A 57,671-nucleotide genomic window follows, 5' to 3' on the forward strand; every position below is an offset into this window, starting at 1 on the left:
ACTGCTAAGAATCCCAGCGATGCGATCAGACGGTGTTTTAAGACCGGCGTCTCCCGATCTTTTAAGGCGTCCTCTGCCTCCGACGCGCTCTGCGCCTGCGCTGCAGTGCCCTGTCCTTTCAGGGATGCGCCATATCCGGCATCTTCCACCGCATGAATCACGGTCTCCGGGGGCACATCGCCCTCGACGCCCATCGAATTTGTCAGCAGGCTGACCGAGCATGCCGTGACACCCGGCACTTTCGATACTGCCTTTTCAACCCGGCTGCTGCATGCCGCGCAGCTCATGCCGGTTACTGTATATTGCTTCATGGTCTCCTCCTATCTCTTAACTGTCCTTATAATATACCCCCATAGGGTATATGTCAACCCCAATTTCATTTATGATCTCTTTTTCTCAACAAAATAATAATGGACGCAAAAAGACCCTGTCCGGAGAATTTCCCCTTACAGAGTCTTTTATACATTCGCATCTATGCCGCCCTTTGGCAGGCATAGACATTATTATTTTTATCTGTGCATCATCCAAACAGCATGCCCAGCACGCCGTAGGACAGAATCGACATAATCACCGTCGCCAGCGCGATACCGACTAAAATCGCGCCAAATGCCTTGCCAAATTTCATGTGGAGCAGGGATGCCACCAGCGCGCCTGTCCATGCGCCGGTTCCCGGAAGCGGGATGCCGACAAAGAGCATCAGCCCCCAGAACTCATATTTCTCGATCTGCCCTTTTTTGCTCATCGCTTTGCGTTCCAGCCACAGCGCAATACCACGGAAACACGGAACCTTCTTCATCCACTCCAGCACATGGCGGATCAGAAGCAGGATAAACGGGATCGGCAGGATATTTCCCACGATACAGATCGGGATCGCCCGCAGGATCGGCACGTTTAAGAGTGCCGGTGACGCAGCCAGAAGCCCGCCTCGAAGTTCCAGAATCGGAATCATTGAGATAATGAAGATAATTGCCTCCTTCGATATGACTCCGGATAAATTAGCTGTAAACCATTGTACCAGTGAATCCATAAATTATGCCTGCTCCCCGCTGTTATTTTCATTCTGTGCCGCAGTATCGGTGGTGTTCTCCGAAACAGCGTCCGAAGCATCCGCGGAATCCGCGTCTGGGCCAGCCGCGCCTTCTGTTTCTGCGTTGTCAACCGCCTTATCTGCTGCAGCTTCATCCTTCTCTTCAAAGATAGTCTCCTGCATCTCCTCTGGTTCTTCCGGCTCATGCACATCTGCAGATGTCGTCGAATCCATCGGCGCACCGCACCGGCTGCAGAATGCCGCATTTTTCTCCACCTTTGCGCCGCACTCCGCGCAGACTCTTGTGCCCTCTAACTCGGCAATCTCATCCTCCAGGGACGCAATCTTCACAAGCCCAGCCTGGATAGTGTGGAACTCATCTGCAAATTTCCCTTCCAGCTCGCCCTCATGTCTGTCATAGTATGCTTTTCCCAGTGTGATATATGCCTTATTAATCTTATCTTTCTCGGCGGACAACTTCGATTTCAGCTGTAATACGCCTGTAATGTCCTTTACCCGGTTCGCAGCTTCCTTGCTCTTATCGCTGATCACCTTTCCAAGTTCATCGAAAAATGCCATATTTCTTCCTCCTCTGCGGGATATGTACGCCTCAAATTTCGTTCTGCCTGATGTGACAGCGCATCGCTGTTCTAAATCTAACGGCAGGTTCATGCAAAACCAAGGCATCTGATATTTTCTCATAACGATTCAGCCGGTTTTTGCATCAAATACATAAACCGGCTGAACCGCTACGTTTCCCCCTATTTTAGCCCCTACAGGGGAGAAAGTCAATCTTTTGCATCCCTAAATCAACTCTAGGCAACTTTTTTAATACGCAAACACCCGGTTCAGCCGCATCAATTCCGGTGTCAGGCCGAAGGTCGATTTCACAAACTCCGGAACCTTGCCATAGCGGAACGAGCGCTGGTAGATGCCATACTGACCCGATTCATCCATTTCATAGTCCGCCGCATATTCCCCATCATACAGGACATTCTGACCGGCATCCACCGTATATGTCTGACCTATCTCATTTTCCTCCATTGAATTTACCGAATCCCTCAAATCATCCTCTGAAACTGCCCCTGTGTCCTCTGTACCGGACACATATACTGCAATATTGATCCCCTGATATGCCTCCGCCATTTGATTGATCTGCACCATATCATCCGAAGCGGAGTTTGCAAGAATTTCTGCAATCTGTTCCGGATCTGTAATCGTTACCTCGCGTCTGCTGTTATTCTGAAGATACTCCCGCTGGCGTTTTCCAAGCTCTGTATCTGCCGGTGCCAGCTGATCCTCCGGAATCTTGCCGCCCTGATACTGAAGCACGATTTTTTCTGTATTTTCCGGCGTCACCTTGCTGCCGACCTCGGTACCACACTGTTTCAGAATCGCGATCGTCTCCTGGAAGGACGGATAAATCGGGTAATAATCAAACTGGTTAAATGTGTCATAATAGCCGCCATTTTTACGAATCACATCAATCATCGCCTGCATCTCATTTGTCTTAAACTGAATCTCCGCGATCGGCATCTCCTCCCGGCGCATATCCGGCGTCAGAGCCATCAGCTCTTTCTGGTATGCAGCAAGAAGCGCCGCCTTCGTCTGCTCATCCGGAAGCTTCACATGGCTGCAGTCCTCTTCCTCTTTGTAATTGATGCCTGCGGCATCGTCTGCCTGTAGGGACAGCACCGGGTACATTCCCAGTTTATAGCTCTGATTTTCATAAATGGAATCTAGCTGTTCCCGCAGCTCCGATACATTGATCGTGCGGTAATTACGGTAAACGGTTTTTCCATTGTTCAGATGCCAGGACAGCACGATCGAATCATAGCGTGAATCCAGATCCGCCTCACTCATCCAATCCTGTCCGCCGTTCAAATGCTTCCGCTGTCTGGAAGCTGTCTCGATGCCCTGCGCGCCAATTTCCCGCAGGACACGGATTCCATCCTCATCCGAGATCTGCATTTTATCTGCCACATCTCCCTGGGACGCCCATTCCATTCCAACACTGTAGCCATCCCTATACATTCTCGGAGTCACATGGTAAGCCCCTGCCGCATTGTTGTCCAGCGCATCACAGTAAATACCCGCGTATGCAACCTTGTCAGCATCCGGCAGATAGCTGTCATATCCTGCCACATCCAGGCGGAACCCTAAGAAAATGGCTGCCACTGCCACCGCACTAATGGCAAGCTGTCTCTTATGCGCAAACAAGCTCTTAAAATCGAAATGATAGATAATTTCGATCAGGCAGCTGGTGATGAGCAGTCCGCAGAGCAAGCCAAACACAGTCCAGATATCATCATTCAGGATTGACCGGAAAATCATTCCGGAAAACAGCGTGATCGGCACAACCAGAAGGAAACGGATCACCGGCTCACTTACCTTAAATGCCATCGCTCTTCCAGCCGCCTCAGACGGGCGTTTCCGGTACAGGAACATTCCCAGACCAAAGAGCAGGGCTGCCACTGCCCATGCAATGACTGCCATCCGGGTGGGATGCTCCGAACCAGTTGCCGTGCCGTACCAGAAAACCGGTGAGGTCCGCTCGCACCAGCGCAGCAGAAAATTGCCATTGTCATAAAACGTCATGAAGTATTCGGAAAAATACGTCGATACCACTGCAGCCACACCCGGTCCCCAGCTAAAAAGCACGCCGGTTCCCAGTAAACCCACGATCAGATTGCCTGTCAGAATCACTGCCAGCACAACCGTCATGTACACCAGTGTAAAAAAGCACATATGCTGTATATACCCAATCAGCAGGGTTCCCCATGAAAATGGTGCGCCCTTTACCTGCAGCATCACTCCTGCCGCCAGCAGAAATACCAGATACGGGACTGCCAGATACAGGATACCGTCCAGGCAGGTCACAGTATAAAGCATTTCACGGCTGATCGGAAGGCTGTGAAAAAAATCCGTTTTCTTTTTCGAATGGAGATACGAAAAACCGGACGCTGCCAGCACCACCGCCGTCACAATCAGGATAAATACCAGCATTGCATTCTGGATCGAATACATATGCAGCATCTCATTGGTCAGCTTTAATTTTGCTTCTGCTAACGCCGCTTCGACGCTCAGTTCTTTAGACAAGTTATCCGGACGCAGCATTATGCTGGTTTCCAGCGCTGTCAGGACCGGAAACAGAAAGAAGCACAAAAGTGCGGTAAGCGCCACGCTCCAGAGACGCTGCTTCGTATTTTCTCTCATATATTTAAAAAACAAGCCTTTTGATGTCATAACCAGCCACCTCCGTTTCACTGATAAAGATCTCTTCCAGGGAAAGCGGTATCATTTCAAAAAACACCGGATGATACGCCTGTAAAATTGTCTGAATCTCTTCCCGTTTTCCGCGCGCGGTAAGCGTCAGGAGACTTCCCCTCTGTTCCGTCTTTATAATATCGATTCCCTGCAAATCGCTGCTCCCCACTCCCGCCGGAAGCACACACTGAATCTTGTGAATATTTAACTTCATATCGTCCAGATCCTTTGAGAGAAGCATTCCTCCCTTGTGAAGCAGACCTACATGGTCGCAGATATCTTCCAGCTCCCGCAGATTATGGGAGGCGATGACCGGCGTGAGGTTCCGCTCCTCGATATCATTGGCAAAAAGACTCTTGACCGTCTGCCGCATGACCGGATCCAGCCCGTCAAACGTCTCGTCGCAGAACAGATAATCGGTTCCCGCACAAATGCCCAGCAGCACAGCGAGCTGTTTTTTCATACCCTTCGAAAAGGTCTGCACCTTCCGCCGGCTTTCCAGTTCAAAATTCTTTAGCAGTTTATCAAACCGGGCTGCATCAAACTTCGGATAAATTCCCTGATAAAACACCTTCATATCTTCCGCCGTTCCATTGCTTAAGAAATACGGCTCATCCGGGATATAAAAGCACCGTGCCTTTACCTTTGTATTCTCAAATACCGTCTCATCATCAACCGTAACGCTTCCTTCGTCCGGCTTTAAAATACCGGCTGCCATCCGCAAAAAAGTACTTTTTCCGGCGCCGTTGGTTCCAATCAGACCAAAGACACTTCCATTGTGAATCTCCGCATGGATATGATCGACTGCCACTGTATCATAAAAACGCTTCGTCAGATTCTCAGCCTTTATCATTTCTGTTTCCTCCTTCCTCACTTCCATAGCTCTGGATGACCTGCTCCTGGAACTCCAGCATCGTGATGCCGGTTCCTTTTGCATCCCGGATCAGAAGTTCCAGCTGATCCCAGATCTCCTGCCGCTTCCTCTCCCGAATCTGCCGGTTGTCCGCCACAAAACTGCCCCTGCCCTTAACCGAATAAATATATCCCTGGCGTTCCAGCTCTGCATACGCCCGCTGGATCGTATTCGGATTCATCGACAGCTCCGTTGCCAGACTCCGCACGGATGGAAGCTGACTGTCCTGCTCCAAAATCCCCCGGACCATCAGATCCGACAGCTTCTCAACAATCTGCTCATAGAGAGGTCGTCGATCTTTATAATCAATCAGAATCATGCTCACATTCTCCTTTCCTCCATTCTGCCCTGTATCAAAAATCATAAGTGTATTAGTTCATTCAATACAGTTATAGTATACAAAAAGGGCAGCCGATTGTCAACCGACTGCCCTCTTACGATTTTCTTAACAACCTTTTTGGTTATATCCGAATAGAAACAAACTTCTGCAATCAAAGATTGATTACTGAGCCTGTGTCTCCTCAGCTGCCTCAGTCTCTTCTGTTTCAGCCTCAGTCTCCTCAGCTGCCTCAGTCTCTTCCTCAGATGCCTCTTCGGTCTCTTCCTCGGAAACTTCCTCAGTCTCTTCTGTTTCAGCCTCAGTCTCCTCAACTGCCTCAGTCTCTTCTGCCTCTACAGTCTCCTCTGCTGCTGCAGTTGTCTCCTCTGCTTTGCTGCCGCAAGCGGTCAGAGCAGATGCTGCTACCATTGCACTCATAACTAAGATTGCTGCTGTTTTTGTAAGATTCTTTCTCATAATTATTCTCTCCTCTTTAAAACATACGATTTATGTTTTCTTGTACCTCATCGGTACGTGACTTATAATAAAAACAAATTATGTCCAAAATATGAACAGATAATTAACATTCACTAAATAAATCCAGTATTTCTTACAAAAATCGAAAGTTTTCGTAAGAAAAATCCTTGTTTCTGTTGATTTTACATTGTTTTTTAAGGTCTTTAAATCTTAATATATATGCAGCAGTTTTCTCGTTTCAATGCTGTTTTTTCCCGATTTCCGGCTTATTTTTATTCTTTTTTCGTTTCTTTATGAACAAGGTTCTCGATTTTGTGTTTACGATTTGTTCACAATTTAGCCAAATTTGAACAGTTGGAACCGAACTGAAATTCCGTCATATATTTCCGGTAGCGAAGCGGCAGGTGCATCCGCTGACAGGCTGGATTTTCCCGCTCCTTAATTCCTATCTGATGAAAAAATGCACTCCAGAGCGCCGCATATTCGCTCTGATCGGTTCTCCCGGAAAGCGCCCGCAGGGGTTCTGTCTCAGCCCCACGCATCATATACCACCGCCCCTTTCCTGTCCAGACTCCCGCTTCCTGGTGATTTTTATCATAGATAATAAATGGTTCCGAGGGCAGGCGATCTGTAAAATACGGCATCAGCAATGCCGTCACCCGGTTTTTCGGACCAATCTCAGAAAATAGTACCTGATCGGAATATTCTGCAAACCGCAAAAATTCTGTCTGCAAATGCGCTTCATTGGCAACCGCGCGGTTGATCTGAAAGACTGTCTGCACCGCCGGTATCTGTAAATTTTCCGTGATACGCCTCCCTGCTGCCCCTGCGCTAAACCCACAGACCAGAAAGCGGTAGACCGCCTCTGCCCGATCCTCCCGCTCACTCAGCGCCGTGCGGTAAATCCAGCTGTACGCCAGTTCTGACAGGGATCGGCGCACCGAGCGCACGACTTTCTGTGCCTTGAGCCGATCCACCGCTACCTCTCGATACTCCGAAAACAGGCTGTAATTATATTCGCCCTGTACTTCCAGCCGCACGTTCTCATGCCCTAAGCGGCTGTTCCAGGCATCATATACTCCTGTGAATATACCTTCCGGACTGTCTTCGCATACAAATACAACCATTGTTCTCTCCTCCGTCTGCTTCATGCCTGCGCCATATGAAAATCATCAAACAGCGACATCTGGCGGTACAGCCCGCTCTGTGACAGCTGCCACTGCTTCCGCTTCTCTTCACTGATTAGCTGTGCCGCGATCGCATCCTCATGGATCTGCACCGGGTACATCATCCGCCCTGAACAGGTAATGAAGTATACTGCCCGCTTCAGCACAACTCCCATCTTCTTCAAATCTTCAAACCGAAGCGCCACCTGTTTTCTCGCTGCGACAATCCGCATCGCAGACTTTACCCCGATGCCCGGAACCCGCAGAAGTGTCTCATACGGTGCCCGGTTTATTTCCACCGGAAACTCACCCAGATTCTGCAGCGCCCAGTCGCACTTCGGATCCAGAAACACATTAAAATTAGGGTGCTTTTCACTCAGAAGTTCCGATGCCCGGAAGCCATAGTAGCGCATCAGCCAGTCCGCCTGGTACAGACGGTGTTCCCGCAGAAGCGGCGGTCCGTCCGGAAGATCCGGAAGCAGGCTGTCCTCATTCACCTTGATAAACGCCGAATAAAAGACCCTCTTTAATCCAAAATTCCGATACAGCGCTTCCGCGACCGCAACCATCTGATAATCACTCTCCGGAGTCGCCCCGACAATGAGCTGTGTGCTCTGACCGCCGGGGACGAAATAATTCTTGCGGTTTGAGATATTTCCCAGTCCGAAACTGCCATAGATCGATCGTCCTGGGATGACACGGGGGATCTCCGGTGTATGTGTCCTTCCAACCCTTTCATCCATTTTCCCCGGCTCTTTCGACCTCATAAATCCTTTTACCTTGTCTCCATTCCGCCCCCAATCCATCTTTGTCTCTGTCTGATTCGGACTCAGAATTCCCTTGTCAGCCTGCAGACATTCCCTTTCCCCTTTTCCTATCGCTTTACCACCAATTCCATTTCTCCCGTCTCCCGGAATCTGAATTTCTCCGCGCTCTTTCTGCGGAAGCCATGCCCCTCTGCTCTCCAGACGCCCTTCCTGCTCCAGCTGTCTCGCGATCCCAGTCTGGATCTGGCGCATCGGGCGCAGTATCTTGTCCCGCGTCTTTCCCGGTGCCAGGCGCGCCAGACCATCAGCCGTCGGAAGCTCCAGATTCACACTCATCCGGTCCGCCAGAAAGCCCACTCTCTCAATCAGCTCCGGATCTGCCCCCGGAATTGCTTTCACATGGATGTAACCGTTAAATCGATGGACGCGCCGAAGGCGGTACAAGGTCTGATACAGCAGTTCCATCGTGTGATCCGGTGTCTCCAGCACACCGGAACTTAAAAACAATCCTTCTATATAGTTGCGCCGGTAAAATTCCATCGTCAGACGGCAGACCTCCTCCGGCGTAAAGGAGGTACGGACCGTGTCATTGCTCCGACGGTTGACACAGTAATGACAGTCATAGATGCACTGGTTCGTAAATAAAATTTTCAGCAGGGAGATACAGCGCCCATCCGAGGCAAAACTGTGGCAGATGCCGTCCACCCGGCTGTTTCCAAGAAAGCCTTCCTTTCCCTTTCTACCCACGCCGCTGGATGTGCAGGCGGCGTCATACTTCGCCGCATCCGATAAAATTCTTAACTTTTCTTCGATTGAAAGATTTTCCTGTATCAGCATGAGGTTCTGCCTCCTCCCGTTTCTCGAACATCCGTTCTGTATTTATCATATCACACCCTCTTTTTAAATGCAAGCTGTTTTTCGAACGCACATTCTATCATCACGCACACTGTATCCGAGTCTTTCCAATTCTACGCAAAGCGTTGTTAAACTTCCTCTTAAAATATAATTTCGATAACACATGACAATATTTCCGATTGTTTTCCTCGCAAGCCGCATTTATAATAAAGAAAGATTGAAGGTATAAAATGAATTATTCTTATAGGTAGGATGAAGGAGGAGTTTACAATGGCTATTTTAGTTACTGGAGGCGCCGGTTACATCGGCAGTCATACCTGCATCGAACTTTTAAACGCCGGATATGAGGTCGTTGTCATGGACAACCTTTACAATGCCAGTGAGGAAGCGCTGCGCCGCGTGGAGAAAATCACCGGCAAGCATGTAACCTTTTACAAGGCAAATATGCTGGATCGCGAGGCAGTCAATGAGATTTTTGAGAAAGAATCCATCGATTCGGTCATTCATTTTGCAGGCTTAAAGGCAGTCGGAGAATCCGTTGCGAAGCCACTGGAATATTACCACAACAATATCACCGGAACCTTGATTCTCTGCGACGTAATGCGCAATCATGGCGTCAAGAAAATCATTTTCAGTTCCTCCGCTACCGTATACGGAGATCCGGCATTCGTCCCGATCACCGAAGAATGCCCGAAAGGCAAAATCACAAACCCTTACGGTCAGACAAAGGGAATGCTTGAGCAGATTTTAACTGACCTGCACGTGGCAGATCCGGAATGGAATGTCGTTCTGCTCCGCTACTTCAACCCAATCGGTGCACACAAGAGCGGTCTGATCGGCGAGGATCCGAAGGGAATCCCGAACAACCTGGTTCCTTATATCGCACAGGTTGCTGTCGGCAAGCTGAAATGCCTCGGTGTCTTCGGCAATGATTACCCGACTCCGGACGGAACCGGTGTGCGCGATTACATCCACGTAGTTGACCTTGCAGTCGGTCATGTAAAAGCACTCCAAAAATTTAACGATAAGCCAGACGTATATATCTACAACCTCGGCACCGGCAAAGGCTACAGCGTACTCGATGTTGTCAAGGCTTACGAAAAAGCCTGCGGCAAAACAATTCCTTATGAAATCAAGCCACGCCGCGCCGGCGATATCGCAACCTGCTACTCCGATGCTACCAAAGCGAAAAATGAACTCGGCTGGGAAGCTCAGTACGGCATTGAGGAGATGTGCGCTGACTCCTGGAAATGGCAGTCGATGAACCCGAACGGATATCGGGACGCTGAGGACTAAGAGATGAAAAAGAATGTGCTTGGCACATTCTCGCGCCGAGCGCGGTCGCTTGCGACATGTTTCTGCTTCGCGCGAGTGCGCATCATTGGCACGTTAGTGCCTTTTTGTGTAATAGGGAATTCCAGAAAATTTCCTATTACATGACAAAAGCGGCTGACAGATGTCCATCCTAACATCTGCCAGCCGCTTTTTCTGTTCTTTATTTGTGTTCCGCAAATCCCCGCCGCATTTTTTCCAGCGCCCGCTTCTCGATCCGGCTCACATAAGAACGCGAAATCCCAAGTCTGGCGGCAATCTCCCGCTGCGTCTGTTCCTTTCCGCCAAACAGCCCGTACCGGCTGCGTAAGACGATTTTCTCTGTTTCTTTTAAACACGCTTCATAGGCGCGGTAAAGCTGTTCAATTTCCTGCTTTAAAATAATGGTTTCCAGAACTTCTTTTCCTTCTGCCTCCAGCACATCCATCCGGCTGACGGTTTCTCCGTCTTTATCTACCCCGATCGGGTCATATAACGAGATATCCTTTGCATATTTTTTACCAGCACGGAAGGTCATCAGAATCTCATTCTCGATACATTTCGCCGCATATGTCGCCAACCGCGATCCCCGCTCCGGATGAAACGTATTGACCGCTTTAATGAGCCCGATGGTGCCGATCGACAGGAGATCTTCCATTTCATAATCTGTACCCTGATATTTTCTGGTCACATGCGCCACCAGCCGTAAATTTCGCTCTATCAGAGTATTGCGTGCCTCATGGTCTCCCTCTTTCATGCGTTCCAGACAGGACCGTTCCTCTCCAGGTGTCAAAGGCTTTGGAAATGTATGCAAAGAAAAAGCCACCCTGAAGCTTACTTACTGATAGTTTATGCTTCGGTGGCTTTTCCAGTGCACCACTTGCTTTTCCGATTTTAGAAAGGGCGCTAAAAATCATACCATCCAGCCGGTTATAAATCCGCTGCTTCTAAAAATATTGATACCTCTTTCTCTTCGCCACCAAAAAGATAACTGACACCGTCACGGACATACACTCCGCCACGATAATTGCACCCCAGATTCCGTTCAAGCCCAGGAGCAGCGGCAGAATGATAACCGATGCACTTTCAAACACAAGAGTACGCAAAAATGCTATCAGCGCCGAGGTCAGTCCATCTCCCAGCGCCGTAAAAAAGGCGGAACTGAAAATGGAGAAACCGCAGAATAAGAACGAAACCGCATAAATGGAATACGCATGTACCGTCATGTCCAGAAGCCCGGCATCATATCCTACGAAAATAGCTGCCAACGGTGCCGCCATCACCTCGGACAGCAGCAGCATGCTCAGAGACGCCGCCGCGATCAGAAGCACACTGCGCTTTAGCAGGTTATTTAACTCCTTTTTATTTCCTGCGCCGTAGTGATAGCTGATAACTGGAGCTACGCCGGTCGCATAACCGATGAAAATCGCAAGGAAAATAAAATCCACATACATGATGGTTCCGTAAGCTGCGACTCCGTTTTCTCCCGCGTAGCGCATCAGCTGCGCGTTATACAGCATGCCGACAATGGACATGGAAATACTGCTCATCAATTCCGATACACCGTTGGTGCAGGCACGTCTGAGCGCTCCTCCATCCCACTTTGGTCTGCGAAGGCGCAGGCTGCTGCTGTTCTTCCGCAGGAAATAAACCAGCGGTATCGTTCCGCCTATGATCTGTCCCATCGCAGTCGCCATCGCCGCTCCGGCAATTCCCCAATGGAACACTCCCATGAACAGAACATCTCCCGTCATATTGAGCACACCCGAAATGATCGTTACAATCAGCCCCAGCTTCGGCTTCTCCGCCGTCACGGAAAGGCTGCCAAACGCATACTGCAACATTAAAAACGGAAGCGCCACCAGAATGATCCGTCCATACCGGATGCAGTCCGCCAGCATCTCTCCCTCCGCGCCAAGAAAGGCAGCGATCTGCGGTAAAAACAGAATACTGATAACCGCAATTACCAGACCAGAAACAAAGGTCGCAGCGATCAGAAGGGAAAAAATCTCCTGCGCCTTCTCACGCCTGCCCTCGCCCATAATCCGGGCGATCAGGGCACTTCCACCCGTGCCGAACATAAATCCCATGGCACCTACGACCATCAGAAACGGCATAATGAAATTGACCGCCGCAAACGGCGTTTTTCCTACAAAATTCGATACAAAATATCCATCTACCACTCCGTAAATGGAGGTAAAAATCATCATTAAAATAGATGGAATTGTAAACCGGATCAATCTCCCAAAACCGAAATGATCCGATAACTGAATCCTCTGTTCCATAACATTCTCCTGTCAAATTTTTAAGTAATTCTGCCATTATATCACGATTCGCATCTTCGATGCTTACCGCTGCTGACGCAGCTATCGTGATCGCCATTCGCCGTTCGCCATAAATCTGCAAGCAGCTTTCTGGCTCACTTGCGCTCATTATATCATAATTCTTCACATCACGGAACATCACCTGCACCTCTTCTCCGTTACTGTTCACGCATACGTGCCCAGTAACGGAATTTGCCGTGGCTTCGCATTTAAATACGGCAAATTCCTGCTGCCACCACGTTTTCTTACGGCACTTTCGGTTCCAAAAGTGCCTACCCGTGAATACTCTCCCCTTGAGCCAAATAATTATTATTCCTACGGTTGATTTTTTCGGAATTATTCTGTATAATGAAAATAAATTTACAATTTAACGCGTTAAACCTCAACGCATTAAATTCAAAAAAGCACGACTTTCACATTAGGGAGGAACTATGTTATGAGCGAAGACAAAAAATTAAACATGCCTCAGTCGCTTCTGCTTCTGCTCCTAATCATCGGAGCGGTTGCAGTCTGCATCCGGCTGAAAACGGGCGGACCGATGATTGGACTATTTATGAGCTGGATCATCATCTATCTGTTTTGTAAGGTATTACGCATAAATTATGAGCATGTTGTAAACGGCGCTTACGACGCGATCCGGGTTGTCGTTCCTACCCTGTGCCTGCTCATGACAATCGGCGTCATGATCGGTACCTGGCTGCAAAGCGGCACGATTGCAACCATCATTGTCGGCGGTTTAAAACTGATCAACCCGACCTGGCTGCTGCCTCTGACCCTGATTTTCTGTGCCGTATTAAGCCTTGTGACCGGAACCTCCTACGGTTCCGTCGGCAGTGCCGGTGTTGCCATGATGGCAATCGGCAACGCGATGGGCATCCATCCTGGCATGGTGGCAGGTGCTGTCATCTGCGGCGCGATGTTCGGTGACAAATTAAGCCCGCTTTCCGACACAACCAACCTGGCTCCAGCGGTTGCTGGCTCTAAATTAAACGACCACGTGCGTTCCATGCTCTGGACCACGCTTCCGACCTTTGTCATCAGCCTGGTTCTCTTTGTAATTCTTGGCATCAGCCAGACTTCAGGAAACTATGAAACTGGAAATCTTCTGACATACATCGATGCCCTGCAAGGTGAGTTTAAACTTGGCTTCATCACTCTGCTGCCAGCCATCGCAATCATTATTCTGCTTTTATGCAAAGTAAACGCGGTTGTCTCCCTTGGTCTTTCCGCCATCTGCGCCGGAGCTGTCTCTTTCTTCTATCAGGGCGCAACTTTGCAGAGTATCATCCGTGTTGCTTACAACGGATACAGTACCAGCATTGAGGAAGGTATTTTACAGACCATCTTAAACCGCGGCGGTATGAGCAGCATGCTTCAGTATGTGGCAATCATCTGCTTTGCAGTTGGTATGGGCGGTATGCTGGATCGCCTCGGCGTTCTCGGCAATCTCTTAAACGCCATCGTAAATCACATCAACAGCGATGGCAGCCTGATTGCAGCAAGCCTTTTAGTCGGCTATGTAACCAGCTTAATCAGCTGTTCCCAGCCGATGTCCCACGTCCTGACTGGAAATATGATGAAACCGCTGTTCAAATCCAGAAAAATCGCACCGGAAATCCTTTCCCGTACCCTTGAGGACGCAGGTACTTTATCCGGTCCGATGATTCCGTGGCACGGTTACTGTGTATACATGTCTGGAACCCTCGGCGTTGCCTGGTCAGTATTTTTCCCATACCTGTTCTTACTGTACTTAACTCCTTTGTTCAGTATTTTCTATGGATTTACGGGAATCTCCATCCGGCATACAGACGACGCTCAAAATTAAACCTTTCACTTGATGAAAACAAAAGGATCGAAACATATATGCAGCCTTTGACACAGTGTTTACCTGTGCAAAGGCTGAACACATCTAATTTGCCCGAACTTTTTTCATGATTTCGCGCAAAATATATTACATATGAATTTAGGAGATGAATATTTATGATGGAAACAAAGCTTGTACTTCTCGGAACCGGCACCCCGAATGCCTGCCCGAATGCCAGCGGTCCTTCTTCCGCAGTTGTCGTAGGCGACCGCGCTTATCTTGTAGATTTTGGTCCTGGCGTTGTCCGTCAGGCGGCGAAAGCATACCAACAGGGAATTGATGCCCTGCGCCCGGACCGGCTGATGATCGCATTCTGCACACATCTGCACACCGACCACACGGCCGGCTATCCGGATCTCATTTTTACCCCGTGGGTGCTGGAACGCCCGAAGCCGCTGAAAGTATTCGGTCCAAAAGGCATCCAGAACATGACCGAGCATATTTTAAAAGCATATGAGACGGACATCGACTTCCGTATCCACGGCTTTGAAAAAGCCAACGAAAATGGCTACAAAGTCGAAACTACCGATATCCAGCCTGGTATCATTTATCAGGATGACCGCGTGACGGTTGAGGCATTTCCAGTCAGCCACGGTACGCTTGAAAGCTACGGATTTAAGTTTACAACGCCGGATAAGGTGATCGTGATCAGCGGTGACACGGCTCCGCTTGAGATCGTGGCGCAGAAAGCGGAAGGCTGCGATATTCTCCTCCATGAGGTCGAGTACACCGCCGGACTCTCCGCCAGAGAACCAAAATGGCAGAAATACCACCAGGAAGTTCACACTCTCAGCGTTGATCTGGCAAAGATTGCCGCCAAAGCGCACCCGCGGCTTCTGGTTACCTACCACCGTATCTATCACATGGAAATCCAGGACAACACCCGCGATGTCGAGGCTGAAATGGCGCGCAGAAACACCGCCATTTTGCAGGAAATCCATGATGCCGGATATGAAGGTGCCGTTGTAAATGGACAGGATTTAGATGTATTCTAAGAAAAATTTAAGGGGCTGTGAAATAAGTCCCTAAACAAAATGGGGATGTAAAAACTCAATCGAATTTTTCACATCCCCATTTCGTTTTATCTTCTACGCCAGCATCATCCGGTCATTATCAAATGCCTTCTTCTTTTTCTCCGCATAGCAGTCTAAAAGGTCATTCACCCCCATTTTCGCTCTCTCCTCACCGCCCAGATCCAGGATGATCCGCCCTTCATCGAGCATGATCGTCCGATTTCCGGTCGTGAGCGCCTGCGACAGATTGTGGGTGATCATCAGCGTCGTCAGGTGGTTTTCCGACACAATCGACCGCGTGATCTCCATGACCTTATCCGCCGTCGCCGGGTCAAGCGCCGCTGTGTGCTCATCCAGAAGAAGGAGCTTTGGCATGACAAGCGTACACATGAGAAGCGTCACAACCTGTCTCTGACCACCTGACAGAAGCCCTACCTTCGTCTTCATACGGTTTTCCAGATCCATATGGTACTTCTCAAGCTCTGTCCGGAATAGATCCTTTTCCTGTTTGCGGACCGCACTTCGAAATGGCTTCCGATCCTTCCGGGTATATGCCAGCGCCAGATTTTCCTCGATCGTCAGATGCGGCGCCGTTCCTTTCATCGGATCCTGGAACACGCGCCCGATCTGGCGCGCCCTGCGGTGCTCCGACAGAAAAGTGATATCCTGACCATCCAGGAAAATCTGTCCCTGATCCAGCCAGTAATTGCCGCAGATCGCATTAAAAAGCGTCGATTTTCCCGCTCCGTTGGAACCGATGATCGTCACGAACTCCCCATCATCCAGATGCAGGTTCAGTCCGTTCAAAGCGTGGTGCTCGCTCGCCGTACCAGCGGAAAATACTTTGGTTGCCTGTTTTACATCTAACATAGTACATCTCCATCTTTTATCCCTGTTTGTAACTGCTTTCCAGGTTATTGTTTACACATCTCTCTTTCTCTCGTCCGCTTCATCTTTAAAAGCCCCATCTGATAACGGATCGCCGGAAGCGCCAGCGCCGCCGCTACGATGCACGCTGATACCAGTTTTAACGCATATGCCGGAAAAATCTGGCTCTTGGTTGCCGCTGCGATGATATAACGGTAGATGATCGAACCGAAAATCGAGGAAAAAAATCCGATTTCCAGACCTCTTTTTCCAACAATCACTTCGCCAATGATGACCGATGCCAGACCTACGACCAGCATACCGGAACCGGAGTTTACATCCGCAAATCCCTGATACTGGGCAATCAGACCGCCGCTGACCGCTACCAGTGCATTGCTGAATGCCAGCGCCGTGATTTTCATCGCGTCTACATTGATGGAGGACGCGCTCACCATCGCCTCATTATCGCCCGTCGCCCGGATGCAGAGTCCCAGATGCGTCCGGAAGAAAAGAATCAGCAGCACCAGGCAGACTGCTGCTGCCGCGACCGCAATCACGAGTCTTGCCGCCTCTTTTGAAAGTCCCAGGCTTTCTGCCGCTTTAAATATGGTCGGAACATTGATGAGGGAAACATTCGGGCTGCTTCCCATCACAATCAGGTTGATGGTGTAAAGCCCGCACATTGTGAGGATGCCAGCTAATACCGCATGAATCCCCATCTTCGTCTGGAGTACGCCTGTCACACAGCCAGCCAGCGCCCCGGCCACAGCTGCTGCCACAATCCCGGCAACCGGATGCCCCGCCAGCGTGCAGACTGCCGAGGCTGCCAGTCCCAGCGTAAAACTCCCCTCCGCCGTCAGATCCGGAATATTTAAAATGCGGAATGTGACGTATATTCCAAGCGCCAGTATTCCATATAAAAATCCCAACTGCAGGGATCCGATCACCAGTGTCATGTGTGCTTCCTCCTATTTTCAAGTTCGTTTGTAATTACTCCGCAAATTTCCACAATCAATGAATGTGTGTACCAGCCAGACTGCTATATATCTTACTCCGCATCCTTTACAAAGGTTGCCTCGTTCTGCACCTCATCCGAGAATGTGATTTCCAGTGCATCGGCTGTATCCTGATTGATTACCATATTGGAAGCCGGTACCACAACAGCTGCAATATCCTCCATCGCAGTTCCGTTTAAGTATTCCAGTGCCATATCTGCGGTCTGTGCGCCGATCTCGGTATCGCTGATCGCAATCGTTGCAAATGCACCGGAATCAACCATAACAGCGGAGCTTCCATATACCGGAATCTTCGCATCTCTTGCCACTTCCGTTACCATCGGCATTGCACTCTGGATGACACTGTCATTCGGTACGAAAATCGCGTCAACCTCGCCCGCTAAAGACTGTGCCGCCTGCTGTACTTCAGATGAGTTCGTAACAACCGCCTCTTTATAAGAAAGTCCCTGATCGTCTAAATATTTTTTTGCATTCTCCACGGTGCTGACGGAATTGATCTCGCTTGTATTATACAACATTCCGTAGGTCTTACAATCTGGTGTCAGCTTATCGCTCAGTGCGAAAATATCCTCAACCGGAATCGCATTGGAAGTACCGGTTGCATTCTTATCCGGCTTTTCCATATCGGTAATGACACCCGCGCCGACCGGATTGGAAACAGCGATAAAGAATACCGGAATATCCGTCTCCAGGTTTACCATCGCCTGGGTCGCCGGAGTCGCAATCGTTGCAATCAGGTCAACACCGCTGTCTGCCATCTCCTGGCAGATGGTATTCAGCGCTGCCGCATCGCCCTGTGCATTTTTGTAAACAATATCGACTTTACCACCTGTATATTTTTCAGTCAGCTCCTCCGAGAAACCATCGCGCATATCTGCAAATGCACCGTTATCAATCATCTGGATCACGCCAACCTTGATATCGCCCTTTGCCTCGCTGGCTGCTGCCTCCGATGCATCTCCATTTTCAGAAGCCGCCTCAGAATCAGCCGCTGCTGTCGTTTCTGCCGCATTCGAGCCGCCACAGCCTGCCATCGTCAGTGCCATTGCCGCTGCCATCGCTGCTGCTGTGCCTCTTTTTGCCATCATTCCAAATCCATTCATTTTTCTCATAATACTCTCCCTTTCCGCCATCCTGGCTCTCGCTGATTTTGATTCCCAACGAAATATAAAATCCCCGGCGCAGACAAACTCCTGCGCCGGGGACGAATAAACAAATATCGTGGTGCCACCCCTGTTCTCAGACCTTCAAACTTTATATATAAAAAGCAGATATTCCCACACAATGGAAAATATCTGCCATCCAGTCTGACTCATTCTACGGTACGGAAAACATAAACGTGATTGATAATGCGAAATCAGATATGCTCTCGATACCCTACTCTTTAACGCAGAGCTACGGCTGCAGCTACTTGAATCACTCTTTCACCTCGCATCTCCCAAATCCATTCCATACAGCCCTTCATACCGGTTTCCACCAAACCCGGCTCTCTGTGATGTACCTCTGTATGTACTCGTTTTGTTCATTGACTTTGTAGTGTCGTATTTAATTTTTTCATAGTTTACCACTATGTTTTTAAGTTGTCAACCCTATTTTCGATTTTTTCTTTATCATCGGCAAAATCGGGTTACCGTTCACAGGTAGGCACTTTTGGAACCGAAAGTGCCGTAAGAAAACGTGGTGGCAGCAGGAATTTGCCGTATTTAAATGCGAAGCCACGGCAAATTCCGTTACTGGGCACGTATGCGTGAACAGTAACAAAATCGGCTGCCCGCGCGTTGCTGTACGGCACTTGCAGTTTCAAACGTGCCAATTTGTGAGGATATATTAGAACAATACTTCTCCGATAATCTCCACCGCATCGCTGATGCAGTCCGGACAGGCACGCAGCACATTTCCTGTTTCCACACCCTTCAAATCCCTACAGACCACGCTCTGGTTCTTCTCAAGGAAACGCGCGATGCACTCTCTGGCATCCTTATAAGAAACCGCCTTCGAATTCGCCAGCTCCAGATCCCCGGTACTATCCTTCAGCCCCGCCAGCACAGCCGCCGCCGAAATGGCCCCGCAGGTACCATTCATGCCGCCCATGCCAAGACCAAGCCCCTCCGTCACCTTAAACAGCGCCACCTTGTCCAAATCCACCTTATCCGCAAACGCACACGCCACCGACTGGGCACAATTATACCCCATTGCATGAAACTGAGCCGCCTGCTGCTGACGCGCTGAAATCTCCTCTTTTGTCATACTGATACCTCCTGAAACTTTCATGATTTTCTAAATTTTATATTATATATTTAAATCCATTATAACATACATTCCACTCTCTGAAACATCCAATTCACAACACCAAAATCACGCAGCTCTCAGCGCAAGAAGCCCCTTGCGTTTCGTTGCATTTGCAGGAGTCTTGGTAACTCTTGGCTCGCAGAGATTTGTGTTAGAGTTCAAAATACACCTGTCTGAGCGAAGCGAGTTTGTATTTTGGACTCTGCTTTTAACAAATCTATGCAAGCCTAGTGTTACCGTCTCCGAAACCGCAACGAAACACAAGGGGCTTCTCGCGCGTCACCTTTGCCGCTTTTTATCTTCTATTTCATCAGCGTAACCATAACCGCCTTCTGGGCATGCAACCGGTTTTCCGCCTCTTCAAAGATCTCAGACGCATGTTCTTCAAAGATCTTCTCGGTAATCTCCTGTCCACGGTAAGCCGGCAGACAGTGCATTACCATCGCCCCCGGTTTTGCCGCAGCCATCAGTTCATCATTGATCTGATATCCCTGGAATGCCTGCTGGCGGATCTTCTTCTCTTCTTCCTGACCCATGGAAGTCCATGTATCTGTGATGACAACGTCTGCATTTTCCACTGCCTTGATCGGATCATTTACCAGTGTAAATGCGTCATTGCCAGCTGCGAAATCCAGCACTTCTTTCGCCGGACGGTAATTATCCGGAGTTGCGATAGATACCTGCATATCCGATTTCAGACCGCCTACGATCAGGGAGTTCGCCATGTTGTTGCCGTCGCCGATGTAACACATCTTGAGCCCTTTCAGTACGCCGTATTTCTCACGGATCGTCATCAGATCAGCCAGTACCTGGCACGGATGGCAGAAATCAGTCAGACCGTTGATGATCGGGATAGAACCGTATTTTGCCAGATCCTCCACTTCTTTCTGCTCGTAGGTACGGATCATGATGCCGTCCAGATAACGGGAGAGTACGCGTGCGGTATCCTGTACCGGCTCACCGCGTCCGATCTGTAAGTCGCGGGAGGAAAGGAACAGTGCCTGTCCGCCGAGCTGGAACATACCGGTCTCAAACGAAACTCTGGTACGGGTGGATGACTTCTGGAAAATCAGACCGATGGATTTGCCCTCCAGAAGACGATGTGAAATGTGATGTTTCCGCTCATATTTTAACTGATCTGCCAGATCCAGAATCGAGGTAATCTCCTCCGGTGTGCAGTCCAACAGCTTTAATAAATGCTTCATGTCTAAAATACCTCCCTCATAGCAGCGATTGCCTCGTCCATCTCCTCTTTCGTGATAACAAGCGGCGGAAGCAGACGGATCGCCTCTGTACCGGCTGTCAGAACCAGGACGCCTTTCTCCATCAGCTGACTGACCATCGCAGCTCTCTCGTCTTTGTCCACTACGATGCCTAACATCAGTCCCATGCCACGAACGGTTTTTACCTTCGGAGAACCGATCGCTAAAATCTCCTTTTTCAGGTACTCGCCCTTTTCCTGAACCGATTTCAGGAATTCCGGCTTATTTACGATATCTAATACGGTATTGGCAGCCGCACAGCAGAGCGGATTGCCGCCGAAGGTTGTACCGTGCGTACCGGCGCCCAGTACATCCTGGCATTTCTTATCCGCCATGACAGCACCGATCGGAACGCCGCCGCCGAGTCCTTTTGCCATGCTGATGATGTTCGGCTGAACGCCGTACTGCTCATAGCAGAACAGGCTTCCGGTACGTCCGATGCCCGTCTGAACCTCGTCAATCAGAAGCAGGATGTCCTTCTCCTTGCAGATCTCGGCAGTTGCCTGTACAAATTTCTTATCAAGCGGAAGGACGCCGCCCTCGCCCTGAATCATCTCCATCATGACAGCGCAGGTCGTATCATCAATCTTGCGCTTCATGTCTTCGATATCATTGGCTGCCGCATAATCAAATCCTTCCGTGAATGGGAAGAAATACTGATGGAACTTGTCCTGTCCGGTTGCCTTTAATGTCGTCACGGTACGTCCGTGGAAGGACTGTTTCAGCGTGATAATCTTATTTCTTCCCTCGCCGTATTTGTCAAAGGAATACTTTCTTGCCAGCTTGATCATGCCCTCGTTGGCTTCCGCACCGGAGTTTGCAAAAAAGATTTTTCCCATTCCGGCTGCATCGACCAACTTCTTTGCTACCTGCACCATCGGCTCGGTGTAATACAGGTTGCAGGCATGCATCAGCTTATGTGCCTGCTCCGATACCGCAGTCGTCAGCGCCTCGTTGTCATGGCCAAGACTGTTGACACCGATGCCGGAGGTCAGATCAATGTATTTCTTTCCGTCCGTATCCCACAGCGTCGCGCCTTTTCCGTGATCCAGCGCAATCGGGAAACGTCCGTATGTGTGCATAATATAAGTTTCTTCGCCCTGTTTGATTTCTTCAAATGTCATAAAAATCCTCCATGCATCTTTCAAACTTTGTTTACGAGAACATGGTTCCTACACCGTCATCGCTCAAAAGCTCGACCAGAATCGAGTGCGGCACACGGCCATCCTGGATATTGGCACGTTCTACACCCTGGCGTACTGCCTCAACACAGCAGTCTACCTTCGGAATCATGCCGCCAGAGATCACACCCTCTTTGATAAGCGCCGGAACCTCAGAAACTTTCAGTCTCGGAATCAGTGTCGAATCGTCTTTCGGATCGCGCATCAGACCGCATACATCCGTCAGAAGAATCAGTTTTTTCGCTTTCAATGCCACCGCCAGCTTCTCCGCTGCCGTATCTGCATTGATGTTATAGTTCGTCTCCTCGTCCATGCCTGCTGCCACGGAGGAAACAACCGGGATAAAGCCCTCATTTAAAACATCGAGAACGACTTTCTCATTGACTTCTTTAATATCTCCCACATAGCCGTATTCCGTTCCATCCGGATCGACTAACTGGATCGCCTTGAAGAGTCCGCCGTCCATGCCGCCCAGACCAACGGCACGTCCGCCTGCTTTCTCAAACAGGGAAACAAGGTTTTTGTTGACCTTACCGCAGAGAATCATCTGGACAATATCCATCGTCTCGCGGTCTGTGTAGCGCAGACCTTTGACAAATTTAGACTCTTTTCCGGTTTTTTTGAGCATCTCCGAAATCTCCGGACCGCCGCCGTGTACCAGCACGACCTTGATTCCTACCAGATTTAAAAGGACGATATCCTCGATCACCGCCTGCTTTAAATCTTCATTAATCATGGCGTTTCCGCCGTATTTTACAACGATAATTTTACCTGCATATTCCTGAATATAAGGCAGTGCCTCTACCAGGACTTCTGCGCTCATTTTTGATCCTGTTTTCATCACGTCCGATAATCTCCATTAATCTTCACATAATCATAGGTCAAATCGCATCCCCAGCAGGTAGCGCTTCCGCTGCCTTCCTGAAGTGTTACATTGATCTCCACTTCATCCTGGCTTAAGATTTTCTTTGCCAGAGCTTCATCAAAATCGAGTCCCCTGCCGTCCTCACAGACTGCAATGCTGCCCTCTTTGGAGGCAAACTCGACTAACACTTTCTCCGTGTTAAACGCAGCTCCGGAATAGCCCATCGCGCAGAGAACGCGTCCCCAGTTCGCATCGGAACCGAACATTGCTGCTTTGGTCAGGGAAGAACCGGCGATAGATTTTGCCAGTACCTCGGCTGTCTCCTCGTCCTTCGCTCCCTTCACGGTACAGGTCATCAGCTTGCTTGCGCCCTCGCCGTCTGCCGCAATCTTACGAGCCAGATCCTGCATAACCGTCTGCAATGCCTCGCGGAATGCCTCGTATGCCGGATCTTCTGCAGTAATCTCCGCATTGCCAGCCATACCATTTGCCAGAACGGTACACATATCGTTGGTGGAAGTATCGCCGTCAACAGTCACACGGTTGAAGGTACGTTTTACATTGAATAACAGCGCCTTGCGGATCATCTCGCTGCTGACTGCACAATCGGTTGTGATGAAGCACAGCATCGTTCCCATATTCGGGTGAATCATGCCGGAACCCTTACAGATACCGCCGATGTGGCAGGTTGTTCCATCTACATCAAATTCAACAGCGATCGTCTTCACTTTTGTATCGGTCGTCATGATCGCTTCTGCAGCTACCAGGGAGTTGTCATATTTCATCTCCATCTCGCCTGCATGAGCCTCGATCGCCTCAACCGGAAGCGTCTGACCGATGACGCCGGTCGATGCTACGATTACATTTTCCTCCGAAACGCCCAGCGCACGCGCGCCTGCCTTTGCTTGTCTTCTTGCATTCTCCATGCCAAACGGAGCGCACGCGTTCGCATTTCCGGAATTGACAATAACCGCCTGTGCCTTTCCGTCGGCCAGATGTTCCTTTGTCAGTAAAATCGGTGATGCCTTGACGCGGTTGGTCGTATAAACCGCCGATGCGTTGCAGACACAGTCCGAAAGGATCATCGCCAGATCCTTTTTTGTATGAGATTTGCGGATTCCACAGCGCATCGCGCCCGCTTTAAATCCTTTTGCAGCACAAACACCGCCTTCGATTATCTTCATATGACATTCCTCCTGTCATTTTTAATGTACTCTCGGAATCTTTCTGTGCTTGATTTTGTGAGATGTTTTTTTGTCAGTTGTGCCCAAATTTCTGAGGCGTACGCGGTGCGTACGTTGATGAAATTCGGGTGCAGCTGGCGGAAAATCAGCCACAAAAGCAAGTGCAGAAAGATTCCGAGAGTACATTTTTATATAACTTCGTCTCTATAGTCCCCCGCAGCTATTTTATGGTTTTATCTCTCAACCCCAAAATATCTAAAAAAACCATCTGCCATTCTTTTATTATAGCACTTTTCTATAGTGCCAGTCCAGCTGTCTCCTCAAATCCGAGCATCAGGTTCATGTTCTGAACGGCTGCGCCTGAAGCACCCTTTCCAAGATTATCAAAGAGCGCCGTCACCATGGTCTGTTCCCCGTGACCATTGACAATCAGCTCCAGACTGTCTCGACCTGCCATATCTGCCGCCGCGATCATACCGTCATATCCAAACGGATGTACCTTAATGAGCTTCTGTCCGTCATACCAGCCAGCCAGCTTCTCATAGATATCTTCCGCGGTCGGCCCGCCGTTTAAGAGGCGGTTCTGAAGCTGGATCGTGACCGCCATTCCTTTATAGTAGTCATCCACGATCGGACTAAAGACCGGCGGATAATCAAGTCCGCAGACCTTCTGCATCTCCGGTAGATGCTTATGTTTCAGCGTCAGACCATAAATACGGGGTGCGAAATAGCTCTGCGGCTTCTCCGGCGATTCATACTCGGCAATCATCTTTTTGCCGCCGCCGGAATAGCCGGTCAGGGAAAAGACTGTCATCGGATAATCCTTCGGGATGATTCCCTGCGCCACCAGCGGATAAACAGAAGTGATAAATCCAGTTGCATGGCAGCCTGGATTCGCCACCCGGCTGGACGTTTTGATCGCCTCGCGGTGCTCCTTTGAAAGTTCTGCCATGCCGTACGCCCATCCTTTGGCTGTCCGGTGCGCGGTAGATGCATCAATGATGCGCGCCCCAGAACCTTCCGCCAGTGCAACTGCCTCAACCGCTGCCGCATCCGGCAGGCACAGGAATACGATATCCGCCGCATGAATCAGCTTTCTTCGCTCTTCCGTGTCCTTGCGCTTTGCCTCATCGATCAGAAGCAGCTCGATGTCCTCTCTTTTTGCCAGACGATCGTAAATCTGCAGCCCGGTTGTTCCTTCTTTTCCGTCTATATAAATCTTCGGTTTCGCCATTGTTCGTCCCCCGTTTCCTGTCCTACTCCTGAACCTTGTGTTCGCTTACAAATTTCTCAATCACAGAAATCTGGCGGGTTACTTCTTCCGGAGCCGGTCCGCCGATTACCTTACGTCCACGTACACAGGTCTTCAAATCAATCGCTTCATATACGTCATTTTCAAAAACATCGGAATGTGTCTTGTACTCTTCCAGTGTCAGATCGGCTAAGGACTTGTCCTCACGTACACACTGGGCTACCAGCTGTCCGACGGTCTTGTATGCATCACGGAACGGCATTCCCTTCTTGGTCAGGTAATCTGCACAGTCCGTTGCGTTGATGAAGCCTTTCAGAGCCGCTTTCTTCATATTGTCTTTCAGGATCTGCATCGTGGAGAACATTGGAGTCAGCACGCGCAGGCACTGTTTTACGGTGTCAATCGCATCAAAGACTGCCTCTTTGTCTTCCTGCATATCCTTGTTGTATGCCAGCGGAATACCCTTTAACATGGTAAGAAGGGTAAACAGATCGCCGTACACACGACCGGTCTTGCCGCGGACCAGCTCGCAGACATCCGGATTCTTCTTCTGCGGCATGATGGAGGAACCGGTTGAAAATGCGTCATCCAGCTCTACAAACTTGAACTCCCAGGAACACCAGGAAATAATCTCCTCAGAGAAACGGGACAGATGCATCATCAGAATGGATAACGCTGCCGTCAGCTCTACGCAGTAATCACGGTCGGAAACACCGTCTAAGGAGTTGTTGGTCACTCTGGCAAATCCAAGCTGCTGGCGTACAAAATCACGGTCGATCGGATAAGTCGTGGAAGCCAGCGCGCCGGATCCGAGCGGCATATCATCCATGCCCTCTAAGCAGTTCTCCAGACGGATTACATCACGGCGCATCATATTGGCATATGCCATCATATAATGTCCAAATGTAACCGGCTGTGCACGCTGCAGATGTGTATAACCCGGCATAACAGTTTCCAGATTGTTCTTTGCGCTCTCGCAGAGTGCTTCCATGAAATCGAGAATTTCCTTTTTGATCGCCACGATCTCTTTCTTCACGTAAAGACGCATATCCAGTGCAACCTGATCATTTCTGGATCTCGCCGTGTGAAGACGTTTTCCGGCATCGCCGATGCGCTCGGTCAGAATCTGCTCTACATTCATATGAATATCCTCATAATCCTGTGAGAAATGAATCTTACCTGCCTCAATATCCGCTAAGATACCTTTCAGTCCTTCGATAATCTTGTCTGATTCTTCCTTCGCAATGATGCCCTGCTTGCCCAGCATAGCCGCATGGGCCATGGAGCCTGTGATATCTTCCTTATAAAGACGACAGTCAAAGGAAATCGATGAGTTAAAATCATTTACCTCCAGATCTGTCTCTTTTCCGAATCGTCCTGCCCATAACTTTGCCATAAGTGTAAACTCCTTTTTATTCTCTGATTTAGAACCAATGCGACCATTGGAACCGGCAGATACCGGAAAACCAATGGTCACCATCGGCTGCGGGCTTGTCGCCTGCAGATTATTTATTATTTTCCTAAATTATTCTACGCTCGGAAAATGCTCGCCGGTCTTTACTGCCAGAACTTCGTCGTTCAGGGCGCGAACCTTGATCGGAAGTCCGAACAGGTTGATGAATCCAGCGGAATCTGCCTGGTTGTAGCAGTCATCCTCATCAAATGTAGCCATGCCTGCGGAATACAGGGTGTATGGAGATGTAACAGATGCCGGAATGATGTTGCCCTTGTAAAGTTTCAGTTTTACATCACCGGTTACGGTCTCCTGTGTGGAATCAACAAACGCGCTCATTGCTTTGCGCAGCGGTGTGTACCACTGACCATTGTATACTAACTCAGCGAACTTGAGAGCCAGCTGCTGTTTGTAGTGCTGTGTCTCTTTGTCCAGAGTGATTTCTTCCAGTTTCTCATGAGCCTTGTAAAGGATAGCTCCACCAGGAGTCTCATATACACCACGGCTCTTCATGCCAACCAGACGGTTCTCTACAATATCCAGAAGTCCGCAGCCGTTCTCACCGCCTACCTTGTTCAGAACCTCGATTACCTTCTCTGCATCCATCTCCTCGCCGTTTACACTGGTCGGAACACCTTTCTCGAAGTGGATGGTTACATAAGCAGCTTTATCCGGTGCATTCTCCGGAGATACGCCTAACTCAAGGAATCCAGGTTTGTTGATCGGAGCCTCGTTTGCCGGATCCTCCAGATCCAGACCCTCATGGGACAGATGCCACAGGTTCTTATCCTTGGAGTAGTTGGTCTCTTTCGTAATCTTTAACGGAATGTTGTGAGCCTCTGCGTACTCGATCTCTTTTTCACGGGAATTCAGTTCCCAGAAACGCCACGGAGCGATAACATCCATCTGCGGAGCAAATGCCTTGATAGCCAGTTCGAAACGAACCTGATCGTTTCCTTTACCGGTACAGCCGTGGCAGATAGCGTCTGCGCCCTCTTTCTTCGCAATTTCAACGATTCTCTTAGCGATAATCGGACGAGCGAAGGAAGTACCTAACAGGTAATGCTCATAAGTAGCGCCAGCCTTCATGGTCGGGATGATGTACTCATCTACGAACTCTTTCTTCAGATCCTCGATGTACAGCTTGGAAGCACCTGTCTTTAATGCCTTCTCTTCCAGACCATCCAGCTCCGCACCCTGACCTACGTCAGCGGAAACTGCGATAACCTCACAGCCATAGTTTTCTTTCAGCCACGGGATTAAAACCGATGTGTCCAGACCGCCTGAATATGCAAGAACAATTTTATTATATTTCTTAGCCATTTTTCATTTCCTCCAATCATTTGCCTGCGTGACGCTTTTTTCTTTGTCCATCCAGTCAACTAAGACCGGCAGATTTATATGCCTCACGTGAAATTACCCAGATTATACCTCCTTGATCCTAATTATGCAATACTTTTTTTGCATTTTTATGAATAATTTTTGTATAAAAACGTGTTTTATGCATTTTTCATGTGTTTTATGCATAAAAATGACATTTACGGACTTCATTTATATGCTATGCTATATGATAGGCATAAGTATTATAAATAAGTGGTACTGTGTGTGTACAGTAACATGGTACTGCCCTTCCTGCATTCTAAAATATGCATCTTGATTTAAAATGTCAAAATTGCTATTATAATGTAAGAATAAAATGAAAGCATTCGAAAGGATAAAAACCATGACGATCAATGAAAAAGCACTCGAACTTCATGAAAAATGGAACGGCAAGCTCGATACCGTCTCCAAAGTACAGGTAAAAACCAGAGAGGATCTGGCTCTGGCATACACACCGGGCGTTGCAGAACCATGTAAGGTAATTGCAAAAGATCCGGAAGCTGCATACCGCTACACCATCAAGTCCAACACTGTAGCCGTTGTCTCCGACGGAAGCGCCGTTCTGGGACTTGGCAATATCGGACCGTTAGCAGCTATGCCGGTTATGGAAGGAAAAGCCGTTCTGTTTAAAGAGTTCGGCGGCATCAATGCATTCCCGATCTGCCTCGACACACAGGACACCGAGGAGATCATCGAGACAGTTGTCCGCATTGCTCCGGCATTCGGCGGTATCAACCTGGAGGACATCTCCGCACCGCGCTGCTTTGAGATCGAGGAACGTTTAAAGAAACTGTTAAACATTCCGGTCTTCCACGATGATCAGCACGGAACCGCCATCGTCGTACTGGCAGGTATCATCAACGCCCTGAAAGTAACCGGCAAGAAGAAGGAAGACTGCCGCGTCGTTGTCAACGGCGCCGGAAGCGCAGGCGTTGCCATTACCAAACTGCTCTTAAACTACGGATTCCCGCATATTACCATGTGTGATAAGACCGGTATGCTCTGCAAGGGCATGGAAGGGCTTAACTGGATGCAGGAAAAGATGGTCGAAGTTACCAACTTAGAGCACAAGACGGGCACACTTGCCGATGCATTAAAAGGCGCTGACATCTTCGTAGGGGTGTCTGCTCCGGGCATCGTTTCCCAGGAGATGGTTGCTTCCATGAATAAGGATTCCATTCTCTTCGCAATGGCAAACCCGGTTCCGGAGATCATGCCGGATCTGGCAAAAGCTGCTGGTGCAAGAGTCGTAGGAACCGGACGTTCCGATTTCCCGAACCAGGTCAACAACGTTCTCATCTTCCCAGGCATCTTCCGCGGCGCTCTGGAAGGACGCGCAACCGCTATCACCGAAGAAATGAAACTGGCTGCTGCCAACGCAATTGCTGCTCTGGTTGATGACAGCGAATTGAGCGACGAGAACATTCTTCCGGCAGCATTTGATCCGCGTGTAGCTGACGCTGTTTCCAAGGCTGTGAAGGAACACATTAAGAAATAAACGTAACAATTCAAGCGATTCTCGCATTTACCGTAAGAACCGCACAAAATTTACACAGTTACGAAATAATAATAAAGGAGTTTTTCCATGCTGGCTGAACCGATGACACTTTACAAACTGATGAATCTCTATATGCTACACCAGGTCAATTTTCCGCTGACCAACGCGCAGCTCTCCAATTTTTTCCTGGATCGTGAGTACACCACGTATTTCACACTCCAGCAGGCCTTGAACGAGCTTCTGGATGCAGGTCTGGTAAAAAAGGAGACGATGCGGAACAGCTCCCGCTATGAGATCACTAAGGAGGGCGAGGAAACGCTGGAATTTTTCGGCAAAAACATCTCTCCTGCCATCGTCAGCGACATGGATGAATACCTGAAACAGAACCGCTTCCGCATGCGAAACGAGGTAGGACTGATCTCCGATTTCTATAAATCGACCAATCAGGACTACATCGTTCACTGCGAGGTGCGGGAAGGAAAAGCCGTTCTTGTCAATCTCGATATCTCCGTTCCGGATAAGGAGCAGGCGGAAATCATGTGCAATCACTGGAAGGATCGAAGCCAAGAGATTTATGCTTATGTGATGAAATCTTTGATGAGTGAGCATGGGGTGGAGAAAAAATAAGGACGATAAAGAAATCGCATATGAGACGAAAAAGAGAGTCCTCCGCGTGATTGCAAAATCACACGGAGGACTCTCTTTTTCTGTTTAATTTCAAGCAAAAAACAAGGTCTGCGTCTGGCATTTTATGCCTTTTTGCAAACCTTGTCTTTTCTTTCCATTTATATTACTTTTTCTAGATCTATAACAACACCATAAAAAGCTCTATTACTCTACCGTAACACTCTTCGCCAGGTTTCTAGGCTTATCTACATCCAGTCCCTTCGATACACTTACGTAATATCCCAGCAGCTGCAGCGGCACAACCGCTAAGCTCGGTGTGAAGTGCTCGTCAGTCTTCGGTATATAGACTGCGAAATCGACGGTGTCTTCAATATTGTAGTTGCCTGCAGTTGTGAGTCCCATGAGGTAAGCGCCGCGGCATTTTACTTCTACCATGTTGCTGATCATCTTCTCATATAGGGCTTCCTGGGTCAGGATGCTGACTACGAGGATACCATCCTCAATCAGGCTGATGGTTCCGTGTTTTAATTCTCCAGCTGCATATGCTTCGGAATGGATGTAGCTGATCTCTTTTAATTTCAGGCTGCCTTCCATGCTGACTGCGTAATCGATGCCGCGACCGATGAAGAACACGTCTTTTGCATTGGCATATTTCGCTGCGAACCACTGGATGCGTTCTTTGTCATTTTCGAGCAGCTTCGCAATCTGATCCGGCAGTTCCTGCAGGGCTGCAAGGAGTTCTTCATATTTTTCTTCTGTGATCGTACCGCGCACATGGGCGAACTGTACGCCCAGAAGATATCCGGCAACCAGCTGTGTGCTATATGCCTTGGTGGTCGCCACCGCAATCTCCGGCCCTGCCAGTGTGTAGAAAATATGATCTGCCTCACGTGCAATCGTGGAACCTACTACATTGACAATCGCCATCGTAGGAACGCCCTGGCTCTTTGCCAGACGCAGGGCTGCCAGGCTGTCGGCTGTCTCGCCCGACTGGCTGATGATGATAACCAGACTGTTCTCTTCCAGAATCGGGTTCCGGTAACGGAACTCGGAAGCCAGCTCGACGCGGACCGGAATACGCGCCAGATCTTCGATCACATACTGCGCTGCCACGCCTGCATGGTAAGCAGAACCACACGCTACGATATAAATACGCTTTAACGAACGAATGACATCATCGGAAAGTCCCGCCTCGGTCAGGTCAATATGACCATCGCGGATGACTGAATTTAATGTATCCCGAACCGCACGCGGCTGTTCATGGATCTCCTTAATCATGAAATGCTCATAACCTCCCTTTTCAGCAGCTTCTGCATCCCACTCAATCGTCACAAGTTCTTTCTGAATCTCTTCCTGATCAATATTATAGAAAGTAACCTCTCCCTTATGTAAGCGTCCCAATTCCTGATTGCCGATATAGTATACCTTGCGGGTATATGGAAGCAGGGGCGGAACATCCGACGCGATAAAGGATTCACCCTCGCCTACTCCGATGATCATCGGGTTATCCTGACGGGCTACAAAGATCTCCTCCGGATAATCCTTAAACATAACCGCCAGTGCATACGTGCCACGGATACGCATCATCGCACGCGCCATCGCATCGAGCGGTCCCTCGTTGTATTTCTTATAATAATGATCGATCAGCTTTACAGCCACCTCTGTATCAGTATCTGAATAAAACGTATATCCATTTTTAATCAGTTTTTCGCGAATTTCCTGATAGTTTTCGATAATACCATTGTGAACCGCTACCACGCTGCGGTCATCCGTGCAGTGCGGATGTGCATTGTTCTCAGACGGCTCCCCGTGTGTCGCCCAGCGGGTATGACCGATACCGCAGTTGCCCCGCATTGCGCGTCCATTGTCTGTTTTCTCTGCCAGCGCGCGCAGACGTCCCTTCGCCTTTACAACCTCCGGTACACCTTCTCCGTCTCTGACTGCCAGACCTGCTGAATCGTATCCACGATATTCAAGCTTCTCCAGACCCGCTAATAAGATCGGAGCCGCCTGCTGGTCTCCTGTATATCCTACGATACCACACATACAATTATTCCTCCTTTTTCCAACCAGGCGAGCCGCTGCCATCATACCGCCTCAGACACTCCCGCCTTCGTATCTCTATCTCAAGAATATGATAAATCTATTGATTCTTCAAAATAGAATCTTCTATAAAATATGTCGTTTATCCCTAAATAGCGCCTGACCGGCACCTTCGATATAGACTTTCTTCTCAGTCATGTACATATTCTGTCTCATTATACCAAAAAAGAATCTTCTTGTCAGCATTTGCTGTAATATTTTCGTCAGTCATCATATAAACACATCTCTTTTCAAAACCATCCGCCATAAGCAGTCACATATTTCTTCTGCATATCTACCTGTAAAATAACGATTGTCCACGACAACTATTTTTTATACAGGAGGTTTCATCATGAAAAACGAAACAATGTACTTTAACGATCTTCTTTCCATCTGGCTGGAAAAGCAGAAACAGGCGCGAGCCCTGTCTACCTATGTGAAATACCGGCATCTGGCAGACCGTTATATCTCCCCTTATTTTAGAGCCATCCAGCTTTCAGAGGTCGATCTGCCTATGCTTCAGACATTCCGCAATTCCCTTTTATCCCCGGATTCCCTGCATCCGCTTGGGAACGGAACTATCCGCTGTATTCTTCTGCTCGTCAACTCCATTCTGCGTCTTTCCTATGAAACCGGGCAGACAAACGGCATTCTCTATCTCCCGCCCCGTCTTCCAAAAAAGCGCCCTGAAGTACCTGTTTTTACCCTTCAGGAACAGGAACAGCTCGAACACTATCTAACTGCCCATACAGGAATCTCCGAAGCCGTCATCTATCTGGGACTCTATACAGGGCTGCGGGTTGGAGAACTCTGCGCCCTGCGTTGGGAAAATATTCATTTTTCCGATCGCTATCTCCATGTCCGACACACGGTACAGCGCCTGACGCGCCTTGACACAACCCATAAATCAGAACTCATTTTATCCGGTCCCAAAAGCATCTCCTCCAACCGTTTGGTTCCCCTGCCCGCTTTCCTTCTGCCGATCCTACAGCCATATTCTCATCCGGAACACCCGGATTATTTTCTGCTGTCACAATCTGCCAGCTCCCCGATGGATCCGCGAACCTTCCAGAATCACTACCAGCGCATTCTATCACAAGCCGGACTGCGCTATCTGAATTTTCATGCAATCCGGCACACGTTTGCCACCCGCTGTATCACAAATGGCATGGATCCCAAAACGCTCAGCGAAATTCTGGGACACTCCGATTTGAAAGTCACGCTTGAATACTATTTTCATTCCTCTCTGGAATTCAAGAAAGAACAGATCGACCGCCTTACTGCTCTTTTTCCGGCCGTCCATACTTCTCTTCCAGATATGCCACATAATATGACGGATTAAAATCTTCCCCCGTCATATCGCGCAGGATCTGACGGCTGTCCTTCAATTTGCCATACTGGTGAATATTTTTCCGCAGATATTCGCGGATTTCTCCCAGGTTTCCAGCCTCCAGTAGTTTTTCTACCGGCAATTCCTTCTTCATCTGGTGATAAATCTGCGCGCCAAAGGCATTTCCTAATGCATAGGACGGAAAATAGCCGATCGATCCCTGTGACCAGTGAATATCCTGCAGTACGCCCTCCCGATCCGTGGACGGGCGTACTCCCAGGTATTCTTCATACTTATCATTCCAGATCTGCGGCAGTTTCTCCACCTCCAGATCCTCCTCAATCAGCATTTTCTCAATTTCATATCGCACCAGCACATGCAGCGGATAAGAAAGCTCATCCGCTTCCGTCCGGATCAGCCCCCGAACGGTTCTATTAACCGCCGCCAGAAAATCCTCCAGACTCGTCTCCGTCAGCGGGCTTCCAAACATCTGCGCCACTTTTCCATAAATCGGTTTCCAGAATGCATGGCTGCGCCCCACGATATTTTCAAAGAAACGGGACTGGCATTCATGCATTCCCATCGAAGTTCCCTGCCCCACCAGCGTCTGTGTCAGGTCATCCCGGATGCCAAATTCATAGATAGCATGTCCCGTCTCATGCAGCACGGAAAAAATCGAAGAATCAATCCGTTTCTGATAATGCGTCGTGATCCGTACATCATGATTGTGCAGATTCGTCGTAAACGGATGGGCGCTGAGTGCCAGTACTCCCCGGTCAAAATCAAAGCCCTCATACTCTGCTAGGAAACGCGCCGCCTCTGCCTGCGCCGCCTCCGGATAATCTGCGGATAAAAAGGCGTCCGGAACCGTCTTCGAGCGATCTGCCGATTCTTTCAAAAGCGGCACGATTTTCCCTTTCATCAGCTCAAAAAATGGATCTAACATCTCCATATTAAAACCTTTTTCGTAGGTATCCAGCATCACATCGTAAAGCTTCTGTCCCGGCTTTGCCCGGTACGCCGCAAATTTCTTCTGATAGGAAATAATCTCCTTCAAAACAGGGGCAAATGAAGCAAAATCATTTTTCTCTCGCGCACGCGTCCAGATTCCCGTCGCACGCGCCGTAAGTTCTGCATACGCACGGTATTCCTCCGGCGGAATGCAGGAAAGCCGCTCCTGCTCCTCGGCTGCTTCCCGGAGAATTGCCGACTGCACCTCATCAAATACGCCCGCATTCTCTTTTTCTGCCTTCTGGCAGACATCCAGCAGCTCCTTAAAACGCATTGACGCCAGAATCTCCTGATACTGCTCCGAAAGTGAACCTATCACCCGCGCGGTATGCTCCGCTGCACCCTTCGGCGCCAGCGTCTCATCATCCCACTCAAACAAAACCATCGACGTCTGAAGCGCCATCGCCCGCTCCAAAAGAGACTGCAGCTCCTCAAACTGTTTTTTTACATTCTGATTCTTCTGTTCTGTCTGTGCCATTTTCCTGCCTCCTGTCTTTTTTTCGTAATTCTATCATCCAAATTCTGTGTATTTTTTAGGTTCCGCTGCACATATGCCTGCATTCTTTTGTAATATGAGCCATTTCCATCTTCATCATACCAGATTTTCTTTCTTCTGTTTCTTATATCTTTCTTATGATTTTTTACAGTTCACACATTGTGCAAACTGTAACAGGATTTTCTCATGATGCCTTATGTGACTTTCCAATCTTGCATAATCATGCAAAACGCGGTATACTAAAACCAGTTTAAATCATATGCATAAAGCTGGTTCCCGGCACACGGATATACGCCACGAATCAACTTCCATGCACACACCAGGACAGGAGGGATTGCAGATGATCGAAGCAACGAGCTGCGGCGGTGTGGTTATATTTCGGGGAAAATTACTCGTTCTTTACAAAAACTACCGGAACAAATACGAAGGCTGGGTTCTTCCCAAAGGAACCGTAGAACCGGGCGAAGACTTCAAGCAGACCGCCCTCCGGGAGGTTCATGAGGAGACTGGCGTCGCCGCCTCCATCATCAAGTACATTGGCAAAAGCCAGTACACCTTCAACACCCCTCAGGATACCATCGAAAAGACCGTGCACTGGTATCTGATGATGGCGGACAGCTACTACAGCAAGCCGCAGCGCGAAGAATACTTCGTCGATTCCGGCTACTACAAATTTTACGAAGCCTACCACCTTCTGAAATTTTCCAACGAAAAACAGATCCTGGAAAAAGCCTACAATGAATATCTGGATCTGAAAAAGGCAAATTTGTGGGGGAATCGGAAATACTTTTAATCACAAGAACAAAGAGGCTGTTGCAAAATCATTACCAAAAATAGATGATTGAGCGGCAGCTTCCATTTCTCTGCCCGCTAATCTGGGTTAAAATTCGCGGTTTTCCTGTTAAAAAAGGCTTTTCGGTAATTTCCTATGAAACAAAAAACACCCCGTCCGCTGCACAAAGCCAACGAACAGGGTATTAAAAAGGGGAGGATAAGTATTCAAAAATTTCTCTTTTGTGATACTAACAGTATGACCCGTTTCTGTTATTCTATACATCAATCTCCAAATTTTTATACGCCTTTTATCTGCTTCCGAGTATCCGGTTTTCATATTATTTATCATACATACCTTTTTCCCTTGCTTTCTTCCTCTCTTTCCGTTACAATAGATACGTTTTGAGTTGTACTTTTTAATTTATTTTTACCTCTATGAAAAATACAACTCCAGCAAATCATTTTATGTACATTTTTATATTGATTTGAAACTTTTTATATCATAAACCTTGTACTTACCTCACAAAAAGGAGATTTACCTTATGAACAAGAAAAACATCTTAGTCGGACAGTCCGGCGGACCGACCGCGGTTATCAACGGGAGCCTTTACGGTGTTATCTGCGAAGGTGCGCGCCACAGCGATGCGGTTGGCTGCGTCTACGGTATGATAAATGGAATCGAGGGCTTTCTCGCGGATTCTTATATGAACCTTTCAGAAACACTCTCCGATGACGATCTGGAACTTCTTCGCCTGACTCCGGCGGCGTATCTGGGTTCCTGCCGTTTTAAACTCCCTGAGAACCTCTCCGACAGCTTCTACCGCGTCCTCTTTGAAAAACTGGAGCGGCTGGACATCGGCTATTTCTTTTACATCGGCGGCAACGACTCGATGGACACCGTCAGCAAGCTTTCCCGCTATGCGGCGCAGATCAAAAGCCCGATCCGCTTTATCGGCATTCCCAAGACGATCGACAACGATCTCGTCCTGACCGATCACACGCCGGGATACGGCAGCGCTGCCCGCTATGTCGCTGCATCCGTCCGTGAAATTGCGCTGGACGCCTCTGTCTATCAGCAGAAATCGGTCACCATCGTTGAGATCATGGGACGCCATGCCGGATGGCTGACGGCTGCCTCTGCCTTAGCACGCAAGGAAGCCGGTGACAATCCGCTCTTAATCTATCTGCCGGAAGCTCCATTTGAGCTGGCACAATTTAATGACGACTTAAAGAAAGCGTTTGAAAAGACAGCGAATGTCATCGTCTGCGTCTCCGAGGGCATCCGCGACCACGGCGGTCGATTTATCTGCGAATATTCAACCGAAGCCCAGGTCGACACCTTCGGTCACAAAATGTTAGCCGGATGCGGCAAAATTCTGGAAAATTATGTCCGCAACCAGTTCGGCGTCAAGGTGCGCTCGGTTGAGCTCAACGTCAACCAGCGCTGCTCCGGTCTCACCGTTTCCGGTACTGATTTAAACGAGGCTGAAATGGCAGGTCGTTTCGGCGTCCAGGCAGCCCTGGACGGTCATACTGGGCAGATGGTGGCATTTGAGCGTGAGACTGATACAGCTGCTTCTGAACCTGTTCATGCAGCTGCTGCCGTTTCAAACGCTGCGGACTTAGGCGCAGCATCCGCTTCATGCGTAAAACATCGTAACACTGTATATAAAATTCATCCAGTTCTCAAGGATGTCAATCTGATCTGCAATCAGGAAAAGAAAGTACCTGCTGAGTGGATCACGAAAAACGGTACCGATGTCAGCGATGATTTCCTGGCTTACTCGCAGCCGCTGATCCAAGGGGACGTTTCCCATATTATGGAAAACGGACTTCCAAAATATTTGTACCGCAAATAGTCCGTCACGCAGTATAACTGCTTCATCCTTGAAATCCATACAAGCAACAGAAAAAGAGACGCTTCTTTCATTTTACGAATGCGTCTCTTTTCTACTTAATAATGCATAATACCTGAATTTTTTCTAATTTACCCCAATCACACACTCTTATCATTTGGGGAGGAATCCTGACCGTGCCCTTTCAGCGCAGCCATCTTCTAAATCTAATCTTCCTCACAATCCCGAATTTCAACCCCATCATAAAAGAACATCAGAATCTCTTCATAATTCTTGCCTTCGCGCGCCATCTCCTGTGCGCCGTTCTGGCTCATGCCGACTCCGTGACCGTAGCCGCCGCCCCAGATGGTAAATGTGCGGATGTCTTTTTCCTCATCCCTGGCAGTTTCATCCACCGAGAAAAAGGCACTCGGTAGCGTACTCCATCCTGTCAGTTCGGTTCCGTCATTTTTCTTATAAACGAGTGATTCCGAGCCGAGGACACTCCGGATCTGACTCTGACCTTTCAGTGTCTTGGTTCCCTCGCTTCCGACGATCTGCACCGTCTGGGCGATACCACCCGTACCGCGGGAAGTCACAAAAATACCCTGAATCTCGCCGATGGTATCTACCTTCTGCTGCAGCTTCTTATTCGTGATCGTTGTTTTCCAGCGGTACATCGGGAACGAGGAATCATAATTCTGCTCACCCTGTCCCTGGATAAACTTGAGGAATGTGTCGTTGTCCGTCAAATCCGGAATCTTCTTCTTTTCCGTCAAACCGATCCCTTTCAGATACGGAACCTCGTCTTTGCTGGCGCCCCAGATCGTTCCATCGGTCGAATATCCGCAGGAAGTTGAAAAATAATACGTTTCCGCCGGGGTATCGTTGTAATATACGATCTTCCCGTCCGTCTCCTTGACTGCCAGATTCGTCCGCTCACTGCTCTCTGTATTATTGTACACCTGATAGTTTGTGCTGTCATCAACGTGTGCGCCGTAACAGCTGTAGGCATTCGCCTTGATCTGCCGGTAGGCATACGTCCGTGCGCAAACTGCCTGCGCCTTGAGCGCCTCCAGCTCATAATTGGATGGCATCTCGCTCGGCACTACGCGTGTCAGGTAATCTTCGACGTCCAGCTCATTGATCAGAAGCAGCCCATCCGACTCCTCGCTCAACTCGAAGCTGCCGAAATACGACGGCGTTCCCTGCGCCCGCTTGGTGCTCAGGATGCGGATCTCCTTCTGCGGATCTTCCAGCGTGATCGTCATGCGCCCTTCTTTCAGACGGTCATCGCCAGGACTCACGGACAATTTCGTTCCCGGGCTCAAAGTCTCCTCTGATTCGCCCCAGGTCACATGCATCGTGCTGTCCGACTGGAGTACCACCTTCGTGTGAAACAAGGAGGAATAATCATCATTCATGATCAGCACGCGGATGTTCGTCGCTGAAAAATCATGATTTAAGAGCGCTGCGCAAACCTTTTTGCCAGCCACGACAAATTTTCCCAGATCATAGCCGACCAGCACATCCCGCTTTTTCTGCTCCTTGACGACTCCATATGTTTTATATACTTTAAAATCATCGTCCAGTTTCAGCGTTCCGTACCCGTCAATCTCGATCGTATCATCCTTGACCGAGAGTACCTTTCCTTCGATCATGTCTTCCTTGAGCGACAGCTTGCGGATCTTGCCCTTATCCAGCTCGACATCCGCCAGCACGCCATCGGTACGATCCTTGAGCTTTTCTTCCTCTGGAAATGTCCGGACGATCGTGCCAATATACACATCCATCCCACCCGATTCTCCCGGAACGATCCAGACATTCTTATATGTAACTTTTTCAGACTGTACGCCGCACAGCGTGATGATCGAACCATCACGCTCATAGACCTCGATCTTCCGATCGATGCAGGCATCCAGCGACACGCCCTCAAAATTCATCGTTCCCTGATCCGTATATGCCGTCCATGCCGCTGCTTCCTTCACATTTTTTGGTGTTCCATAAAGCACCAGCTTCTGTTTTTTGACCGCGTTTTCCGAATCTGCCTTTTTTAAGAATGACTCATAAAACAGCCACCATTCTTCCTTCGGCATTGCCTTTTTATATTTATTTTTAGATACATTCAGGGCGCTCGAAAGCCCTTTGGAAACACGATCCGCCGCATATGCCGCTTCGCCATAGGTCAGTGCGCCCATCGCGTAGCTTTTACTTATCTTCTCGTCTCCCGGCTCCAGATAGCCTTCCTCAATCATATAGTCAATATATTTGGCATACCATTCATCCTGATCCGGCGTTCCAAAATGGCTTCCGTGTTCTCCCTGCGACGCAACGATGTCGTCCCGGTCTGCAAATGATAACGCCATAGCTTTCGATGCCATGGCGCGTGAAATATCATTATCCGAGTGATCCAAAAATACAATTGCAAAGAGCAGGAGTGCCAGAAAAGCCGGAATCGCCACTGCCCAGTAAACCAGCTTTTTAGGTTTCAGAGACTGTACTGCCTTTCGCGATCTGCCTGTTTTCTTTTCCATATTTCTCCAGCCGCCTTTATTTTTTAACTGTCCTTTCTCATTCACAGTCACTTTTTATTTAACTCCATAAACGTTCCTGTTTTCTCATCAATGTGGTCTAACTTCCGGTATTCGTCTGTCTCCATCGGCAATTTCCGAAGCCGCAGCGACCGGTGCACCGCGCGGGAGATCAAGTCATAAATAACCGCAAATGCCGGTACTGCGATAATCATGCCGACGAAACCAAAGAGTCCGCCAAAGAAGAGAATCGAAAACAGTACCCAGAAACTCGAAAGTCCTGTCGAATTGCCCAGGATCTTCGGTCCCAGAATATTGCCGTCAAACTGCTGCAGAAGCAGAATCCAGATGAGGAAATACACACACTGGAGCGGACTGACTAAGAATACCAGGAACGCTGCAGGTATCGCACCGATGAACGGTCCAAAAAAAGGTATCACATTCGTCACACCGATAATGACGCTCAAAAGCATCGGGAACGGCATATTTAAGATCGTCACACCGATGAAACAGATAATACCGATAATGAGGGAATCCACCAGCTTGCCGATGATGAAGCCGCCGAACATCTGATTGATAAACCGGAGCTCCTCGATTACCAGATTCGCCTGTCTTAGATTCAGGCAGCCATAAACAATCTTCTTTCCCTGTGCTGCCAGTGTATCTTTGATATTTAGCAGATACACCATGACGATCAGACCGATCAGCCAGTTTTTGATAAATTCCAGGACACCCAGCACGCTGCTGGAAAGGCCTGTCACGATCTGTCCAATCCGGTGCATATCAATGTTGGTAAACGATTTCTCCGCCCAGTTCTGAAAAACTGCCAGGTTATTTTCAAAACTGCTCAGAACCATATTTTCGATCTCCGGATTATTTTTCAAAATACGCTGAATCCATTCATACACATTCTGCACATACAGCGGAAATGAATCCTGAATACCGATCAAACTCTCGATCAGCTGCGGGATCATAAGCTGGAACATCCCTACCACAAGCACAATAACCAGCCCCAGACATGCTGCCGTCGCAAGCATCCGGGCTGCACCACGGACGTATTTGGAATTCTTAGTGACAGAGCCAAGGGTCTTTTCCACGATCCCTGCTACCCAGTTATATGCCGGGGCGGTCAGATACGTCAGCACCGCACCGCAGAGAATCGGCGCAAGGATTTTCACAACCTTGCGGGTGCCCGCCGACACCACATCCCAGTGTTGGATGCTGAACCAGAGCAGTATGCAGACCGCAATCACCGAAACTGCCGTCATACCCATATAAATGTATTCTTTGAAATCTCTTTTTTCCATACTTATGTTCTTATCCGTTCCTCTTTTCTGATTTTACAATGTGCTTCTGGAAAATGTTACATTTTCTTTACACACTTTCTTTTACAGAGAAAGCAGCGATTGCTCGCTGCTTTTATCCTTTGTAACCCCAAAATGCCGGCTCTTACCATATTGACGCCTAGCGCTGCTAGGTGGGCAACCTCACTTAGATTTCTGTCTTCCACTCGAGAGGAGGCCTGACATCCATCTAAAAATATCGGAATCCCGTTAGTCAAAATGTAGGTTCAAAAAAAGCAAGAGTTGTCGAGCATCCCAGGAATTACAAATATTCTCTTTTGATACGGCTATTATACCGCAAGTCGGATGTTTTTTCAAGTTCCATTTTCTGATAATGCGGTCAGGTTGTTACTGTTCGCGCATACGTGCCCAGTAACGGATTAAGAAGCTCCTTTTTGTCTTTTATACTTCTCCCCACTTCATCAGGAAATCTCCCAGCTCTTCCACCGTCTCAATCTGGTAGTCTGCCCCATTTTCCGTAAATTCTTCCCGGGAACCATATCCATACAGCACTGCCGCACATGGGAGCTGATTTTCATGCGCCCCGATAATATCGTGCTTCCGGTCGCCCACCATGATAACCTTCGATTCCTCCGGTGTTGTTCCCAGACGGTCCAGCGTGTAGGCAATCACATCGCCTTTGCGGACCCGGATCTCCTCCATATCCGCCCCGCCAACCAAGGTAAAGTAGGAAAGCAGATCAAAATGCTCCAGAATCTGAATAGCAAACGGTTCCGGCTTTGAGGTTGCCACCGCCAGCGTAAGACCGGCATCCTTTAAACGTGTCAGCATCTCCCGGATTCCCGGATAGACTTTATTTTCAAACATTCCCTGTTTCGTAAAATATTCGTGGAAATGGCCGATCGCTTCGCGCGCCTGCGCTTCGCTGAATCCGTAATATTCTTTAAAACTGTCCGACAGCGGCGGTCCGATGAACGGACACAGTTTATCCAGATCCGGCTCATCGATCCCGTATGCCTGCAGCGCATGCTGGACAGACTTTGTGATGCCTTCCTTCGGATCTGTAAGGGTTCCGTCGAGGTCAAATAGTATGATATGGTTCATATGGTTCGTTCTCCTTATTGTAGTCCGCAGTGCATTACTCCGCAGCACACCAGCTTGAAAAAACTACATTTTCATTGCTTACGACCATTCTAATACATTTTACGCAAAAAAGAAAGACAACTTTTCTCCAGCCATCTTTCTTTTCTGCTTTTCACTCTTTATTTGTAAAATTCATGTCCACCATGCTGCATGACATAGGTCAGCTTGCCATCGAACCAGCGTACATTGGAGGAAGCAGAGATTCCGCGGTTCATGAAGTACAGGGCGCCGCCCGAGTAATCCTCGCCTTCCAGTGCACGGTTGACGCAGTCAATTGTCTGCTGCGTTACCTTACAGCTGTTGATCGTTCCATCCAGTACCGGTGAGAACTGGGATGGTTCGTACACAACGGCTTTAACGCTGTTCGGGAATTTCTTGTTTTTCACCCGGTTGATGATTACATTTGCAACCAGTATCTTTCCCCTGTCGTCACACACACCCGCCTCCGCCTGCACAATTTTCTGCAGAACACTGTAATCTTCATCGCTGTAAGAGATGACTGCGCGTTCCCGGCGCTCCCGTTCTTCTGCTTCCTGCGCCGCCTGCTGGGTCTGCATTCGTACTTCTCGTTCGATTACCTCTACTTCCAGAGCTTCCTTCGCAAGTTCATCCTGAATCCCCTGCTCCAGCCTCTGTCCAAGTAGATGCTGACTTTCCTCGTTGGAGGCGAGAATCGTAAATTCTGATAAGCTCTCTGTCTCTGTCGTTTCTTCTGACTGCAGCATTTCTGTCAGTTCCACATCATCCGGATATTCCCGGTGTGCCGAGGCTGCATTTTTGCCAACGCCGCCAAAACTGACCGAATTAAATGCTATCACCGTCACAACCGCTGCCCCCGTCATCAATACGGCTGCGGTCCGGTACATCCTTTTTGTCACACGGACAAATAATGCCTTTATAAACTGATAAGCAGTCTGAAGAAATGTGTCAATGCTTGGCATACACTCTCCTCTTTCTATCAGTGCAGTCCTCCCAAAACCGGTCTGACTGCCATTTAACATCTGCGGCATCTTCTTTGGCTGTCTGATTTTTTCTGACAGCTAAGGACAGATCCTCTCTGCCTGTGCCGCTTCCTTCAAGTGACGGGAGACATTATATGTGGTTTCCGGCTTCAAAGTCAACGTCTTTTTTACATTTTTGTGACAAATCACGTTCTCATTTAACTTTTCCTTAATATTTATGTGAGCATTTTATAAACTTTTTTGCTTTTTCTTCCCAATTTTTATAAACTTTGGCTGGTATAAAATTTTCAATTTTTTACAATTCTGTTAAATTCTGCCCGTCAAAAAAACAGGCGAATCAAGTCGCCTGTTTTTTATGTCAACTGTAATAGAACAATTATGGTATCTGTAAATGTGTCAGACAAACTCCGATTATGTGAAACCAACACATACAATCCACTGTCCGGTGTCCGATCACTGCCACCCAAACTCTTTACCACTCTAGATCAGCGCTACAAACTGTGCATCCACATATTTTGCAAGTTCCTCCGGATTCAGAATGACCTGAACACCTCTCTGACCCGCGCTGATGCTGATTTTGTCGAAAATCTGCGCTGTTTCTTCTATATAAGTAGGGAACTTCTTTTTCATGCCGATCGGGGAACAACCACCTCGCATATAGCCAGTCAGCGGAAGAAGTTCCTTCATATGGATCATCTCCACTTTCTTGTCCTTGGAAGCCTTTGCCACCTTTTTCAGGTCCAGCTCCTCATCGACCGGGATACAGCAGACCAGATAGCCGTTCTTATCGCCCTTTAAAACGAGCGTTTTGAACATCGTGTCATGGTCCATCCCCATCATATCCGCCGCATGGCTGCCGGATAAGTCGTCCTCATCTACTTCATACTCGCCTGCTTCATAATCGATTCCAGCCGCGTCTAAAAGACGCATTACGTTTGTTTTTGTCATAAGCTAAACCCTTTCTGGAGACAGATTTAGTGCACTCCTCTTATTTCTGGTTGATATAGTTTACCAGTCCACCGGCTGTGATGATCTTCTGCATGAACTCCGGGAACGCCTGCCCCTGGAAGCTCTGGCCGGTGGTTTTATCGGTAATCACACCGCTGTCAAAATCAACCTCTACCTCATCACCAGCCGCGATTGCTTTTGCAGCCTCCGGGCACTCGATGATCGGCAGACCGATATTAATAGAGTTGCGGTAGAAAATACGTGCAAACGTCTCAGCAATAACACAGCTTACTCCTGCACATTTGATTGCCAGCGGCGCATGCTCGCGGGAAGAACCGCAGCCAAAGTTCTTATTTGCTACGATGATATCACCCTTCTGTACTTTATTTACAAACTCTTTATCAATATCTTCCATACAATGTTTTGCCAGCTCGTTGCCATCCGGAGAGTTTAAGTATCTTGCCGGGATGATAACGTCTGTATCTACATTGTCTCCATATTTAAATACATGTCCATTTGCTTTCATTTCTATATCCTCCTGCGATTTATCCTGTTATTTTATTCCAATTCACGAGACGGCACCTGCGATTGCAGGAACCCCTTCCCCGAACCGTAATATCCGTTTGTAACTGTTCAGCACCTTCACAGTCACCCGCAGATCTACTGAACAGTTACATCCGTTTTACTTATTCCTAAACTTTTATGCCTATTACAGTCCCAGTTCCGCCGGTCCGCTCACTTTTCCGGTAATGGCGCTGGCTGCTGCCACTGCCGGGCTTGCCAGATAAATCTCAGAATCCACGTGTCCCATACGTCCAACGAAGTTACGGTTGGTCGTGGATACACATCTCTCGCCTTCTGCCAGGATACCCATATAACCGCCCAGGCACGGACCGCAGGTCGGAGTGCTGACAACGGCACCAGCCTCGATGAAGGTCTCTAAAAGTCCCTCTTTCATGGACTGTAAATAGATCGCCTGTGTCGCCGGAATCACGATGCAGCGCAGACCTTTTTTCACTTTTCTGCCCTTTAAGATCTCAGCTGCGATACGCATATCCTCGATACGTCCGTTCGTACAGGAGCCAATGACAACCTGATCGATCGCAATGTCACCCACCTCATCGATCGTTCTCGTATTCTCCGGAAGGTGTGGGAAGGATACGGTCGGCTTTAACTCAGATAAGTCTATGGTGTACTCTTCGTCATACTCTGCATCCGGATCTGCCTCATATACCTTGAAATCACGTTTAGAATGCTCTTTTAAGTACTCGATGGTCTTCTCATCAACCGGAAAGATACCGTTCTTGCCGCCTGCCTCGATCGCCATGTTGCAGATCGTGAAACGGTCATCCATGGAAAGGTTCTTGATGCCCTCGCCGACAAACTCCATGGAACGGTACAGCGCGCCATCTACGCCGATCATACCGATAATGTGAAGAATGACATCTTTACCACTGACCCATTTTGCCGGTTTGCCGATCAGGTTGAACTTGATCGCGGACGGTACCTTGAACCAAGCCTTACCGGTTACCATGCCAGCTGCCATATCGGTACTGCCGACACCTGTAGAGAATGCGCCAAGTGCGCCGTATGTACAGGTATGGGAATCCGCACCGATGACTGCATCACCTGCTACAACCAGACCTTTTTCCGGAAGGAGTGCATGCTCGATTCCCATCTCTCCTACGTCAAAATAGTTGGTGATATCATGACGACAGGCAAATTCACGACAGCATTTGCAGTTTTCCGCCGACTTGATATCCTTATTCGGGATAAAATGATCCATAACCAGCGCAATTTTGTCATGATTGAATACCGTCTGGTTGTCCATCTTCTTCATCTCATTGACCGCTACCGGCGTTGTGATATCATTTCCAAGAACCAGATCCAGATCTGCTTCGATCAACTGTCCTGCTTTTACCTCTGCAAGACCCGCGTGCGCTGCCAGGATCTTCTGTGTCATTGTCATTCCCATGATTTATTTCCTCCTGCATATACATACTTGGTAACGGCTCCGATGCCCTTACTGTTATAGGAAAAAACTCTGTTCCAACGGTGCCGCTGCCATCTTTTGCCTTTTTATGTTTGTATTATAGCACCGGTTCTGTTATAATACAAATATATATTATTAATAGATACTATGAGTCGAAGTTATAGTGTCACTGTTCACGGGTAGGCACTTTTGGAACCGAAAGGGCCGTAAGAAAACGTGCCCAGTAACGTTATAGTGTCACCGATTTTTCCGATTGGAATACGAAGCATCCGCAAAATCCTGTCACATTTTGCACAACGTGTGAACTGTAGCTTTATAGATATAAAGGAGTATTATGGAACAACATTTAACCCAGTACCGTATTTTCTACGCCGTTGCACGCGCCGGCAATATTTCCCGCGCCGCCAAGGAACTTTTTATCAGCCAGCCCGCGATCAGCAAATCAATCAGCAAGCTGGAAGAAAGCCTCGGCATAGCACTTTTTATCCGCAATTCCCGCGGCGTCTCCCTGACCGCAGAGGGACAGGTCTTATTTCAGCATGTGGAAGCCGCCTTTGAAGCACTGGAGCGCGGTGAAAATGAGCTAAAACAGATCCAGAACCTCCACATCGGACAGCTCAAGATCGGCGTTAGCAACACTCTGTGCAAATATATTCTTCTTCCTTATTTAAAAGAATTTATTGCACAGTACCCGCATGTCCGAATTTTGATTGAAAGTCAGGACACCGCACGCACAATCTCGATGCTGGAACAGCAGAAGCTCGACATCGGTCTGATCGCCGAGCCCAAAAACCGCCGCTACCTTTCGTTTCTTCCCGTCATGCGAATCGAGGACACCTTTGTCTGTACCCGGTCTTATCTGGAAAATCTGCGGATCCGCGAAGGTGCCGATGTCGATCCGTTCGAATCCGGGACAATCCTGTTGCTCGACCGCAGCAATATGACGCGCACCCACATTGATGCGTACTTTGCAGAGCACGGAATTGAACCAAAGCAGATTTTAGAGGCAACGACGATGGATCTTCTGATTGAATTTGCCAAAACGGGACTCGGAATCGGATGTGTGATCCGCGAGTTTGTGCGGGAAGAATTAAAGGATGGTTCGCTGATCGAACTCCCGCTGGAAGTGCCAATCCGAAACCGAACGATTGGATTTGCTTATCATCCGACGGCGATGACGCGGACGATGAATGATTTTGTGCAGTTTTGTTCGGAATGATGAAATAATTGGCAACACGGACGCCATTTCCTATGAAACGAAAAAGTCCGGCGCATGGCGGTCTAGCTGCCATATGCCGGACTTTTTCTGTTTAGTTCCTATTTTTATCAATTTTCTTTTAAAATATTCTTCGCACATTTCCACACACATGGAAATATTTTCCCATCTACCAGCCAGACATACACTTTCGAACAAATTCCTATTAAAATACAGCTCAGAACCAGATTCACCCCGATCGCCAGCTTCTCTCCCGCCTCAGAATAAATGCTATAAAACCAACAGGAAAAGCTGGCAATGACAAGCCAGTGTGTCAGGAAGATTCCCATGCTATACTCGCCAATCCACAGAATCATTTTTTTGAGGGTCTCCGGGAGCCAGGTCTCCAGACCGCCGAGCCAGAAGAGACGGAAGCCTAAAATCATCAGGAATGCAGCAACATGACCATAGAATTCCATGGTTCCGAGTCCGCCTGGAAATCCATGCGCTCCCAATGTGGTTCCGATCCAGAAAGATTTTCGAACGAACCAGATGCTGAAAATCCAGAGGGCAGCACCAAAGATGCCATATTTTCCTTCTCCATCTTTAAGCAGATTCTCTTTTCGCTCTCTTTCTTTCATGGACTTCTCAACTGCCCGCATCAGCAGACAGATCCCATTTCCCAGAAGCAGGCAGATATAAAAGCTGTTCATTCCGATCAGCACTGCCGCGACGCCTGCCAGAATCAGAATTTTCTGGCGGGTTCCTACTTCCCGGAGGGCGGATGAAAGTACAAGAGTCAGAATACTTCCCATGAAAGTGTAGGTCAGCATCCAGGACGGACCATAGTACGTTGAATCAGCCTTGAAGATTGTATCAAACCAGGCATAGCGGAGCGCCTTCAGACCGCCTGGCAGATAGCTGTAAAAGTTGCTCAGCCACTCATTTTCCAGACGCGGCGCAACCCGCACTGTGTAGAAGAGACCGCTCCGGTAAAATAGATATGCCAGCAGAAATGTGACCGTCAACGGGCAGGTCAGTTTCAGATAGCGGCGCAGGATCTCTAAGCTCCACGAAGTAAATCGCCCGGAATATACCTTATCAGCTATCAGCATTCCGCTGATCATCAAAAAAAGACTAACCCCGAAGGTTCCATAGCGGAGCAGGGGAAGCGGTCCTATTTCCATCAGCGCATTTACCTTATTGCTGCCCCAACTCCCGAATGTACCGAACCAGTGACTTCCAAAAACCGCCAGACAGGCGTATGCCTTGATTATATTTACGTCATCATAGCGTTTCATCCGCGTTTCCTTTCCCATTCATATAAAAAGAATGTACCTTTTTTGTGTAATCGAACATTCCAAAGAATTTCCTATGAAACAAAAAAACAGGACCGCTGCAAACCTGCAGCAGCCCTGTATAAGATTTCCTATATTCGAAAAACGATTAGTTGTTGATCAGCTTATCGTTCTCGTTGTTCCAGCTGTAAAGCTTACGGATCTCTGCGCCGACTTTCTCAGACGGATGCTCGGAAGCAAGCTTTCTCATAGCCTGGAAGTGTACCTGACGACCTGCCGGGGACATATCCAGTAAGAACTCTTTTGCAAAGGTACCGTCCTGGATATCGGACAGAATTTTCTTCATAGCTTTCTTTGTCTCAGCGGTAACGATCTTCGGTCCGGTTACATAATCGCCGTACTCAGCTGTGTTGGAGATGGAGTATCTCATACCAGCGAAACCAGACTGATAAATCAGGTCTACGATCAGCTTCATCTCGTGGATACACTCGAAGTAAGCATTTCTCGGGTCATAACCAGCCTCACACAGAGTCTCGAAACCAGCCTGCATCAGAGCACAAACACCGCCGCAAAGAACTGCCTGCTCACCGAAGAGGTCTGTCTCAGTCTCGGTACGGAATGTAGTCTCCAGAAGACCTGCTCTAGCGCCGCCGATACCAAGACCATAAGCCAGTGCACGGTCAAGTGCCTTGCCTGTATAATCCTGCTCTACTGCTACCAGACACGGTGTACCCTTACCAGCCTGATACTCACTTCTTACAGTGTGACCCGGTGCCTTCGGAGCGATCATGGTTACATCGACATTCTTCGGCGGTTTGATGCATCCGAAGTGGATGTTAAAGCCATGAGCGAACATAAGCATGTTGCCCTCTTCCAGGTTTGGCTCGATGTCTTTCTTGTACATATCTGCCTGAAGCTCATCGTTGATCAGGATCATGATGATATCAGCCTGTTTTGCAGCCTCTGCTGCGGTGTATACTTTAAATCCCTGTGCCTCTGCTTTTGCCCAAGACTTGCTGCCCTTGTAAAGACCGATGATAACATCGCATCCGGACTCTTTTAAGTTCAGGGCATGTGCATGACCCTGGCTGCCGTAACCGATAATAGCAATCTTCTGTCCTTCTAATAAGGATAAATTACAATCTTCCTGATAGTAAATCTTTGCTGCCATTTTTCATTTCCTCCTTGGATCTAACAAAAATAAAATAAATTTATTATAAAGCATAGACCGGCGCCTCTCTGTGCGTCTTTGGACCAAACTTTGTAAACCTGTTGAATGCCTTGTATCCAGTCTATCGACGGATGTACTATGGCAGATAGCGGATATCATCCGCACCTCTGGAAAGACCGGTAAGACCTGTTCTGGCTAATTCCAGAATCTCATAATCTTCCAGAAGATTAATCAGCGCGTCCTGTTTGGACTGGTCGCCTGTCAGCATAACAGTGACAGATTCTTTTCCCACATCGACAATCGACGCACGGAAAATCTCGGAAATCGCATTGATCGCCATCCGCTGGTTCGCATTTGCCCTCACCTTGACGAGCATCAGCTCACGATATACGGAATGACCTTCCCGCAGTTCCTTGATGTCGTGTACATCTTCCAGTTTTCCAAGCTGCTTCTGAATCTGCTCCAGAACCTGATGATCGCCCAGCGATACAACCGTCATACGGGAGTATCTCGGATCCGCGGTCACGCCAACTGTAAGACTTTCGATATTATATCCGCGGCGGCTGAAAAGTCCAGCCACACGGCTTAAAACGCCGGCAGTATTATCTACCAGCAATGATAACACAATTCTGCTCATGCAATCTTCCCACCTTGATCTTCTGTCTTGTTCGTATAGCCTTAATGATAGCAACCAATTCTTAGTTTGTCAACTAATTAAAAGGAATGCTTTGTATTCCTCAGAGATATATCATTACTGTTCACGCATACGTGCCCAGTAACGGAATTTGCCGTGGCTCCGCATTTAAATACGGCAAATTCCTGCTGCCACCACGTTTTCTTACGGCACTTTCGGTTCCAAAAGTGCCTACCTGTGTACATTAACGATATATCAACTCATCATTTCTGATGTTCCTGCCACTTTTTTTCCCAGTCCGGACCGTATTTAAAATACATCTTCATCTCGGTTCCGACACTGATGAGGCGTGCATCGTCCGGGATCTCTTCACGCGTATACCAGCCTGCCTCAGAAAGCTCGTCCTCCTGCAGCCGGATCTTATCGTCCCCATCCAGTTCTGCAAAAAATCCGATCATCTCCGTATCAGTAAACGCCCACGGCTGACTCTTGAAATAGCGGATATTTTTAACTTTCAGCCCGACTTCCTCCATCACTTCGCGGCGGACGGTCTCTTCAAATGTCTCCCCGATCTCGACAAATCCAGCGATCAGCGCATATCCACGGTAAGTACTGTGGTTGACGCGGTAGCGCGACATAAGAAGTTTGTCCCCGTTCGTGATCGCCACGATGACTGCCGGGGAGATCTTTGGATATTCCGTCTGGCCGCAGACCGGGCAGACGAGCGCCCGCTCGATCTTGCTGTCCTCCGTCTTTGCCCCACAGCGCCCGCAGAACTGACGGCTCTGTCTCCAGCGCCACAGCTGTACCGCCGTGATCGCTGCAAATGCCTGGTGCATCGGCTCCATCGCACGGATGTCGGTCGGCGTTTTCCATGCATAGTAAAGCTGTTCCAACTCTTTTTCTGCCCCTTTCAGGGTACCAGAATCCGTCTTCCCAGCTTCCATATTATTTTTGTCCGAAACAGGCATCTGACCAGCCCCTTCTTTTAGCTTTGCCAGAATCTCTTCTGCTTCTTTCTCCGGCACACTGACCAGAAAATATGGCTTCTCATCAACCGAAAAGAGATAGACCGCCCGATCCATCAGTTCCGGAACTGCCGCCTCAATCTCCTCCCGGCGCGGGATAGTAAGCACATGTTCCTCCGCGGTCTCACGCAGAAGAATCCGGCTTTTCTGGATGCAGAAGACGTAGTCCTGTGCTCCAGGTTTCTGAATGTGGTATGTATTGTCGTAGCGATGTGGTGCGATGTCCTGTATCATAACTTTATCTCTCTATCCTTTTATTCTCCAAAACTTGTGCAACCGTTATTTCCATACTGTGTAACGGCTGTCCTCGCAGACATTCTTTGTAATCTTTCTGTAAGTCTCTTCATTTTACTCTTTTTATTAAAAAAATACAATTCCTCGGCTCGCCCCAGACTTACAACCGTCCCACAAAATCCTCATATCCAAACGCCCGCACCACTTCCGCTGTCCCATCTTCATGCCGGTATACGATCGACGGAAGCGGCATTCCATTAAAGGTATTATTTTTGACCATCGTATAGAGCGCCATATCGCCAAACACCAGCCGTCCACCCTCTTTTAGCGGTGCATCAAACGAATAATCCCCGATGCAGTCCCCCGAAAGACAGGTTGGTCCGCCCAGGCGGAACGTATACGGCTTTTCGCCCGCTTCTCCCGCTCCGATAAGCGGCGGACGGTACGGCATTTCCAGCACATCCGGCATATGGCAGGCTGCCGAGGTATCCAGAATCGCAATCTGCATGCCGTTTTCCATCGTCTCCAGCACGGAAGTTACAAGAAATCCCGCGTTTAAGACAACTGCCTCGCCCGGTTCCAGGTATACTTCCACACCATATTTTTCGCGCAGCCCGCGCACCAGGCGGATCAGGCGTTCCCGGTCATAATCTTCTCTCGTAATGTGGTGTCCGCCGCCCAGGTTCAGCCATTTTACCTTTGAAAACCAGGCTCCAAAGTTCTCCTCCGCTGCCCGCAGCGTCGTCTCCAGGTCATCTGAATTCTGCTCGCAGAGCGTATGCATATGAAATCCATCCAGATACGGAAGGATAGTTTCTTCAAAGTTCCCCGCCTCCGAAAGCATCGGAAGAGTCGTCCCCATGCGTGATCCCGGCGCACACGGATCATAGATCGCGTGCCCCTCCTGCGTGGAACACTCCGGGTTCAGCCGGAGTCCCGCCTGTTTTCCGGCTTTTTTTACTTTTTCACCATATTTCAGCACCTGCCCCGGCGTATTAAAAACGATGTGGTCGGCATAATTTAAAATCTCATCAAACTCATCCGGGCGATAGGCGGCAGAAAACACATGGGTCTCCCCGCCAAACTCCGTTTTTCCAAGCCGCGCCTCATAAAGCCCGCTCGCCGCGGTTCCCGACAGATACTGACGAATCAGCGGGTAGACCGAATACATGGAAAATGCTTTCTGTGCCAGCAGAATCCGGCATCCAGCCCGCTCTGCCGTATCTTTCAAAATTTCCAGATTTTTCTTTAAAAGCGTCTCATCCACCACATAAAATGGCGTGCGGATCGCCGCCGTGTCCCGGAGAACCCCAGCCGCCTCCCGTTCCTGCATCTGTTTTCCTTCCTTTCCTTCTCGCTTCCATCTTCCCTGTCCATTCTCTTCCTGCGCCTAAAAAACGCAAAATAAAACCAGTTTCTTACATGGAGGTATTTTTATCTTAATCCACCAGTGCCGGATCCCAGGATTCCTTCCACGGAAGTCCCCATTTATTTAACGCATCCATAAATGGATCCGGATCAAATTCTTCAATATTATAAACGCCCGGTTTCTGCCAGGTTCCATTCATCACCAGCATCGCACCGATCATCGCCGGTACACCGGTTGTGTAGGAGATCGCCTGGGAACCAACCTCTTTGTAGCACTCCTGATGATCACAGATATTATATAAGTAATACTTCTTCTCTTTTCCATCCTTCTTACCCTGGAAAATGCATCCGATATTCGTTTTTCCAACAGTACGAGGACCAAGGGATGCCGGATCCGGAAGCACTGCCTTTAAGAACTGCAGCGGTACGATCTCTTTTCCTTCGTACATAATCGGCTCGATCGAAGTCATGCCGACGTTCTCCAGACACTTTAAATGGGTCAGGTAACTCTGACCGAAGGTCATGAAGAAGCGGATCCGCTTGATTCCCGGCATATTGAGCGCCAACGATTCGATCTCCTCATGGTGAAGCAGGTACATATCCTTCATGCCGACGCCGTCAAAATCATACTCTCTCTTGATCTCCATCGGTTTCGTCTCTACCCAGTGTCCATCTTCCCAGTAAGAACCGTTTGCCGACACCTCCCGGATATTGATCTCCGGGTTAAAATTGGTTGCAAACGGATAGCCGTGGTCGCCGCCGTTGCAGTCCAGAATGTCGATGTAGTTGATTTCGTCAAATTCATGTTTCAGCGCATATGCCGAAAACACACCGGTTACACCCGGATCAAAGCCGCTTCCCAGCAGTGCGGTAATGCCCGCCTCTTTAAATTTCTCACGGTATGCCCACTGCCATTTATACTCAAATTTTGCCGTGTCCTCCGGCTCATAGTTCGCAGTATCGATATAATGGGTTTTCGTCGCCAGGCAGGCATCCATGATCGTCAGATCCTGGTACGGAAGCGCCAGGTTCAGCACCACATCCGGGTTAAATTTCTCAATCAGGGCAATCAACTCGTCCACGTTGTTTGCATCCACCTGTGCGGTCTGGATCTTTGTCTTGGTGGTTCCCTCTAATTTTTCTTTCAGCGCATCGCATTTGGACTTCGTCCGGCTTGCAATGCAGATCTCCTCAAATGCCTCGCTGTTCTGGCAGCACTTGTGAATTGCTACGGAAGCTACGCCTCCACATCCGATAATTAACGCTTTTCCCATCTTTTTTTCCTCCTGTATTCTGAAATGTACTCTGTTTTTGTTCCATTTTATAATCCAAATTTCACATTTGCTTTTGTTCAAACACTTTTCAGTTCATGTCTCAAACACACACTTTTATTTGATGATACCAGGGTCAAAAGGTCAGAAGTTCGACGCAAGCTTGCTTGCAGGAGAATTTTTGACCTTGGAACCCGCCAAAAACATTTCTTACTTAATCTTTGGATTTCCCAACAGCGCCAGCAGCATCTCCCTTACAATCTTGCACGCCACCGCCGTCGATGCACCGGACGCATCCAGCGCCGGGGATAATTCATTCACATCACATCCAACAATCCAAGCTGCACTGCAGATCTGCGTGACTGCCCGTCGAAGTTCCTCAAAACTGATTCCGCCCGGTTCCGGCGTTCCTGTTCCCGGAAACACACTCGGATCCAGCACATCCAAATCCAGGGTAAAATACACCGGTTTTCCTTCCAGTTTCCGAAGAGTTTCCTGAAGGACTTCCATATCCACAATAAATGGATGCGTCGTCACGTGTTCTTTTCCCCAGCGCCATTCCTCCCGGTCGCCGGAGCGGATACCAAACTGCGTGATCCTGCCGTCTCCCAGGACTTCCCAGCAGCGGCGCAGCACACAGGCGTGCGAAAGTTTCGCACCCAGATAATCGTCCCGCAGATCGGCATGTGCATCAAAATGGATGATATGCAGATCCGGATATTTCTCTGCCAGCGCCTGCACCGGTGCCAGCGTCGCCAGGTGCTCGCCGCCCAGCATAAATGGTATCTTGCCATCCCCGGCAACCTCCACCGCCCGTTCCCGCAGATCCTTTAACGCCAACGATGCGTCACCAAAGCAGAGCTCCTGATCGCCCGCGTCAAACACGGCGTAATCGGTCAGATCACGGTCCTGGTACGGCGAATACGATTCCAGCCCATAGGATTCCGAGCGGATCGCCCGTGAGCCGAACCGGGTGCCCGGGCGGTACGAAGTGGTTGAGTCAAACGGCGCGCCGTAGAGCACGATCCCCGCCTCCTCATAGCTGGCGTCACACGCCAGAAACGTCTCAATATTTGCCTTCAACATCTTCTAACATCTCCTCCACATATGCCGGCAGGTAAAATGCCCCTTTATGCAGGGTCGTCGTATAATACCGGCAGTCCAGCCCCCGCAGGTTCCATCTTGTCTCATCCAAATTCTTTAACGGATGGTATTTCTTCGACGCAAATCCAAACAGCCAGTGCCCGGACGGGTAGGTCGGGATATGCGCCTGATAGACGCGGCTAATCGGAAACGACTCTACGATCCGCTTATGAGCCCGCTTGCACGCCTCCGCGTCCTCGGCATAAAACGGGCTTTCATGCTGATTGACCATGATGCCGTCCTCTTTTAACGCCTTATAGCAGTTCCCGTAAAATTCCCGGGTAAAAAGCCCTTCGCCCGGTCCAAAGGGGTCGGTTGAATCCACGATGATCAGATCGTACTCATTTTCCTTAAAGCGGACATATTTCAGCCCATCCTCATAGTGGATCGAGAGTCTCGGATCATCAAGACGGCACGCTGTCTTCGGCAGATATTTCCGGCAGACCTCCACCACCAGCGGGTCGATCTCCACCATGTCGATGTGCTCGATCTCCGGATAGCGGGTCAGCTCCCGGATCACGCCTCCATCCCCGGCTCCAATTACCAGTACCTTTTTGACCAACGGATGCACTGCCATCGGCACATGCGTGATCATTTCGTGATAGATAAATTCATCCTTTTCCGTCATCATCATATATCCATCCAAAGTCAGAAACCGCCCAAATTCCGGCGAATCAAAGACATCGATCCGCTGGAACTCGCTCTTTCCGCTGTAAAGCTGGCGATCCACCCGGATAGAAATTTTTACATTTGGCGTATGATTCTCTGAAAACCAGAAATTCATAATTTTCCCCTTTCTATCTACTGCTTATCTATTTCAGCACATTCAGGCGCTCAATCCCCGGATCCTCCGGTCCAGTCATTGAACATCCTTTTTCCAGCGCATACGCAATGTAGTCAATGATCTCTTCCGTGATCTGCTCGCCCGGCGTCAGAATCGGGATGCCCGGCGGGTAGCACATGACAAACTCACTGCACACACGTCCGGCTGTCTCGCGGATCGGAAGAGATTCTTTTTCTCCGTAAAATGCCTCCTGCGGCGACATCGCCACGATCGGGTCAATATAGTCAAAATCCATCAGCGTCGATTTATCCCGGCTGAACCGGCGCTTGATCTCCGCCAGTGCGCTGACCAGGCGCTCTACCTCCCGCTGCCGGTCACCGATAGACAGATATGCCAGAATATTTCCCAGATCACCAAATTCCGCCTGGATATCGTACTCGTCCCGGAGAAGATCATAAACCTCGATCCCCGCCAGCCCGATATCGCGCGTGTGAATTGAAAGTTTGGTCACATCGAAATCATAAATGCTGTCGCCGTTTATCAGCTCCTTCGAATAGGCATAATAACCGCCAATCCGGTTGATTTCTGTTCTCGCATACTCCGCCAGCTCCACCACCTGCTTAAATGCCTCACGCCCGCGAAGCGCCAGGTTCCGTCTGGAGATATCGAGGCTGGAAAGGAGCAGGTAGGAACCGCTCGTCGTCTGCGTCAGATTGATAATCTGGCGGACATACCCGGCGGACATACCCGGACCCGTCAGAAGAATCGAGCTCTGCGTCAGGCTTCCGCCTGATTTGTGCATCGAAACCGCCGCCATATCCGCCCCAGCTGCCATCGCGGAAACCGGCATATTTTCCCCGAAATAAAAATGGGTTCCATGCGCCTCATCAACTAAACACAACATCCCATGCTCATGTGCCAGCTTTACGATCGAGCGCAGATCCGAACAGATGCCGTAA

General features: G+C 48.9%; 49 protein-coding genes, 1 other RNA gene and 1 other annotated feature (2 of these 51 cut by a window edge). Of the genes, 9 read left to right on the forward strand and 41 right to left on the reverse strand.

The window, feature by feature from the left end:
- The 9 genes from DW739_RS03320 to DW739_RS03360 all read right to left on the reverse strand — a co-directional run.
- Window positions 1-311 carry the 5' portion of a heavy metal translocating P-type ATPase gene (locus DW739_RS03320; protein ID WP_118742606.1) on the reverse strand. The gene continues 2,362 nt to the left of window position 1, outside the view, so only the first 311 of its 2,673 coding nucleotides appear in the window; it begins with the start codon at window positions 309-311; its stop codon lies off the left edge, out of view.
- Window positions 312-520: 209 nt separating this feature from the next.
- Window positions 521-1,027 carry a small multi-drug export protein gene (locus DW739_RS03325; protein ID WP_118628580.1) on the reverse strand — a complete coding sequence of 169 codons (507 nt, stop codon included), beginning with the start codon at window positions 1,025-1,027 and terminating at the stop codon, window positions 521-523.
- A 3-nt stretch (window positions 1,028-1,030) separates the two neighbouring features.
- Window positions 1,031-1,606, reverse strand: a complete 576-nt coding sequence (locus DW739_RS03330; protein ID WP_118628581.1) for a zinc ribbon domain-containing protein — start codon at window positions 1,604-1,606, stop codon at window positions 1,031-1,033.
- A gap of 249 nt (window positions 1,607-1,855) precedes the next feature.
- On the reverse strand, window positions 1,856-4,273 hold the full coding sequence (locus DW739_RS03335; RefSeq protein ID WP_118742607.1) for a DUF6449 domain-containing protein: 2,418 nt from the start codon (window positions 4,271-4,273) through the stop codon (window positions 1,856-1,858).
- Window positions 4,248-5,147: an ABC transporter ATP-binding protein gene (locus tag DW739_RS03340; protein ID WP_118742608.1), complete on the reverse strand. Its 900-nt coding sequence runs from the start codon at window positions 5,145-5,147 to the stop codon at window positions 4,248-4,250. The genes DW739_RS03335 and DW739_RS03340 overlap by 26 nt, the downstream gene beginning before the upstream one ends.
- A complete protein-coding gene (locus tag DW739_RS03345) occupies window positions 5,134-5,526 on the reverse strand; it encodes a GntR family transcriptional regulator (protein ID WP_107000076.1) in 393 nt (130 codons plus the stop codon). The genes DW739_RS03340 and DW739_RS03345 overlap by 14 nt, the downstream gene beginning before the upstream one ends.
- Window positions 5,527-5,709: 183 nt before the next feature.
- Entirely contained in the window at window positions 5,710-6,003 is a 294-nt protein-coding gene (locus DW739_RS03350) for a hypothetical protein (RefSeq protein ID WP_118651074.1), read from the reverse strand.
- 329 nt (window positions 6,004-6,332) lie between these two features.
- Window positions 6,333-7,130 carry a TIGR03915 family putative DNA repair protein gene (locus DW739_RS03355; protein WP_118742609.1) on the reverse strand — a complete coding sequence of 266 codons (798 nt, stop codon included), beginning with the start codon at window positions 7,128-7,130 and terminating at the stop codon, window positions 6,333-6,335.
- Between the two features lie 20 nt (window positions 7,131-7,150).
- On the reverse strand, window positions 7,151-8,773 hold the full coding sequence (locus tag DW739_RS03360; protein ID WP_118742610.1) for a putative DNA modification/repair radical SAM protein: 1,623 nt from the start codon (window positions 8,771-8,773) through the stop codon (window positions 7,151-7,153).
- 288 nt (window positions 8,774-9,061) lie between these two features.
- Here DW739_RS03360 and galE point away from each other — a divergent pair, with 288 nt between their 5' ends.
- The gene (gene galE, locus DW739_RS03365; protein ID WP_118472873.1) at window positions 9,062-10,087 is read left to right on the forward strand and encodes a UDP-glucose 4-epimerase GalE; all 1,026 of its coding nucleotides are present in this window, start codon (window positions 9,062-9,064) and stop codon (window positions 10,085-10,087) included.
- Between the two features lie 199 nt (window positions 10,088-10,286).
- On the opposite strand, the gene sigK is transcribed toward galE, so the two are convergent.
- Window positions 10,287-10,916: an RNA polymerase sporulation sigma factor SigK gene (sigK, locus tag DW739_RS03370; protein ID WP_022358454.1), complete on the reverse strand. Its 630-nt coding sequence runs from the start codon at window positions 10,914-10,916 to the stop codon at window positions 10,287-10,289.
- 133 nt (window positions 10,917-11,049) lie between these two features.
- Window positions 11,050-12,387, reverse strand: a complete 1,338-nt coding sequence (locus DW739_RS03375; RefSeq protein WP_118742611.1) for an MATE family efflux transporter — start codon at window positions 12,385-12,387, stop codon at window positions 11,050-11,052.
- Between the two features lie 475 nt (window positions 12,388-12,862).
- On the opposite strand from DW739_RS03375, the gene nhaC reads away from it, so the two are divergent.
- Together nhaC and DW739_RS03385 are read left to right on the forward strand one after the other, a co-directional pair.
- Window positions 12,863-14,251: a Na+/H+ antiporter NhaC gene (gene nhaC / locus DW739_RS03380; RefSeq protein WP_118742612.1), complete on the forward strand. Its 1,389-nt coding sequence runs from the start codon at window positions 12,863-12,865 to the stop codon at window positions 14,249-14,251.
- Window positions 14,252-14,406: 155 nt separating this feature from the next.
- A complete protein-coding gene (locus DW739_RS03385) occupies window positions 14,407-15,285 on the forward strand; it encodes an MBL fold metallo-hydrolase (protein ID WP_118742613.1) in 879 nt (292 codons plus the stop codon).
- Between the two features lie 93 nt (window positions 15,286-15,378).
- Here DW739_RS03385 and DW739_RS03390 read toward each other — a convergent pair whose 3' ends face one another.
- From DW739_RS03390 to DW739_RS03445, 11 genes are all read right to left on the reverse strand, one after another.
- Window positions 15,379-16,173: an ATP-binding cassette domain-containing protein gene (locus DW739_RS03390; protein ID WP_118570442.1), complete on the reverse strand. Its 795-nt coding sequence runs from the start codon at window positions 16,171-16,173 to the stop codon at window positions 15,379-15,381.
- A gap of 44 nt (window positions 16,174-16,217) precedes the next feature.
- Entirely contained in the window at window positions 16,218-17,126 is a 909-nt protein-coding gene (locus DW739_RS03395; RefSeq protein ID WP_118742614.1) for an ABC transporter permease, read from the reverse strand.
- Window positions 17,127-17,218: 92 nt separating this feature from the next.
- Complete coding sequence (locus DW739_RS03400; protein WP_243022052.1) at window positions 17,219-18,298, reverse strand: ABC transporter substrate-binding protein; 1,080 nt, start codon at window positions 18,296-18,298, stop codon at window positions 17,219-17,221.
- A gap of 85 nt (window positions 18,299-18,383) precedes the next feature.
- Window positions 18,384-18,721: a binding site (T-box leader), on the reverse strand.
- Between the two features lie 292 nt (window positions 18,722-19,013).
- A complete protein-coding gene (locus tag DW739_RS03405; protein WP_107000101.1) occupies window positions 19,014-19,433 on the reverse strand; it encodes a C-GCAxxG-C-C family protein in 420 nt (139 codons plus the stop codon).
- Between the two features lie 344 nt (window positions 19,434-19,777).
- Complete coding sequence (gene argF / locus DW739_RS03410) at window positions 19,778-20,680, reverse strand: ornithine carbamoyltransferase (RefSeq protein WP_022358782.1); 903 nt, start codon at window positions 20,678-20,680, stop codon at window positions 19,778-19,780.
- Window positions 20,681-20,682: 2 nt separating this feature from the next.
- Entirely contained in the window at window positions 20,683-21,861 is a 1,179-nt protein-coding gene (locus tag DW739_RS03415) for an aspartate aminotransferase family protein (protein WP_118742615.1), read from the reverse strand.
- A 31-nt stretch (window positions 21,862-21,892) separates the two neighbouring features.
- Window positions 21,893-22,759, reverse strand: coding sequence for an acetylglutamate kinase (gene argB, locus DW739_RS03420; RefSeq protein WP_118742616.1), 867 nt, complete (start codon window positions 22,757-22,759; stop codon window positions 21,893-21,895).
- Window positions 22,759-23,967, reverse strand: coding sequence for a bifunctional ornithine acetyltransferase/N-acetylglutamate synthase (argJ, locus tag DW739_RS03425; protein ID WP_118742617.1), 1,209 nt, complete (start codon window positions 23,965-23,967; stop codon window positions 22,759-22,761). The genes argB and argJ overlap by 1 nt, the downstream gene beginning before the upstream one ends.
- A gap of 295 nt (window positions 23,968-24,262) precedes the next feature.
- Window positions 24,263-25,201, reverse strand: a complete 939-nt coding sequence (gene argC / locus DW739_RS03435; RefSeq protein WP_118482042.1) for an N-acetyl-gamma-glutamyl-phosphate reductase — start codon at window positions 25,199-25,201, stop codon at window positions 24,263-24,265.
- A gap of 22 nt (window positions 25,202-25,223) precedes the next feature.
- On the reverse strand, window positions 25,224-26,615 hold the full coding sequence (gene argH, locus DW739_RS03440) for an argininosuccinate lyase (RefSeq protein ID WP_022358445.1): 1,392 nt from the start codon (window positions 26,613-26,615) through the stop codon (window positions 25,224-25,226).
- A 129-nt stretch (window positions 26,616-26,744) separates the two neighbouring features.
- Window positions 26,745-27,995, reverse strand: a complete 1,251-nt coding sequence (locus tag DW739_RS03445; protein ID WP_118742618.1) for an argininosuccinate synthase — start codon at window positions 27,993-27,995, stop codon at window positions 26,745-26,747.
- A 400-nt stretch (window positions 27,996-28,395) separates the two neighbouring features.
- Here DW739_RS03445 and DW739_RS03450 point away from each other — a divergent pair, with 400 nt between their 5' ends.
- Window positions 28,396-29,550 (forward strand): NADP-dependent malic enzyme, encoded by a 1,155-nt coding sequence (locus DW739_RS03450; RefSeq protein WP_118490588.1) that lies wholly within the window; start codon window positions 28,396-28,398, stop codon window positions 29,548-29,550.
- A gap of 87 nt (window positions 29,551-29,637) precedes the next feature.
- Window positions 29,638-30,177: a DUF4364 family protein gene (locus DW739_RS03455; RefSeq protein WP_107000108.1), complete on the forward strand. Its 540-nt coding sequence runs from the start codon at window positions 29,638-29,640 to the stop codon at window positions 30,175-30,177.
- Between the two features lie 204 nt (window positions 30,178-30,381).
- On the opposite strand, the gene glmS is transcribed toward DW739_RS03455, so the two are convergent.
- Window positions 30,382-32,223: a glutamine--fructose-6-phosphate transaminase (isomerizing) gene (gene glmS / locus DW739_RS03460; RefSeq protein ID WP_118683655.1), complete on the reverse strand. Its 1,842-nt coding sequence runs from the start codon at window positions 32,221-32,223 to the stop codon at window positions 30,382-30,384.
- Between the two features lie 388 nt (window positions 32,224-32,611).
- On the opposite strand from glmS, the gene DW739_RS03465 reads away from it, so the two are divergent.
- On the forward strand, window positions 32,612-33,601 hold the full coding sequence (locus DW739_RS03465; protein ID WP_117796456.1) for a site-specific integrase: 990 nt from the start codon (window positions 32,612-32,614) through the stop codon (window positions 33,599-33,601).
- On the opposite strand, the gene DW739_RS03470 is transcribed toward DW739_RS03465, so the two are convergent.
- Window positions 33,537-35,078: a carboxypeptidase M32 gene (locus tag DW739_RS03470; RefSeq protein WP_117796455.1), complete on the reverse strand. Its 1,542-nt coding sequence runs from the start codon at window positions 35,076-35,078 to the stop codon at window positions 33,537-33,539. The genes DW739_RS03465 and DW739_RS03470 overlap by 65 nt on opposite strands.
- Window positions 35,079-35,436: 358 nt before the next feature.
- Here DW739_RS03470 and DW739_RS03475 point away from each other — a divergent pair, with 358 nt between their 5' ends.
- Together DW739_RS03475 and DW739_RS03485 are read left to right on the forward strand one after the other, a co-directional pair.
- Window positions 35,437-35,889 carry an NUDIX hydrolase gene (locus DW739_RS03475; protein ID WP_022358438.1) on the forward strand — a complete coding sequence of 151 codons (453 nt, stop codon included), beginning with the start codon at window positions 35,437-35,439 and terminating at the stop codon, window positions 35,887-35,889.
- Window positions 35,890-36,412: 523 nt separating this feature from the next.
- Window positions 36,413-37,729, forward strand: a complete 1,317-nt coding sequence (locus tag DW739_RS03485; RefSeq protein WP_118490580.1) for a 6-phosphofructokinase — start codon at window positions 36,413-36,415, stop codon at window positions 37,727-37,729.
- Between the two features lie 203 nt (window positions 37,730-37,932).
- Here DW739_RS03485 and DW739_RS03490 read toward each other — a convergent pair whose 3' ends face one another.
- The 8 genes from DW739_RS03490 to leuC form a co-directional block, all read right to left on the reverse strand.
- Window positions 37,933-40,239: a SpoIID/LytB domain-containing protein gene (locus DW739_RS03490; RefSeq protein ID WP_243023723.1), complete on the reverse strand. Its 2,307-nt coding sequence runs from the start codon at window positions 40,237-40,239 to the stop codon at window positions 37,933-37,935.
- A gap of 47 nt (window positions 40,240-40,286) precedes the next feature.
- Window positions 40,287-41,543: an AI-2E family transporter gene (locus tag DW739_RS03495; protein ID WP_107000114.1), complete on the reverse strand. Its 1,257-nt coding sequence runs from the start codon at window positions 41,541-41,543 to the stop codon at window positions 40,287-40,289.
- Window positions 41,544-41,663: 120 nt separating this feature from the next.
- Window positions 41,664-41,844: non-coding RNA, 6S RNA (gene ssrS, locus DW739_RS03500), on the reverse strand.
- Window positions 41,845-41,981: 137 nt separating this feature from the next.
- Window positions 41,982-42,644 (reverse strand): HAD family hydrolase, encoded by a 663-nt coding sequence (locus DW739_RS03505; protein ID WP_118482037.1) that lies wholly within the window; start codon window positions 42,642-42,644, stop codon window positions 41,982-41,984.
- Between the two features lie 158 nt (window positions 42,645-42,802).
- The gene (locus tag DW739_RS03510; protein ID WP_022359395.1) at window positions 42,803-43,624 is read right to left on the reverse strand and encodes a cell wall hydrolase; all 822 of its coding nucleotides are present in this window, start codon (window positions 43,622-43,624) and stop codon (window positions 42,803-42,805) included.
- 501 nt (window positions 43,625-44,125) lie between these two features.
- Window positions 44,126-44,593 (reverse strand): Cys-tRNA(Pro) deacylase, encoded by a 468-nt coding sequence (gene ybaK / locus DW739_RS03515; RefSeq protein WP_117796452.1) that lies wholly within the window; start codon window positions 44,591-44,593, stop codon window positions 44,126-44,128.
- A gap of 40 nt (window positions 44,594-44,633) precedes the next feature.
- A complete protein-coding gene (gene leuD, locus DW739_RS03520; protein ID WP_022359393.1) occupies window positions 44,634-45,119 on the reverse strand; it encodes a 3-isopropylmalate dehydratase small subunit in 486 nt (161 codons plus the stop codon).
- A 183-nt stretch (window positions 45,120-45,302) separates the two neighbouring features.
- Window positions 45,303-46,568 carry a 3-isopropylmalate dehydratase large subunit gene (gene leuC / locus DW739_RS03525; protein ID WP_022359392.1) on the reverse strand — a complete coding sequence of 422 codons (1,266 nt, stop codon included), beginning with the start codon at window positions 46,566-46,568 and terminating at the stop codon, window positions 45,303-45,305.
- Between the two features lie 352 nt (window positions 46,569-46,920).
- On the opposite strand from leuC, the gene DW739_RS03530 reads away from it, so the two are divergent.
- Window positions 46,921-47,805 carry a LysR family transcriptional regulator gene (locus DW739_RS03530; RefSeq protein ID WP_118742620.1) on the forward strand — a complete coding sequence of 295 codons (885 nt, stop codon included), beginning with the start codon at window positions 46,921-46,923 and terminating at the stop codon, window positions 47,803-47,805.
- A gap of 107 nt (window positions 47,806-47,912) precedes the next feature.
- Here the strand turns inward: DW739_RS03530 and DW739_RS03535 are convergent, their stop codons facing one another.
- The 9 genes from DW739_RS03535 to DW739_RS03575 all read right to left on the reverse strand — a co-directional run.
- The gene (locus DW739_RS03535) at window positions 47,913-49,082 is read right to left on the reverse strand and encodes an acyltransferase family protein (RefSeq protein WP_182427925.1); all 1,170 of its coding nucleotides are present in this window, start codon (window positions 49,080-49,082) and stop codon (window positions 47,913-47,915) included.
- 145 nt (window positions 49,083-49,227) lie between these two features.
- Window positions 49,228-50,250: a ketol-acid reductoisomerase gene (gene ilvC / locus DW739_RS03540; RefSeq protein WP_118482033.1), complete on the reverse strand. Its 1,023-nt coding sequence runs from the start codon at window positions 50,248-50,250 to the stop codon at window positions 49,228-49,230.
- Window positions 50,251-50,386: 136 nt separating this feature from the next.
- Window positions 50,387-50,887, reverse strand: coding sequence for an acetolactate synthase small subunit (ilvN, locus tag DW739_RS03545; protein WP_118651104.1), 501 nt, complete (start codon window positions 50,885-50,887; stop codon window positions 50,387-50,389).
- A 260-nt stretch (window positions 50,888-51,147) separates the two neighbouring features.
- The gene (nudC, locus tag DW739_RS03550) at window positions 51,148-52,146 is read right to left on the reverse strand and encodes an NAD(+) diphosphatase (protein WP_118742622.1); all 999 of its coding nucleotides are present in this window, start codon (window positions 52,144-52,146) and stop codon (window positions 51,148-51,150) included.
- A gap of 160 nt (window positions 52,147-52,306) precedes the next feature.
- Window positions 52,307-53,479, reverse strand: a complete 1,173-nt coding sequence (gene nspC / locus DW739_RS03555; RefSeq protein WP_118742623.1) for a carboxynorspermidine decarboxylase — start codon at window positions 53,477-53,479, stop codon at window positions 52,307-52,309.
- A 106-nt stretch (window positions 53,480-53,585) separates the two neighbouring features.
- Window positions 53,586-54,788, reverse strand: a complete 1,203-nt coding sequence (locus DW739_RS03560) for a saccharopine dehydrogenase family protein (protein WP_022360539.1) — start codon at window positions 54,786-54,788, stop codon at window positions 53,586-53,588.
- 207 nt (window positions 54,789-54,995) lie between these two features.
- Entirely contained in the window at window positions 54,996-55,871 is an 876-nt protein-coding gene (gene speB / locus DW739_RS03565; protein ID WP_118742624.1) for an agmatinase, read from the reverse strand.
- Entirely contained in the window at window positions 55,852-56,712 is an 861-nt protein-coding gene (speE, locus tag DW739_RS03570) for a polyamine aminopropyltransferase (RefSeq protein ID WP_118742625.1), read from the reverse strand. Before speE ends, speB begins: the two co-directional genes overlap by 20 nt.
- Window positions 56,713-56,740: 28 nt before the next feature.
- Window positions 56,741-57,671: the 3' portion of an aminotransferase class I/II-fold pyridoxal phosphate-dependent enzyme gene (locus tag DW739_RS03575; RefSeq protein WP_273433016.1), read on the reverse strand. Its footprint extends 647 nt past the window's final position; the window shows 931 of its 1,578 coding nt (coding positions 648-1,578); the start codon falls outside the window, past its right edge — the gene reads right to left on this strand; its stop codon occupies window positions 56,741-56,743.

The sequence above is a fragment of the Clostridium sp. AM28-20LB genome, assembly GCF_003480665.1.
In the GTDB taxonomy this organism is placed as follows: Bacteria; Bacillota; Clostridia; order Lachnospirales; family Lachnospiraceae; genus Otoolea; species Otoolea fessa.

Excerpts from the sequence above, each read along its gene's own strand:
- DW739_RS03325 (WP_118628580.1), bottom strand. The coding sequence starts at position 1,027 with ATGGATTCACTGGTACAATGGTTTACAGCTAATTTATCCGGAGTCATA.
- DW739_RS03330 (WP_118628581.1), bottom strand. The coding sequence starts at position 1,606 with ATGGCATTTTTCGATGAACTTGGAAAGGTGATCAGCGATAAGAGCAAG.
- DW739_RS03335 (WP_118742607.1), bottom strand. The coding sequence starts at position 4,273 with ATGACATCAAAAGGCTTGTTTTTTAAATATATGAGAGAAAATACGAAG.
- DW739_RS03340 (WP_118742608.1), bottom strand. The coding sequence starts at position 5,147 with ATGATAAAGGCTGAGAATCTGACGAAGCGTTTTTATGATACAGTGGCA.
- DW739_RS03345 (WP_107000076.1), bottom strand. The coding sequence starts at position 5,526 with ATGATTCTGATTGATTATAAAGATCGACGACCTCTCTATGAGCAGATT.
- DW739_RS03350 (WP_118651074.1), bottom strand. The coding sequence starts at position 6,003 with ATGAGAAAGAATCTTACAAAAACAGCAGCAATCTTAGTTATGAGTGCA.
- DW739_RS03355 (WP_118742609.1), bottom strand. The coding sequence starts at position 7,130 with ATGGTTGTATTTGTATGCGAAGACAGTCCGGAAGGTATATTCACAGGA.
- DW739_RS03360 (WP_118742610.1), bottom strand. The coding sequence starts at position 8,773 with ATGCTGATACAGGAAAATCTTTCAATCGAAGAAAAGTTAAGAATTTTA.
- galE (WP_118472873.1), top strand. The coding sequence starts at position 9,062 with ATGGCTATTTTAGTTACTGGAGGCGCCGGTTACATCGGCAGTCATACC.
- DW739_RS03375 (WP_118742611.1), bottom strand. The coding sequence starts at position 12,387 with ATGGAACAGAGGATTCAGTTATCGGATCATTTCGGTTTTGGGAGATTG.
- nhaC (WP_118742612.1), top strand. The coding sequence starts at position 12,863 with ATGAGCGAAGACAAAAAATTAAACATGCCTCAGTCGCTTCTGCTTCTG.
- DW739_RS03385 (WP_118742613.1), top strand. The coding sequence starts at position 14,407 with ATGATGGAAACAAAGCTTGTACTTCTCGGAACCGGCACCCCGAATGCC.
- DW739_RS03390 (WP_118570442.1), bottom strand. The coding sequence starts at position 16,173 with ATGTTAGATGTAAAACAGGCAACCAAAGTATTTTCCGCTGGTACGGCG.
- DW739_RS03395 (WP_118742614.1), bottom strand. The coding sequence starts at position 17,126 with ATGACACTGGTGATCGGATCCCTGCAGTTGGGATTTTTATATGGAATA.
- DW739_RS03400 (WP_243022052.1), bottom strand. The coding sequence starts at position 18,298 with ATGAGAAAAATGAATGGATTTGGAATGATGGCAAAAAGAGGCACAGCA.
- DW739_RS03405 (WP_107000101.1), bottom strand. The coding sequence starts at position 19,433 with ATGACAAAAGAGGAGATTTCAGCGCGTCAGCAGCAGGCGGCTCAGTTT.
- argF (WP_022358782.1), bottom strand. The coding sequence starts at position 20,680 with ATGAAGCATTTATTAAAGCTGTTGGACTGCACACCGGAGGAGATTACC.
- DW739_RS03415 (WP_118742615.1), bottom strand. The coding sequence starts at position 21,861 with ATGACATTTGAAGAAATCAAACAGGGCGAAGAAACTTATATTATGCAC.
- argB (WP_118742616.1), bottom strand. The coding sequence starts at position 22,759 with ATGAAAACAGGATCAAAAATGAGCGCAGAAGTCCTGGTAGAGGCACTG.
- argJ (WP_118742617.1), bottom strand. The coding sequence starts at position 23,967 with ATGAAGATAATCGAAGGCGGTGTTTGTGCTGCAAAAGGATTTAAAGCG.
- argC (WP_118482042.1), bottom strand. The coding sequence starts at position 25,201 with ATGGCGAAACCGAAGATTTATATAGACGGAAAAGAAGGAACAACCGGG.
- argH (WP_022358445.1), bottom strand. The coding sequence starts at position 26,615 with ATGGCAAAGTTATGGGCAGGACGATTCGGAAAAGAGACAGATCTGGAG.
- DW739_RS03445 (WP_118742618.1), bottom strand. The coding sequence starts at position 27,995 with ATGGCTAAGAAATATAATAAAATTGTTCTTGCATATTCAGGCGGTCTG.
- DW739_RS03450 (WP_118490588.1), top strand. The coding sequence starts at position 28,396 with ATGACGATCAATGAAAAAGCACTCGAACTTCATGAAAAATGGAACGGC.
- DW739_RS03455 (WP_107000108.1), top strand. The coding sequence starts at position 29,638 with ATGCTGGCTGAACCGATGACACTTTACAAACTGATGAATCTCTATATG.
- glmS (WP_118683655.1), bottom strand. The coding sequence starts at position 32,223 with ATGTGTGGTATCGTAGGATATACAGGAGACCAGCAGGCGGCTCCGATC.
- DW739_RS03465 (WP_117796456.1), top strand. The coding sequence starts at position 32,612 with ATGAAAAACGAAACAATGTACTTTAACGATCTTCTTTCCATCTGGCTG.
- DW739_RS03470 (WP_117796455.1), bottom strand. The coding sequence starts at position 35,078 with ATGGCACAGACAGAACAGAAGAATCAGAATGTAAAAAAACAGTTTGAG.
- DW739_RS03475 (WP_022358438.1), top strand. The coding sequence starts at position 35,437 with ATGATCGAAGCAACGAGCTGCGGCGGTGTGGTTATATTTCGGGGAAAA.
- DW739_RS03485 (WP_118490580.1), top strand. The coding sequence starts at position 36,413 with ATGAACAAGAAAAACATCTTAGTCGGACAGTCCGGCGGACCGACCGCG.
- DW739_RS03490 (WP_243023723.1), bottom strand. The coding sequence starts at position 40,239 with ATGGAAAAGAAAACAGGCAGATCGCGAAAGGCAGTACAGTCTCTGAAA.
- DW739_RS03495 (WP_107000114.1), bottom strand. The coding sequence starts at position 41,543 with ATGGAAAAAAGAGATTTCAAAGAATACATTTATATGGGTATGACGGCA.
- DW739_RS03505 (WP_118482037.1), bottom strand. The coding sequence starts at position 42,644 with ATGAACCATATCATACTATTTGACCTCGACGGAACCCTTACAGATCCG.
- DW739_RS03510 (WP_022359395.1), bottom strand. The coding sequence starts at position 43,624 with ATGCCAAGCATTGACACATTTCTTCAGACTGCTTATCAGTTTATAAAG.
- ybaK (WP_117796452.1), bottom strand. The coding sequence starts at position 44,593 with ATGACAAAAACAAACGTAATGCGTCTTTTAGACGCGGCTGGAATCGAT.
- leuD (WP_022359393.1), bottom strand. The coding sequence starts at position 45,119 with ATGAAAGCAAATGGACATGTATTTAAATATGGAGACAATGTAGATACA.
- leuC (WP_022359392.1), bottom strand. The coding sequence starts at position 46,568 with ATGGGAATGACAATGACACAGAAGATCCTGGCAGCGCACGCGGGTCTT.
- DW739_RS03530 (WP_118742620.1), top strand. The coding sequence starts at position 46,921 with ATGGAACAACATTTAACCCAGTACCGTATTTTCTACGCCGTTGCACGC.
- DW739_RS03535 (WP_182427925.1), bottom strand. The coding sequence starts at position 49,082 with ATGAAACGCTATGATGACGTAAATATAATCAAGGCATACGCCTGTCTG.
- ilvC (WP_118482033.1), bottom strand. The coding sequence starts at position 50,250 with ATGGCAGCAAAGATTTACTATCAGGAAGATTGTAATTTATCCTTATTA.
- ilvN (WP_118651104.1), bottom strand. The coding sequence starts at position 50,887 with ATGAGCAGAATTGTGTTATCATTGCTGGTAGATAATACTGCCGGCGTT.
- nudC (WP_118742622.1), bottom strand. The coding sequence starts at position 52,146 with ATGATACAGGACATCGCACCACATCGCTACGACAATACATACCACATT.
- nspC (WP_118742623.1), bottom strand. The coding sequence starts at position 53,479 with ATGCAGGAACGGGAGGCGGCTGGGGTTCTCCGGGACACGGCGGCGATC.
- DW739_RS03560 (WP_022360539.1), bottom strand. The coding sequence starts at position 54,788 with ATGGGAAAAGCGTTAATTATCGGATGTGGAGGCGTAGCTTCCGTAGCA.
- speB (WP_118742624.1), bottom strand. The coding sequence starts at position 55,871 with ATGTTGAAGGCAAATATTGAGACGTTTCTGGCGTGTGACGCCAGCTAT.
- speE (WP_118742625.1), bottom strand. The coding sequence starts at position 56,712 with ATGAATTTCTGGTTTTCAGAGAATCATACGCCAAATGTAAAAATTTCT.